Source organism: Arthrobacter sp. KBS0703 (assembly GCF_002008315.2).
Lineage (GTDB): Bacteria > Actinomycetota > Actinomycetes > Actinomycetales > Micrococcaceae > Arthrobacter.
This window is the reverse complement of sequence record NZ_MVDG02000001.1, coordinates 735077-792747: the sequence shown is the minus strand read 5'-3', so window position 1 is coordinate 792747 and position 57671 is coordinate 735077. Positions and strand designations below refer to the sequence as shown.

The 57671-nt window shown below is 67.6% G+C and carries 44 protein-coding genes, 1 tRNA gene, 4 pseudogenes and 1 riboswitch (1 of these 50 cut by a window edge); of the genes and pseudogenes, 21 read left to right on the top strand and 28 right to left on the bottom strand.

Annotation, left to right across the window (positions count from 1 at the left end):
* Positions 1–272: 272 nt before the first annotated feature.
* The 3 genes from B1A87_RS03760 (at position 273) to B1A87_RS03750 (ending at position 4752) form a co-directional block, all read left to right on the top strand.
* Positions 273–2330, top strand: a complete 2058-nt coding sequence (locus B1A87_RS03760) for a TPM domain-containing protein (protein WP_078028050.1) — start codon at positions 273–275, stop codon at positions 2328–2330.
* Positions 2331–2455: 125 nt separating this feature from the next.
* Positions 2456–3244, top strand: a complete 789-nt coding sequence (locus B1A87_RS03755; RefSeq protein WP_078028051.1) for a PspA/IM30 family protein — start codon at positions 2456–2458, stop codon at positions 3242–3244.
* Positions 3245–3330: 86 nt separating this feature from the next.
* Complete coding sequence (locus tag B1A87_RS03750; RefSeq protein ID WP_078028052.1) at positions 3331–4752, top strand: deoxyribodipyrimidine photo-lyase; 1422 nt, start codon at positions 3331–3333, stop codon at positions 4750–4752.
* A 12-nt stretch (positions 4753–4764) separates the two neighbouring features.
* Here B1A87_RS03750 and B1A87_RS03745 read toward each other — a convergent pair whose 3' ends face one another.
* From B1A87_RS03745 to B1A87_RS03730, 4 genes are all read right to left on the bottom strand, one after another.
* Positions 4765–5700, bottom strand: a complete 936-nt coding sequence (locus B1A87_RS03745; protein WP_078028053.1) for a cytochrome b/b6 domain-containing protein — start codon at positions 5698–5700, stop codon at positions 4765–4767.
* 163 nt (positions 5701–5863) lie between these two features.
* Positions 5864–5940 (bottom strand) — tRNA-Met (locus B1A87_RS03740).
* Positions 5941–6123: 183 nt separating this feature from the next.
* Complete coding sequence (locus tag B1A87_RS03735) at positions 6124–9111, bottom strand: UPF0182 family protein (RefSeq protein WP_078028054.1); 2988 nt, start codon at positions 9109–9111, stop codon at positions 6124–6126.
* A gap of 186 nt (positions 9112–9297) precedes the next feature.
* Entirely contained in the window at positions 9298–10449 is a 1152-nt protein-coding gene (locus tag B1A87_RS03730; protein ID WP_185982227.1) for a PDZ domain-containing protein, read from the bottom strand.
* Between the two features lie 222 nt (positions 10450–10671).
* On the opposite strand from B1A87_RS03730, the gene B1A87_RS03725 reads away from it, so the two are divergent.
* The gene (locus B1A87_RS03725) at positions 10672–12135 is read left to right on the top strand and encodes a zinc-dependent metalloprotease (RefSeq protein WP_078028055.1); all 1464 of its coding nucleotides are present in this window, start codon (positions 10672–10674) and stop codon (positions 12133–12135) included.
* A gap of 48 nt (positions 12136–12183) precedes the next feature.
* Here the strand turns inward: B1A87_RS03725 and B1A87_RS03720 are convergent, their stop codons facing one another.
* From B1A87_RS03720 to nudC, 3 genes and pseudogenes are all read right to left on the bottom strand, one after another.
* Entirely contained in the window at positions 12184–12795 is a 612-nt protein-coding gene (locus B1A87_RS03720; RefSeq protein ID WP_078028056.1) for a M48 family metallopeptidase, read from the bottom strand.
* A pseudogene (locus tag B1A87_RS03715) lies at positions 12795–14946 on the bottom strand (ATP-dependent DNA helicase UvrD2). The gene B1A87_RS03720 and the pseudogene B1A87_RS03715 overlap by 1 nt, the downstream one beginning before the upstream one ends.
* 40 nt (positions 14947–14986) lie before the next feature.
* Positions 14987–16039: an NAD(+) diphosphatase gene (gene nudC, locus B1A87_RS03710; RefSeq protein ID WP_078028058.1), complete on the bottom strand. Its 1053-nt coding sequence runs from the start codon at positions 16037–16039 to the stop codon at positions 14987–14989.
* Between the two features lie 153 nt (positions 16040–16192).
* On the opposite strand from nudC, the gene B1A87_RS03705 reads away from it, so the two are divergent.
* Positions 16193–17530, top strand: a complete 1338-nt coding sequence (locus tag B1A87_RS03705; protein ID WP_078028059.1) for a macrolide 2'-phosphotransferase — start codon at positions 16193–16195, stop codon at positions 17528–17530.
* Positions 17531–17613: 83 nt separating this feature from the next.
* On the opposite strand, the gene B1A87_RS03700 is transcribed toward B1A87_RS03705, so the two are convergent.
* The 3 genes from B1A87_RS03700 to B1A87_RS03690 all read right to left on the bottom strand — a co-directional run bounded on the left by B1A87_RS03700 (position 17614) and on the right by B1A87_RS03690 (position 24946).
* Positions 17614–21144 carry an ATP-dependent DNA helicase gene (locus tag B1A87_RS03700; protein WP_144275712.1) on the bottom strand — a complete coding sequence of 1177 codons (3531 nt, stop codon included), beginning with the start codon at positions 21142–21144 and terminating at the stop codon, positions 17614–17616.
* Complete coding sequence (locus tag B1A87_RS03695) at positions 21141–24431, bottom strand: ATP-dependent DNA helicase (protein ID WP_260681021.1); 3291 nt, start codon at positions 24429–24431, stop codon at positions 21141–21143. Before B1A87_RS03695 ends, B1A87_RS03700 begins: the two co-directional genes overlap by 4 nt.
* 98 nt (positions 24432–24529) lie before the next feature.
* Complete coding sequence (locus B1A87_RS03690; protein WP_078028062.1) at positions 24530–24946, bottom strand: MGMT family protein; 417 nt, start codon at positions 24944–24946, stop codon at positions 24530–24532.
* A 109-nt stretch (positions 24947–25055) separates the two neighbouring features.
* Between B1A87_RS03690 and B1A87_RS03685 the strand changes: the two genes are divergently transcribed.
* The 4 genes from B1A87_RS03685 to B1A87_RS03670 all read left to right on the top strand — a co-directional run bounded on the left by B1A87_RS03685 (position 25056) and on the right by B1A87_RS03670 (position 28823).
* Positions 25056–25766, top strand: a complete 711-nt coding sequence (locus tag B1A87_RS03685) for a 3'-5' exonuclease (protein ID WP_078028063.1) — start codon at positions 25056–25058, stop codon at positions 25764–25766.
* 334 nt (positions 25767–26100) lie between these two features.
* Positions 26101–27171, top strand: coding sequence for a methionine ABC transporter ATP-binding protein (locus B1A87_RS03680; protein ID WP_078028064.1), 1071 nt, complete (start codon positions 26101–26103; stop codon positions 27169–27171).
* Positions 27168–27839, top strand: coding sequence for a methionine ABC transporter permease (locus B1A87_RS03675; RefSeq protein ID WP_078028065.1), 672 nt, complete (start codon positions 27168–27170; stop codon positions 27837–27839). Before B1A87_RS03680 ends, B1A87_RS03675 begins: the two co-directional genes overlap by 4 nt.
* 141 nt (positions 27840–27980) lie before the next feature.
* Positions 27981–28823: a MetQ/NlpA family ABC transporter substrate-binding protein gene (locus tag B1A87_RS03670; protein ID WP_078028066.1), complete on the top strand. Its 843-nt coding sequence runs from the start codon at positions 27981–27983 to the stop codon at positions 28821–28823.
* A gap of 112 nt (positions 28824–28935) precedes the next feature.
* Here B1A87_RS03670 and hemL read toward each other — a convergent pair whose 3' ends face one another.
* From hemL to hemB, 3 genes are read right to left on the bottom strand one after another with little or no spacing between them, the layout of a single operon-like run.
* Positions 28936–30267 (bottom strand): glutamate-1-semialdehyde 2,1-aminomutase, encoded by a 1332-nt coding sequence (gene hemL, locus B1A87_RS03665; RefSeq protein WP_078028067.1) that lies wholly within the window; start codon positions 30265–30267, stop codon positions 28936–28938.
* Between the two features lie 13 nt (positions 30268–30280).
* Positions 30281–31384: an LLM class flavin-dependent oxidoreductase gene (locus B1A87_RS03660; protein ID WP_078028068.1), complete on the bottom strand. Its 1104-nt coding sequence runs from the start codon at positions 31382–31384 to the stop codon at positions 30281–30283.
* Positions 31384–32364 carry a porphobilinogen synthase gene (gene hemB, locus B1A87_RS03655; protein ID WP_078028069.1) on the bottom strand — a complete coding sequence of 327 codons (981 nt, stop codon included), beginning with the start codon at positions 32362–32364 and terminating at the stop codon, positions 31384–31386. Before hemB ends, B1A87_RS03660 begins: the two co-directional genes overlap by 1 nt.
* A gap of 55 nt (positions 32365–32419) precedes the next feature.
* On the opposite strand from hemB, the gene B1A87_RS24865 reads away from it, so the two are divergent.
* Complete coding sequence (locus tag B1A87_RS24865) at positions 32420–32662, top strand: hypothetical protein (protein ID WP_395940219.1); 243 nt, start codon at positions 32420–32422, stop codon at positions 32660–32662.
* Here B1A87_RS24865 and B1A87_RS03650 read toward each other — a convergent pair.
* The 7 genes and pseudogenes from B1A87_RS03650 to hemE all read right to left on the bottom strand — a co-directional run bounded on the left by B1A87_RS03650 (position 32649) and on the right by hemE (position 40066).
* On the bottom strand, positions 32649–33368 hold the full coding sequence (locus B1A87_RS03650) for a uroporphyrinogen-III synthase (RefSeq protein ID WP_313902444.1): 720 nt from the start codon (positions 33366–33368) through the stop codon (positions 32649–32651). The genes B1A87_RS24865 and B1A87_RS03650 overlap by 14 nt on opposite strands.
* Before the next feature lie 20 nt (positions 33369–33388).
* A pseudogene (gene hemC, locus B1A87_RS03645) lies at positions 33389–34385 on the bottom strand (hydroxymethylbilane synthase).
* On the bottom strand, positions 34382–35620 hold the full coding sequence (locus tag B1A87_RS03640) for a ferrochelatase (protein WP_078028072.1): 1239 nt from the start codon (positions 35618–35620) through the stop codon (positions 34382–34384). The pseudogene hemC and the gene B1A87_RS03640 overlap by 4 nt, the downstream one beginning before the upstream one ends.
* Complete coding sequence (hemQ, locus tag B1A87_RS03635) at positions 35617–36318, bottom strand: hydrogen peroxide-dependent heme synthase (protein ID WP_078028203.1); 702 nt, start codon at positions 36316–36318, stop codon at positions 35617–35619. The genes B1A87_RS03640 and hemQ overlap by 4 nt, the downstream gene beginning before the upstream one ends.
* Positions 36319–36391: 73 nt before the next feature.
* Complete coding sequence (locus B1A87_RS22815; RefSeq protein WP_185982226.1) at positions 36392–36565, bottom strand: hypothetical protein; 174 nt, start codon at positions 36563–36565, stop codon at positions 36392–36394.
* A 911-nt stretch (positions 36566–37476) separates the two neighbouring features.
* Positions 37477–38967 (bottom strand): annotated as a pseudogene (hemG, locus tag B1A87_RS24860) (protoporphyrinogen oxidase).
* A gap of 4 nt (positions 38968–38971) precedes the next feature.
* Complete coding sequence (gene hemE, locus B1A87_RS03625; RefSeq protein ID WP_078028076.1) at positions 38972–40066, bottom strand: uroporphyrinogen decarboxylase; 1095 nt, start codon at positions 40064–40066, stop codon at positions 38972–38974.
* 158 nt (positions 40067–40224) lie between these two features.
* Here hemE and B1A87_RS03620 point away from each other — a divergent pair, with 158 nt between their 5' ends.
* From B1A87_RS03620 to B1A87_RS03610, 3 genes are all read left to right on the top strand, one after another.
* Positions 40225–41574, top strand: coding sequence for a glutamyl-tRNA reductase (locus B1A87_RS03620; RefSeq protein WP_078028077.1), 1350 nt, complete (start codon positions 40225–40227; stop codon positions 41572–41574).
* A gap of 99 nt (positions 41575–41673) precedes the next feature.
* Positions 41674–42360: a hypothetical protein gene (locus B1A87_RS03615; RefSeq protein ID WP_078028078.1), complete on the top strand. Its 687-nt coding sequence runs from the start codon at positions 41674–41676 to the stop codon at positions 42358–42360.
* The gene (locus B1A87_RS03610; RefSeq protein ID WP_078028079.1) at positions 42357–44705 is read left to right on the top strand and encodes a multicopper oxidase domain-containing protein; all 2349 of its coding nucleotides are present in this window, start codon (positions 42357–42359) and stop codon (positions 44703–44705) included. Before B1A87_RS03615 ends, B1A87_RS03610 begins: the two co-directional genes overlap by 4 nt.
* 28 nt (positions 44706–44733) lie before the next feature.
* Here B1A87_RS03610 and moeB read toward each other — a convergent pair whose 3' ends face one another.
* A complete protein-coding gene (moeB, locus tag B1A87_RS03605) occupies positions 44734–45933 on the bottom strand; it encodes a molybdopterin-synthase adenylyltransferase MoeB (RefSeq protein WP_078028080.1) in 1200 nt (399 codons plus the stop codon).
* 84 nt (positions 45934–46017) lie between these two features.
* On the opposite strand from moeB, the gene B1A87_RS03600 reads away from it, so the two are divergent.
* From B1A87_RS03600 to B1A87_RS03590, 3 genes are read left to right on the top strand one after another with little or no spacing between them, the layout of a single operon-like run.
* Positions 46018–46686: a TetR/AcrR family transcriptional regulator gene (locus B1A87_RS03600; RefSeq protein WP_078028081.1), complete on the top strand. Its 669-nt coding sequence runs from the start codon at positions 46018–46020 to the stop codon at positions 46684–46686.
* A gap of 57 nt (positions 46687–46743) precedes the next feature.
* Positions 46744–46968 (top strand): DUF3107 domain-containing protein, encoded by a 225-nt coding sequence (locus B1A87_RS03595; RefSeq protein ID WP_078028082.1) that lies wholly within the window; start codon positions 46744–46746, stop codon positions 46966–46968.
* Between the two features lie 8 nt (positions 46969–46976).
* Complete coding sequence (locus B1A87_RS03590; protein WP_078028083.1) at positions 46977–47279, top strand: hypothetical protein; 303 nt, start codon at positions 46977–46979, stop codon at positions 47277–47279.
* A gap of 13 nt (positions 47280–47292) precedes the next feature.
* Here the strand turns inward: B1A87_RS03590 and B1A87_RS23575 are convergent, their stop codons facing one another.
* The 5 genes and pseudogenes from B1A87_RS23575 to thiO all read right to left on the bottom strand — a co-directional run bounded on the left by B1A87_RS23575 (position 47293) and on the right by thiO (position 50465).
* Positions 47293–47652, bottom strand: coding sequence for a VOC family protein (locus B1A87_RS23575; RefSeq protein ID WP_260680629.1), 360 nt, complete (start codon positions 47650–47652; stop codon positions 47293–47295).
* Between the two features lie 115 nt (positions 47653–47767).
* Positions 47768–47986, bottom strand: a pseudogene (locus B1A87_RS23570) (4a-hydroxytetrahydrobiopterin dehydratase); the annotation flags it as partial.
* A gap of 66 nt (positions 47987–48052) precedes the next feature.
* A complete protein-coding gene (locus tag B1A87_RS03580; RefSeq protein ID WP_078028085.1) occupies positions 48053–48868 on the bottom strand; it encodes a thiazole synthase in 816 nt (271 codons plus the stop codon).
* Positions 48869–48873: 5 nt separating this feature from the next.
* On the bottom strand, positions 48874–49110 hold the full coding sequence (gene thiS, locus B1A87_RS03575) for a sulfur carrier protein ThiS (RefSeq protein WP_078028086.1): 237 nt from the start codon (positions 49108–49110) through the stop codon (positions 48874–48876).
* Positions 49107–50465 carry a glycine oxidase ThiO gene (gene thiO, locus B1A87_RS03570; protein ID WP_078028087.1) on the bottom strand — a complete coding sequence of 453 codons (1359 nt, stop codon included), beginning with the start codon at positions 50463–50465 and terminating at the stop codon, positions 49107–49109. The genes thiS and thiO overlap by 4 nt, the downstream gene beginning before the upstream one ends.
* Positions 50458–50578, bottom strand: a riboswitch (TPP riboswitch). Its footprint overlaps the gene before it by 8 nt.
* A gap of 27 nt (positions 50579–50605) precedes the next feature.
* Here thiO and thiE point away from each other — a divergent pair.
* Positions 50606–51310, top strand: coding sequence for a thiamine phosphate synthase (thiE, locus tag B1A87_RS03565; protein ID WP_144275711.1), 705 nt, complete (start codon positions 50606–50608; stop codon positions 51308–51310).
* 64 nt (positions 51311–51374) lie between these two features.
* Here the strand turns inward: thiE and B1A87_RS03560 are convergent, their stop codons facing one another.
* Positions 51375–52061 carry a ferritin-like fold-containing protein gene (locus B1A87_RS03560; RefSeq protein ID WP_078028088.1) on the bottom strand — a complete coding sequence of 229 codons (687 nt, stop codon included), beginning with the start codon at positions 52059–52061 and terminating at the stop codon, positions 51375–51377.
* A gap of 41 nt (positions 52062–52102) precedes the next feature.
* On the opposite strand from B1A87_RS03560, the gene B1A87_RS03555 reads away from it, so the two are divergent.
* The 3 genes from B1A87_RS03555 (at position 52103) to B1A87_RS03545 (ending at position 56516) form a co-directional block, all read left to right on the top strand.
* Positions 52103–53620, top strand: coding sequence for an RNB domain-containing ribonuclease (locus tag B1A87_RS03555; protein ID WP_078028089.1), 1518 nt, complete (start codon positions 52103–52105; stop codon positions 53618–53620).
* A 299-nt stretch (positions 53621–53919) separates the two neighbouring features.
* Entirely contained in the window at positions 53920–55635 is a 1716-nt protein-coding gene (locus tag B1A87_RS03550; RefSeq protein ID WP_078028090.1) for a DEAD/DEAH box helicase, read from the top strand.
* 8 nt (positions 55636–55643) lie between these two features.
* Positions 55644–56516 (top strand): site-specific DNA-methyltransferase, encoded by an 873-nt coding sequence (locus B1A87_RS03545; protein ID WP_078028091.1) that lies wholly within the window; start codon positions 55644–55646, stop codon positions 56514–56516.
* Between the two features lie 90 nt (positions 56517–56606).
* On the opposite strand, the gene B1A87_RS03540 is transcribed toward B1A87_RS03545, so the two are convergent.
* Positions 56607–57452 carry a PHP domain-containing protein gene (locus B1A87_RS03540; RefSeq protein WP_078028092.1) on the bottom strand — a complete coding sequence of 282 codons (846 nt, stop codon included), beginning with the start codon at positions 57450–57452 and terminating at the stop codon, positions 56607–56609.
* Positions 57453–57554: 102 nt separating this feature from the next.
* Between B1A87_RS03540 and B1A87_RS03535 the strand changes: the two genes are divergently transcribed.
* On the top strand, positions 57555–57671 hold the 5' end (the start) of the coding sequence (locus B1A87_RS03535; protein WP_078028093.1) for an aminopeptidase P family protein. The gene runs 1464 nt beyond the window's last position; 117 of the gene's 1581 nt are visible here — the first part of the coding sequence; its start codon is at positions 57555–57557; its stop codon lies off the right edge, out of view.

The following is a 57671-nucleotide window of genomic DNA, read 5'->3' as shown; positions in this document are numbered from 1 at the left end:
GAAACTAAAATCGATGTTTGCTGGGAGGTTCCTGAATGTGCGCCGCGACCGCCCTTCCGAGGGGCGCCAAGCCGCAGCCGGGGCGTCGTCCTGGCTCTTGAGCGCTTTTCGCTGGTGGCATATTCCCTGCGGTGGACGGCCCCATTGGTGCACCATAGAATCAAGAAGAATTGCCACAGCGACCTGCGGCTTTACACCCGGCGTGGGGGCGCTGCTGCGTTCTGAGACGACTGTTCGTCCCGATACAGTCGCAGGTGTGCTGAAGGGTTGCCATGCGGTCAATGTTGAAACGTGTTCTCGCCGTGATCGGCCTGACTGGAATGCTGGCGTTTCCCGCCGCGGCAGCTTGGGCTGAGGATCCGGTACCCATCCCGTCCGGCCAGAACATCGTAGATAAGGCTAATGTCCTGGGCAGCCGCAAGGGTGAAGTCCAGGACGCCATCCAGAAGCTGCTCAAGGACCACAAGTACAACCTGTACGTGGTCACTGTGAATTCCTTTGAAAACCCCGCAAAGCCCGCGGACTGGGGCAAGGCCGTCGCCGAACAGAAGGGCATGGGCAGGGCTGATGTCCTCCTTGCCATCTCAACCGCCGGCCAGTACTACTTCGCCCCGAACTCGGCGAGTGCCATTGCCTCAAAGGCCGGGGCCATCTCACAAAACGCGGTCGCAGCCAACCTGGCTGGCGGAAAGAAGGACTACGCACAGGCTGCCATTGACACCGCGGCAGCCGTTGGTGATGCTGCCGGCGGCGGGAGCGGCACCGTTCCGTCCGGCGGCGGCGCCGGAACGGCCGTCCTCGTGGGTGCCGGCGTCCTGGCGGCAGGCGGTGCGGGAACCTATCTCTACCTCAGGAACCGCAGGAAGAAGGCCCAGGCGTCCAGCGCGAGCTACGGCCCGCAGGGCGCGGAGCTTGATCCCCTTGCTTCGTTGAGTGTCGACGAACTCCGCAAGAAGAGCGGCTCGCTGCTGATCGAGGCCGACGACGCCATCAAGTCCAGCGAGCAGGAGCTCGGCTTCGCAGAGGCCCAGTACGGTGAGTCCGCCGTCGGCAACTTCACCCGGGCGCTCCAGGAGGCCAAGGGGCATATGTCCGAATCCTTCAAGCTACAGCAGCAGCTGGACGACCACATTCCCGACACCGAGGAGCAGCAGCGCAGCTGGCTGGGCGAAATCATCCGCCGCTCCGAGGCAGCCCTGTCATCGCTCCAAGAGCAGAAGGCCGACTTCGACTCGCTCCGCGAACTGGAAAAGAACGCGCCGCAGGCCCTGGCCGCCGTCAACGCCGAGGCCGTGGACGCCGACGCGAAAATAGCGAAGGCTGAACAGACGCTGGCTGAGCTGCGCGGCAAGTACGCCGACAGCGCGCTCGTCCAGGTCGCGGACAACATCACCCAGGCCAAGGAACGCCTCGCCTTCGTTCAGAACGCTGGTGCCACCGCCCACGAAAAGCTCGAAACAGGCGAGGGAAGCCTTGCCGCCGTGGCGGTCCGTGCCGCCGAGGAGAGCCTGCATCAGACCAACGTGCTCCTGGGCGCCATTTCCAAGGTTGCCGGCAGCCTGGACGAGGCCCGGCAGGGACTCGAATCCGCAGTCGTGGACACGTCCCAGGACCTGGCCCAGGCGAAGGCCATGATCCAGACCGGCGAGCATCCGGAGCTTTCCGGCCCGGTAGCCGGCGTGGAAGCGGCACTGGCCCAGGTGAAGAGTGAAATCCAAGGCGGCAGGATTGACCCGATCGCCACGCTCGAGCGCGTCGAATCGGCGCACCGGACCCTGGACCAGGCCCTGAGCGGTATCCGTGACCAGCAAGAGCAGGCACGCCGTGCCCAGGCATCCCTGCAGCAGACCATCATGTCTGCACAGGCGCAGATCAGCGCGACCTCGGATTACATCACGGCCAGGCGCGGCGGGGTGGGTACTGAAGCCCGGACCCGGCTGGCGGAGGCCCAGCGCAACCTCGATTACGCGCTGTCCATCTCACGCAATGATCCCGTCACCGCACTGACGTACGCGCAGCAGGCGCACGCCCTCGCTGCCCAGGCCGCCCAGCTGGCCCAGTCCGACGTCGACAGTTTCGGCGGTTACGCCAATCAGGGCTATGGCAGGAACAGCATGTTCGGCGGCGGCGGAGGCGGCGGCCTGGGCGGCGCCATACTTGGCGGCATCCTCATCAACTCCATCCTGAACGGCGGCAGCGGCGGCGGCTGGGGTGGCGGTCACAGCGACGGCGGCGACGGCGGAGGCTGGGGCGGCGACTCAGGCGGCGGCTTCGGCGGCGGCGACTTTGGCGGCGGCGACTTCGGCGGAGGCGACTCCGGCAGTTTCTAGCAGGCAGCCAGCTCCAGTAGGGCAAAACTAGGCGCCGTGACGGTGAATCCGGCCGGCGGGTAGAAGCGGTATCAACTGTTCACTGAATTCAGTGGGACACACTGAGCAGGACGAAAGGTAACACCATGAAGCAGTCCATTTTCGGCCGCATGGCGCAGCTGGCAAAGGCCAACATCAACTCCTTGCTGGACCAGGCTGAGGATCCGCAAAAGATGCTGGACCAGATGGTCAGGGACTACACCAACAACATTGCGGAAGCCGAAGCTGCTGTGGCCCAGACCATCGGAAACCTGCGCATGCTCCAGGACGATTACAACGAGGACATCAAGAACGCCCAGGACTGGGGCAACAAGGCCCTGGCGGCGTCGCGCAAGGCCGATGAGTACCGGTCCGGCGGCAATGCAGCCGACGCCCAGAAATTCGACAACCTCGCGAAGGTTGCCCTGCAGCGCCAGATGTCCTCGGAGAACGAGGCAAGGGCAGCTGAACCCAACATTGCATCCCAGTCCGAGGTGGTGGACCGGCTCAAGACCGGCCTGGACCAGATGAAGGGGAAGCTCAACCAGCTCACCAGCAAGCGCAACGAGCTGGTTGCCCGTTCGAAGACGGCTGCCGCGCAGTCCCAGGTCCACGACGCCCTCAAGAGCATCGACTTCATGGACCCCACCAGCGAAGTCGGGCGTTTCGAGGAGAAAATCCGCCGCGAAGAGGCAAAGGTCCGCGGCCAGCAGGAGCTCGCGGCGTCGAGCCTTGACGCCCAGTTCAACCAGCTGGAGGATCTCGGCGAGCAGACGGAAATCGAGGCACGCCTGGCCGCTCTGAAGTCCGGAGGCGCCAAGCCTGCCATCGGCGCCGGAGCCAACGGTTCGGCGTCAGGATCGACCGTCGAAGAGGCTGACTTCGACAAGCTCTAGCCCCTTAACTAGCGACCTAACCGGGCGGAGGCCGGGGTCCCCAGGACCCCGGCCTCCGCTATGCCCGCGGCGTGTAGCGTGGAGCCATGGCTTCCACGATTGTCTGGCTCAGGGACGACCTTCGCCTCGACGACAACCCGGCCCTCGTTGCCGCGGCCTCCCTGCCGGATCCGCTGACCGTGGTCTACATCCTGGATGAGGTCTCTCCCGGAATCCGCCCGCTCGGCGGAGCCGCCAAATGGTGGCTTCACCATTCGCTGTCCGCTCTTGCCGCGGACCTGGAGTCGAACGGATCACGCCTGCTGCTCCGCCGGGGTGGCGCCGCCTCCGTCATCCGGGAACTGGCGGAGCAGACCGCTGCCGGGGCCATCTTTTGGAACCGGCGTTACGGGCTGCCGGAGCGGACGCTGGACGCCGGCATCAAGGAGTGGGCCACCGAACAGGGCATTGACGCCACGAGCCACCAGGCGAACCTGCTGTTCGAGCCGTGGACGGTCCGGACTGGCACGGGAGGCCCGTACAAGGTGTTCACGCCGTTCTGGCGTTCCTGCCTGGCCGGAGCAGAGCCCCGGCCACCTGCCGGCTCACCCGCTCAGTTTCCAAAACCCGCCACTGTGTCCGGCTCCGTGCCGGCCGGTGACGATCTCGACAGCTGGGGGCTGCTCCCCCGCAGCCCCGACTGGAGCGGGGGCCTCGCGGAGGCCTGGACGCCCGGCGAAGAAGGAGCCCACCGGCGGCTTGAGGACTTCCTGGACGGGCCTGTTGAAGAATACGGGACCGGACGGGACGTGCCCGGGGTAGAGGGCACAAGCCGGCTTTCCCCGTATCTTCGCTTTGGCGAGATCAGCCCGTTCCGGATCTGGCACGCGCTCCGCGAGCGGTTCCCGCGGCACGCTCCGGCCGACGTCGGTATTTTTCGAAGCGAGCTCGGCTGGCGTGAATTCTGCTGGCAGCTCCTGTACGAAAATCCTGGCCTGGCGACAGAGAATTACCGTCCCGAGTTCGACCGCTTTGCCTGGCAAACGCCGTCGGCGGCCGAACTGGCGGCGTGGCAGCAGGGTCGCACGGGGTATCCGCTCGTGGACGCGGGCATGCGGCAACTGTGGCAGACCGGCTGGATGCACAACCGGGTCCGCATGGCCGCGGCGTCGTTCCTGGTGAAGAACCTGCTGGCCGACTGGCGCCTGGGTGAGGCCTGGTTCTGGGACACACTCGTTGACGCCGATCCGGCCAGCAATCCGGCCAACTGGCAGTGGGTGGCGGGCTCGGGCGCGGATGCTTCGCCCTACTTCCGGATTTTCAATCCCGTGACGCAAAGCAAGAAGTTCGACGCCGGCGGCCGGTACCTTCGCGGGTTCATCCCGGAACTCGCCGCCCTGGATGACAGTGCCGTCCACGAGCCCTGGAAAAACCCGGCTGCGGCGCCGAACTATCCGGGCCCGCTGGTGGGCCTGCAGGAATCCCGCGAACGCGCGCTGGAGAGCTACCAGCAGCTCAAGGCGACCTGAGCGGCCCGCGGATCAGCGGCTGGTGACCTTGCCCATGAGGGAGGCAATGGGGCGCAGGAACAGCGGCCTGGCCAGGAACCACGCCCCGACCATTACCGCCACCGACGCGGCGAAGATCCAGAAACCCACCCAGCTCACGTCGTCGCTTCCGCCATACATGTGATTGAGGTTCCGCAGGGCGCCGGTGGCCAGGACCAGGAACACGTGGACAACGATGAACGCCACGAAGTAGATCATCACAGGGAAGTGCACTGCCCTGGCGGCCTCGATCGGGTAGGCCTTGTTGAGGGCGGCAGCTTTTTTGGGCCACGCGTTGGACATCCGCAGGCCGGTGATGAATGCCAGCGGAGCGGCGATGAAGACGGTCACGAAGTACGTCAGCAACTGCAGGGCGTTGTAGTTGACCCAGCCGTTTTCCGTGGGCCAGTTCAGCGACGCGTACTGGAGCACGGCGGAGGCTGCATTGGGGAAAACGTCCCAGCCGGTGGGCACGATCCGCATCCATTGACCGGTGGCGAACAGCAGGACCGCGAAGATCAGCCCGTTCAGGATCCAGAGCGCGTCCAGGGTCAGGTGGAACCACAGTTCCAGGCTGATTTTCGTGGGGGCGGTCTTGGTCCGGATGAGTCCCTTGTTGTTGCGGGTCCAGTAGCCGCCCGGCCGCATAGTGGTCCGCACCTGCCACCCGGTGCGGATGATGAGCAGGAGGAAGAAGGCGTTCAGGAAGTGCTGCCACGCCAGCCACGCGGGGAAACCGACGGGAGCACCGGCCGGCAGCTCCGAGTGCCCCGGGTAGTCCGTCATGAAGGACCGGACCGCGGGCAGGCCCGTGAGCCACTTGGCGAGAAGGACCACCAGCACCATGGCCACAAGCGCCGCAGGCACCGCCCAGTAGAGCCTGGACCGCTTGCCCTTCGAAGTGCCGGACTTGTTCTTCGTTGTGGACATCGAACTACATTCCTCTCGAGAATGACTGACCAGTGTGGGTGCCGCGCGCTTGCCAGGAATTCCGGGCCCTGCGAAAGAGAATACTAGGAACTGCTAGCACTTGGACAACGGCCCGGCAATGCAAGAGGCCCCGACCGGATTATCCCCGGTCAGGGCCTCTTTGTGGTTGCGGGGACAGGATTTGAACCTGTGACCTCTGGGTTATGAGCCCAGCGAGCTACCGAACTGCTCCACCCCGCGTCGCAAGAACAACTCTACCGTCCGGTGAACGGGAGGCCAAATCGCGGCGACGTGATCTGCGTCTCCGGCGCCTTCGCCGCCGGGCGGGAAATGCGAAAAGCCGGTCCCGCTCCCCTTCCGGGGGTGCGGGACCGGCTTCCTCACGTGCTGGCCATTGACCGTTCGCGTGCGGCTGCTTAGCCGCTAACTGCTCGGCGTCGGCGTCGGCGTGGCAGACGGTGACGTCGGAGTGCTGGCAGTGCCGGTGCCGGGAATCCTGGCCTCGGCGTCCAGCGCCTTCTTCAACGCCGCCGCCAGCTTCTTCTGCTGTTCGCCGTAGGCCGCGAAATCGCCCTTCGCCAAAGCCTCCTGGCCGGCCTTGATGGCGGCGTTGGCTTCGTCCAGGGCGGCCTTCAGCGCAGCCTTGGCACCCACCTCGCCCGTTGCCGGAGGCGTCGTGCCGCCGGGCGGCGTGGACGTCTGCCCGTTGTTGTCCTTGTCTCCGGCCGTCGCCCCGGAATTGCCGCCGAACAACTGGTTCAGGGCGGCATCCAAGGTGGGCGCGAAGCCGATCTTGTCGCCAAAGGCCACCAGCACCCGCTGCAGGGTCGGGTAGGACGTCTCACCCGTGGACTTGAGGTAGACAGGCTGGATGTACAGCATGCCGCCACCGGCCGGCAGCGTCAGCAGGTTGCCGTTCAGCACGTCGGAGGCACCCTGCCGCAGCAGGTTCAGTGCCTGCGACACCGTCGGATCAGAGTTGAACTTGTTCTGTGCCTGGCCTGGGCCCGGAACCTGGGCCTCCGGCGGAACCTGCAGGAGCCTGAGCTCACCGTATGAACCGGCCTTCACGCCCTTCTTACTGCCCGCGTCCGAATCGGCGGCCAGGAATCCATAGAGCACGTTGCGGGCATTCCCGTCCACCACCTGGGGAATATAGGCCGATGTCAGCTGGAACGCCGGCGTCTTCTGGTCCGGCATCTGCAGCGACATGTAGAACGGCGGCTGCTTGACCGGATCCGAAACGGTGGGATCGTTGGGAACGCTCCACGCGTCGTCGTTCTTGTAGAAGCTCACGGGGTCCGTCACGTGGTAACGCCCCAGGAGCTCACGCTGAACCTTGAACAGGTCCTCCGGGTAGCGGACGTGGCTCATGACGTCCGCAGACATCTCCGAGAAGGGCTTCAGGGAAGTGGGGAAGACCTTCTGCCAGGCCTTCAGAAGGGGATCCTGATCGTCCCACGCGTAGAGGGTGACGGAGCCGTCGTAGGCATCCACGGTCGCCTTGACGGAGTTGCGGATGTAGTTCACCGAGCTGTTGGGCAGTGCAACATTGCGGCCGGCGGTGGTCTGAGAGTCCTTGGTGGCGTCCGACAGCTGTTCCTGCTGGGAGTACGGGTAGTACTGGCTGGTGGTGTAACCGTCCACGATCCACTTGACCCGGCCGTCGACGACGGCGGGGTACGCGTTTCCGTCAACGGTCAGGTAAGGCGCCACTTTCTGCACGCGTTCACGGGGGTTGCGCTCGTACAGGATCTGCGAAGCGTCGTTCACGCCGTCGGAAAGCAGGAGGTCCGAGGACTGGAACTTGATCGAGTACAGGACCCGGTTGAAGAAGCTTCCGACATTGGGGCCGCCGTTGCCCGTGAAGGTGTACTGGGTCTCGCCGCCCTCCTTGGACGCGGGCCTGTCCTGCTCACGATGCGCCGCGCCCTCCGGCGCTCCCACGATCGAGTACTCCGGAGAGTCCTCGCCGAAGTAGATTCGCGGCTCGTAGGTCTTGTCGTTGCCGAGGACACCCGTGGACGGGATGCCGGACTGCAGGAACTCGGGCTTTCCGTCCGCCGTGAACTTGTTGCCCTTGGCAGCGACCACGCCATAGCCGTGGGTGTATACGACGTGACGGTTCAGCCAGGACTGCTGATCCGGGCTGAGGCCCTCGGGATTGAGCTCGCGCACCGCGATGACGGTGTCCTGCACCTTGCCGTTGACCAGGTACCGGTCCACGTTGAGGGCCTTGGGGAACTGGTAGTACGGACGGAACTGTTCGAGCTGCGAGAAGGCGTCCGAAATCAGGTTCGGGTCCAGGAGCCGGATATTGGCGGTGGTCTGGGCGTCCGGCGCCAGCGCCCCGGCTGAGGTGGTGGTGGTGGCGTTGTACCGCTGCACCTTGACCTGGTCGAGACCGTACGCCGAACGCGTCATTCCGATGTTGCGCTCGATAAATTCCCGTTCCAGCGTCTGCTCCGAGGGACGCACCTGGAACTGCTGGATCACCCAGGGGTACACGCCGCCGGCGAGGATGGACGTGATGACCAGCATGGCCGTACCGATGACGGGCAGCCGCCACTTTCCGATGACCGCGGCCACGATGTAGAGGATGGCGACGAGGACAGCCGCTACGGCCAGGATGGCCTTGGTGGGGATGACGGCGTTGACGTCCGTGTACAGCGCGCCGGCCCACCGGCCGCCGCTGTTCTGCACGGCGGCGTAGCGGTCCAGCCAGAAGTTTACGCCGAGGAGGATCAGGAACGATGCGCCCGTCACGGCGAGGTGGATCTGGGCGGCGCGGCTCGTGAAGATGCCGCGCTCCATGATCCGGATGCTGCCGTAGAGGTAGTGCGTCAGGATGCCGGCAATGCCGGCCACGATTGCCACGCTGATCAGGAATCCGGTGACGAAGCCCAGGAACGGCAGCGTCATCAGGTAAAAGCCGATGTCCAGCCCGAACGCGGGATCGTTCTGGCCGAAGGGCTCCTGGTTGAAGAACAGAAGGACTTTCTGCCACTGGCTGGAGGCCGCGCTGCCGGCGAAGAGGCCGAACAGCACGGGAAGTCCGATCATGACCACACGGCGAACGGGCTCCAGCTGGGCCTGGTACCGGTTGAGGTTGTCGCGGATTTCAGAGTCCGGAGCATAAACCGGGCGGGCATGGTAGGCGATCCGGATGGCGAAGAAAACGCCGGCGAACATGATGGCGAATCCAACGGCAAAGATGCCGATCCTGGCGAGGTTTTCCGTCAGGAACACTTCGAAGAAGCCAAGCTGCTGGTACCAGAGGACGTCCGTCCACACGTTGGCGAAGAAAATGAATCCGACGACAACCAGCGCTACGACAATGAGCGTCGGCGTCAAGGCACCGCGCCTTGGTTGGAGTCTTCCGGGCGGGGTGGGGCTGGCAGGACGGGACAAACTCTGTACCTCATAGCTTTGTCAGTTGCTGATCGTATTTTCAGTTTTCAGGTGACAGCAACATGCCCGGTGCCGGGCGCCCGCGGGCACCCTGCACGTGTCAGCTTGCGCTGTCCGACGGCCCGCGTGGCAACGGCTGTCAATTACTGCCACGAGTGAAGCCCGGCCATAGTTCCTAGGTTTAGTCTAGTTGTTGGTGCAGCCCGGAAGGCCCGATGTGTCGCCGTCCTTTGCGGCCAGTTCGACCGCACGGCGCGCCTCGTCCAGGTTCTCCACTTTGACCACCTGGAGACCGTCCGGAATGTGCCCGGTGACCTCGGCACAGTTCGCTGCGGGTGCGAGGAACATCGTGGCGCCGGCGGCCCGCGCGCCATGCATCTTCACGGCAACTCCCCCGATGGGCCCCACGGCGCCTTCGGGTGTGATGGTGCCCGTCCCCGCGATGTGTTTTCCGCCGGTGAGGTCTCCGGGCGTCACGGTATCGATGATTCCCAGGGCGAACATCATTCCTGCGCTGGGGCCGCCCACCTTGTCGAGCGAAATTTTCACGTCGAACGGAAAGGTAAACCGGTACTTGAGCAGGACGCCCAGGATGTAGCGCCCCGATTCGCTCCGGGCCGGCGTTACGGTTTCCGTGACCGGCTTCCCGCCACGGTCCACGACGACGGCGACCGGCTTGCCCTTGCCGGCGGCCAGTTCCTCCTGGATCACCGTCAGTGACGTGACCGCCTTGCCGTTGATCGAGGCGAAGACGTCTCCCGCCTTGAGCTTGCCCGCGGCGGCTGAGCCGTCAGAAAGATCGGCGACTTCCAGTTTCTGCCCGTACGGGATGTCGAGTTCGTGCAGCGCCGACGCCACGGCATTCTCCTGCGACGTGGTCATGGCCACGGCGCTCTCCTGCTGCGACTGTTCCTTGGTGACGCCCGTCGGGAAGATCAGTTCCTGCGGATAGACGGCCTTCGAGCCGTCGAGCCAGGCGGAGAAGGCCTCGAAAACGCTGACCGGACCATTGGGCCCTCCGTCCACGTAGACGGTGGTGAGGTCAAGGTTTCCCTTCGCAGGGAACGTCTCGTGCCCGGTGACACTGATGACGGGCTTGGCGTTGTCACTGGCCAGGGTGTTGAACGTGGGCCCCGGCGACTCCACCACGTACGGGACCGGCAGGACGGCGGCTGTCACGCCGAGTCCGAGGGCAAGGAGTCCGGCGAGCATCATGGTCGAGACCCGGGGGTCGCGCGCCGACTTGGGCGTGCCGTGCATTTCCGCGCCGGCCGGCTCGCCGCTGCCCGTGGCAGCCGCGGACTCCTCTGAGGGCTGGTCGCCCTTGGTAATCGTCACTGAAGGACCTCTCCCCACCGCGTTTGTAGCTCGCGGCACCGTGGCGGCGGCCAGCGGACAGCCGTGGCACAACCTGCAAACATTCCGATTTCTAACACTACGCGTCCGCGCCGGGTGAAAGCTCTTTGCCTACAGCGAACGGACCCCCATTCGGCAGACAGCCGCCCGCCCGCGGGGTAGCGTGAAGGTTGATCAGTAGTCACACCGACGATCGGCGGGATCATGACCTCCAACCCACTCAATCCGCCTAACGGCGAAGAAAACCCGAAGGATCCGCTGGCAGAAATGCTGCAGAACCTCATGGGCGGCAAGGGCATGGGCGACATCGACCCCGCCGAATTGGCGAAAGCGGCCGGGCTCCCCGACGATCCCAACCTGCTGGCACAGATGTTTTCACAGGTGCAGGCCATGATGAGCGCCCCGTCCGAGGGACCCGTCAATTGGAAACTGGCCCACGACAACGCCCGTCGTGTTGCCGCCAGCAGTTCTGATCCGTCCGTCACGACGCCGCAGTCACGCGAGGTGGACGAGGCCCTGCGGCTTGCCGAACTGTGGCTGGACCCGGTCACCGACCTGCCGGCGACGGGCCTGATCGGCCGCGCCTGGTCGCGTGCAGAGTGGGTCGAGGAAACGCTCGGAACCTGGAAGCGGCTTACGGAGCCGGTGGCCAACAGCATCGCCAACGCGTTGTCCAGCGCAATGACCGAGCAGATGCCCGAGGAAATGAAGTCCATGATGGGCGGCGCTTCCTCCATGCTGCAGAACATGGGCGGCGCCATCTTCGGCATGCAGCTGGGTCAGGCCATCGGTGCACTGTCCGCCGAGGTGGTCAGTTCAACTGACATCGGCGTTCCGCTGGCCGACCTGGAAATGGCGTTGCTTCCGGGCAACGTGGCAAAGTTCGGCGAGGGACTCAGCCTGCCGGAGAACGACATTCGCCTGTTCCTTGCTGTCCGCGAGGCCGCCCACGCCCGGCTGTTCGTCCAGGTCCCGTGGCTGCGGGGGCACCTGCTGGGCGCCATCGAGGCCTACGCCCGAGGCATCCACATCGACACGTCCCGGATTGAAGAGCTCGCCCGGGACCTCGACCCCAGCAACCCCGAAGGAATTCAGGAGGCCCTTTCGCAGGGTGTCTTCATGCCCCAGCGGACCCCGGCCCAGGAGCAGGCCCTCCAGAAACTGGAGACCGCCCTCGCCCTGGTTGAAGGATGGGTTGACGAACTCACCGCGGCGGCCACCGAGAAGGTCCTCCCGTCCGCCGCCGCCCTCCGCGAAACCGTCCGGCGCCGCCGCGCCACCGGCGGCCCTGCCGAACACGCCTTCGCCTCCCTGGTGGGACTGGAACTGCGCCCCCGGCGCCTCCGCGAGGCCGCAACACTGTGGGCGTCCTTGAAGGAAGAGCGCGGCATTGATGGCCGCGATGCCATCTGGAAGCATCCCGACCTGCTCCCCACGGCCGAGGACCTCGATGACCCCAAGGGCTTCAGCGAACGCCGCAAGCTGGCCGAAGCCAGCGACAGCGAGGTGGACGACGCACTCACGAAACTGCTGAACGGCGGCTTCGACAGCCCCGAAGCCGGGCCCGCCGAGGATTCCGGCGCCCCGGAGGATGGTGTGGCAGAGGATAGCGGCACCGCGGAGGATGACGGCACCGATGGCGCTGCTCCCGACGCCAAGGACAAGTAGGAACAGTCCAACCAGGACCGTCCGAAGCAGGAACCGCTCCGGCAGGGGCTAGGGGCCGACGGCGGCGGGCTGGCCGGCGTCGTCGGCCAGCCCATGCTGGCCGTCGGCGGGCAACCCGCGGGCCGTGGCGAACGCCACGCCCTCCAGGAACGCCTTGGCGCGTGCGGTCTCGGGGTAAGCCTCCAGCAGCTTCCAGAAGGCTGCGTTGTGACCGGCCACGAGCAGATGCGCCAGTTCATGGAGCAGCACGTAGTCGATGACCCACTGCGGCATGGGACGGAGCTTGTCCGAAAGCCGGATGGAGCCGTCGGCGGGCGTGGCCGAACCCCAGCGCGAGTTCTGGTTGCTGACCCAGCGGACCGACGTCGGCCGGGCCCTGCCACCCAGGTATGTTGCCGAGAGGTGGGCGGCGTGGCCGGCCAGGGCGGCATCCGACGAGGGGCGACGGCCCGAGCCGTTGGACTTCTTGTCGCCCTGGGTCCTGAGCTTCTCCAGCATCCGCCGCACCCATTCGGCTTCCTGGGCCCTGCTGAAGTGGGCGGGGATCGCCACGACCGCCGTGCCGTTCTCCCAGAAGGCGGCAACGGTGCGACGCCGGCGGCCCGACCGGCGCACCACAACGGGGGCGCCGTCGTGCGTCGTCTGCGGTGTGCCGGGCATCAGAGCGTGGTGCTTTCCACCAGGACCGCCAGGACGGCTTCGCCGTACTTCTCCAGTTTGGAGGGGCCGACGCCGGCGAGGCGGGCCAGTTCCTCGAGCGACACCGGCCGCGCTTCGGCAATCGCGGTGAGGGTTGCATCGGTGAAGACCACGAAGGCCGGAACTTCGGCCGACAACGCGACTTCCTTGCGCCACTCCCGGAGCGCGTTGAAGGTTTGCTCCTCGTAGGTGGGCGGGCATTGGCTGCAGCGGCCCACCTTCCGTTCGGCGCCGCTGGCCAGCATGCTGCCGCAGACCCGGCAGGACGCGGGCGTGGCTGCCTTCCGCTTGGGCAACGGTCCCTTGCCGCGGGCGCTGGAACTTGCCACGGAGTCGGGCCGGAGTCCGTCCAGGAAGCGTGACGGTTTCCGGTTGGCGCGGCCGCCCGGTGTCCGCGCGGTGGACCAGGACAGCGCCAGGTGCTCGCGCGCACGGGTTATGCCGACGTACAGCAGGCGGCGTTCCTCGTCCACAGCCTCCGCAGTATCGGCGAACGAAATGGGCATGAGCCCTTCGCTCAGCCCCACCAGGAACACGGCATCCCACTCCAGGCCTTTTGCGGCGTGCAGTGACGCCAGCGTGACGCCCTGCACCGTGGGCGCGTGCTGGGCCAGCGACCGCTCCTGGAGCTCGTTGACGAAGTCCGAGAGGCTGAACTGCGGGCCGCGGCTCAGCACGAGCTCATCCGCCAGGGCCACCAGGGCCGCCAGGGATTCCCAGCGCTCGCGCAGCGCGCCTCCGCTGTGGGGGGCGGCGTCCGTGTACCCCAGCGATGCAACGATGTCGCGGACGAGCTGGCCCTGTCTCTTATACACATCGAGATGTGTATAAGAGACACTCCGCGACGGCGCGGGTGGCCGCGCGCAGCTGGAGGATGGCGTCGCGCACTTCCTTGCGGGCGAAGAACCGTTCGCCACCGCGCAGCTGGTAGCCGATTCCCGCGGAGGCCAGGGCCTGCTCGTAGGCCTCGGACTGCCCGTTGGTGCGGAACAGGATGGCGATTTGGCTGGCCGGCGTGCCGGCGTCGAGCAGGCCGCGGATCTTGGCGGCGACTGTGGCAGCCTCGGCTTCGTCGTCCGAGCACTCGGTGAACTGCGGCGCCGGTCCGGCGTTCCGCTGCGCAACCAGCTTCAGCGGCGCCGCCCACGCGGCGTCCGCGGCCGGGCCTCCGCTGCGGCGGGCCGCCAGGAGGTCATTGGCCAGCTTTACCACCTGGGGCGTGGAGCGGTAGTCGCGGATCAGCTTGACCACGTTGGCGTTCGGATACAGGGCCTTGAAGCCGAGCAGATGGCGGGGGGACGCGCCGGTGAACGAATAGATGGTCTGGCTGGCATCGCCCACCACGCACAGTTCATCCCGGCCGCCCAGCCACAGCTCCAGGAGGCGTTGCTGCAGCGGGGACACGTCCTGGTACTCGTCCACGACGAAATGCCGATACTGTTCCCGGACCGTGGCGGCGACCTTCGGGTCTTCCTGGAGGATGCCCACGGTAATCAACAGGACGTCCTCGAAGTCGATGACGTTGCGGTCGGTCTTGACGTCCTCGTATGACTGGAAGACCCGGGCGACGGCGGTGAGGTCGAAGCCTCCGGGGTTGCCCCGGTCCTGGGCGTTCTCCAGATAGTTGGCCGGCGTCAGCATGGACACCTTGGCCCACTCGATCTCCGACGCCAAATCCCTGATGGACGCCCGGTCCGTGCTGAGCCGCAGCCGGCGGGCGGCCTCGGCGATCATCTGTGCTTTGTGGTCCAGAAGGTTTGGCAGTGTCCCGCCGACAGCCTGCGGCCAGAAAAACTGGAGTTGCCGAAGCGCCGCGGCGTGGAACGTCCGGGCCTGGACGTTGCCGACGCCGAGGTCACGCAGCCTGCTGCGCATTTCCGCGGCAGCACGTGCCGTGAAGGTGACCGCCAGCAGCCGCTGCGGACTGTATACCCCGGAATGCACTCCGTAGGCGATCCGGTGCGTGATGGCACGGGTCTTGCCGGTTCCGGCCCCCGCGAGAACGCAGAGCGGGCCGGTCAGGGTGCTGGCCACCTCCCGCTGTTCGGCGTCGAGGCCGCCGAGGATGCGGTCCTCCAGGGAGTCGTTGCCGTCAGGAATTTCTGTAGTCACTTCTGCTGCTCAGTCGATGGGATGGATGGGGTTGTCCCGGTCATTCGTCGGCGGGCCGGTCCTGGATAACGCCGCCGTACCAGTGTTCGATCAGCGACCGGGCGATGGACAGCCTGGTGGAAATGACAATCTCGCCGCTCAGCACAGCGTTCTGGAGTTCCTCCCGGCTGAACCACCGGGCCCGGGTGACCTCAACGCCGTCGGGCTTTGCCTCGGAGTCATCCGTGACGGCGGTGAAACCGAGCATGAGTGATGCAGGGAAGGGCCAGGACTGGGATCCGAGGTACTGGCAGGCCCTGACGCGCACGCCCACTTCCTCGCGGATTTCGCGGACCACGGCCTGTTCGAGCGACTCCCCCGGTTCCACGAAGCCGGCAAGTGTTGAGTAGTTCTTTGCATCGAGCGGGCCGCCGCCGCCAAGGAGCAGGCGCCCGTCCGGTCCTACCACGGTGACGATGATCGCGGGATCGGTCCGGGGATAGTGTTCGGAGTTGTCTTCCGGGCAGCGCCGGACCCATCCGCCGGTTTCCACGGTGGTCTGGGCGCCGCACCTGGGGCAGTGCGTGTGGCTGCCATGCCAGTTGGCGATGGCGCTGGCCTCAACGAAGAGGGCCGTATGGGTCGGGTCCAGCCGGGCGGCAACGTCGCGGAATCCTTCCCAGGTGGCGCCCGCGGGGAGTCCTGCGGTGCCGGGATCGACCGGGGCGGGCAGGATGAACAGCAGGATCTCAGTCCCTGCCGGGAGATCCGAATTCTCCAGGGCAGAGCCGAGGTAGACGATGAGCGAGGGCCCGGAATCCGCACTGCGGAGCCGGTCCAGCAGCCGGGCGGCGTCCGTCAGGACGAGGGCGTCGTCGTGAATGACGGCGTGCCTGCCGGACAGGACCATGGCTTGCGTGCCGCCGCGTGCCAGGAGGTCTTCGACGAGGTTGGGCTTCATCCGTTCAACTGATCCGCGGTTCACCAGGGCCGGGCGCACCGGCAGCACGGTGTCGAAAAGGTGGTTGGCCGCCAAATCACCCTTGGGCAGCTGATTTTCCGGCGCCTTGCCCAACTGCTGACTGACCGGCGCAGCGGCCTCCGCATGACTCATGTATCCACCGTACTGACTCGGGGTGACAATTCACATTTCCAGGAGGCGCCGGGCGGCCCGCTTTGGACAGCGGCCGGCTCATATTTCGGCTGGATCTCAAGACTCGCCGCGACACATCGCCGTCTTGAACGCGAGTCAATCTACCGTGGAACCGTGAGAAGAGAACCGATCGAATTGGCAGCTGTGGCAACCGCGGCAGTCCCCGGACTGAGCCCGACCGCCGTGAGTTCCGCACCGGACGATCCGGCGGACTTTGATTCGGCTCTCCTGCTCGACTCCGAGGGAAAGCGCTGGCGGGTCCGTTCGCCCCGGCATGCGGAGGCGAGCACACGGCTCGAGACGGAGTTCCTGGTGCTGCGCGCCTTCGCCCCCGCCATCCGGGCGGAGCTTCCCTTCCTGATGCCCACCGTGGCCGGGACCGTCCGCCAGCAGAATCTGAGCACGTTCGTCTACTCCCACCTCAATGGCTCCACCCGCACAGTGGAGGAGTTGACTGCGGGGTCCCAGGAACTGGCGAAGGAAATCGGAACTGCCCTGGCCGCCATCCATGATTTGCCCCGTGCCCTGGTCAGCAACGCCGACCTGCCGAGCTACACCCCCAATGAGTTCCGCCAGCGCAGGCTGAACGAGCTCGACATGGCCGCAACGACGGGAAAGATTCCGCCCCTGCTTCTCCGCCGCTGGGAGCACGCCATGGAAGACGTGTCACTGTGGCGCTTCAATCCGTGCGTGGTCCACGGCGACCTTCACGAGGACAACCTGCTCGTCGACGAGGACCGGGTCACGGCCGTCACCGGCTGGACCGACCTGCGAATCGGCGACCCCGCCGATGACCTTGCCTGGCTCGTGGCATCCAACGAGCATGAGTTCGTTGAAGCCGTGGTGCGCCACTACACCGAACACCGGCGCGACGCGCCCGACAGCCATCTGCTCCGAAGGGCGGCCCTGTCCGCGGAATTCGCGTTGGCGCAGTACCTTGTCAAGGGAATTGCAGCCGCTGACGCCGAGATGATTTCCGAGGCGGAAGGCATGCTGGCCACGCTGGCGGACGACATCGCCGAGCACGGCGGGCAGCCCATCAGCGTGGAGCCCCTGCCGTCACCGGCTGCACCGGGTTCCGCAGCGCCGGACCCGGCTTCAGCCGGCCCGGTTTCGGTCGGTCCGATTTCGGTCGAGCCGGTTTCCGCCGAGCTGATTGCCGCACCGGCGAACACCGACGTCTCCGAGCCGATGCCGGCCGTGCACGTCATGCCCATCCCGGCTGACGAGGACCCAACCTCCAATGCACCGGACGCTCCGGCCGCCGGGGACGTTCCGGACACCGTGGACGCGGACGGAAGCATCGACGGTGACGGAAGCGTGGACGGACAGTCCGGCCCGGACGCAGAAGACCACCCGGACGACGCCGAGGCAGCGACGCAGCCCACGCCGCTTTCTGCCGATGACACCTCCACCACAGCCATCAACATCGTCGACGCCAAGGCGCCCTGATCCGAGGACTCGAGGTCCAAGGGGCCTAAGTCCAAGGGACCTAAGGGTCAATGGTCCTAGGGTCAAGGGTGTGATTCCCACGCCTAGGGCCGCGGTGCGGCAAGGGCTGCCGCGACAATGCTCTCCAGTTCGGCCCCAGACGCCAGGTCATGGGGGCGGACCACCTGGTTGTCCGCAACGTAATAGAAAGCGGCCCGCACCTCGTCCAGCGGCACGTCCTTGAGCCGCGCCCAGGCCAGCCGATAGACAGCCAGCTGCACGCTCTTCGTTTTCAGCTGCCCGGACGACGGCCGCCTGCCGGTCTTCCAGTCCACTAGGTCCCAGCAGCCGTCGGAGTCGCGGAATACGGCGTCGATCCGTCCGCGGACCACGACTTCACCGATGCGGGTTTCGACCGGCACCTCGACGTGGGCCGGAGACCGGTGTGCCCAGGGGGATTCCCTGAACGTGGCCACCATGTCCTCAAGCCCGTAAGCCTCGTCGATGTGGTTGTCAGATCCGGGGGCTTCATCGATGTCCAGCATGCCTGCTGTTCCGAAGTACTCCTCGACCCAGGCATGGAACGCCGTGCCCTTGCGGGCTGACATCCCCGGTTCGCGCGGGACGGGTCTCCGGAGGCGCTGCAGGACAGCCCCGGGATCCTCCCCGAGGTCAACGAGCGTGGATGCGGAAATGTGCCCGGGCAGGTGGACGTCCCGGCTTTGAGCACGGCGGGCGCGGCGCTCCAGGAGCAGGGCGGCCTCCCGCGCCCAACCGGCGGCGTAGGGACGGAGCGGAGTTCGCGGCCGGTCCGCGGGATCCGGCTGCTCCGGCTCTCCCTCTAAGGCCAGCTCCCGGATAGCCGATATTTCGGTCCGCAGCCGGACCGCGGCGGAGTCCATGGCCGCCCGCCGGCCGGGAACGAGCCGGAGCCGCTTGCCGGTGCGCGGGTCAACAGGGCCCTCGAGGGGATCGTACGGCCAGACTGCGACCTCAAGGTCGCGCGTCAGGGGACTTTCGTCCGGCAGGGATTCCTCCTCCACCGAGCCGGGGTGGATCTCGGCTGCGGCGTCCTGTGCCGGACGGGCGCCTCCGGCGGTTCCGATGCCGGCGAGCGGCCCCAGCTCGGCGAGGAACGGCGACATCTCCGCCATTCCGCTGCGGCCACCGACCCACGCTCCGCTGGAAACCCAGAGGACGTGTTTGGCCCGCGTGTAGGCGACATAGGCCAGCCGCCGTTCCTCGGCTTCGCCGTGGGCCTGGACGGCGCCCTTGAAGTCCTTCTCGGCGTCCAGCCACCCCTTCTGGTCCGGCTGGTCGATATCCCATTGCGGAAGGTCGGCACGGTCGCCGCGAAGGGGCCAGGGCAGTGCAGCGGAACCGCTGCTCCACCGGGAATCACGGCTGCTCGGGAAGGCTCCGGCGTTGAGGCCCGGAACAAAGACCACGTCCCATTCGAGCCCTTTTGATGCGTGCACGGTCAACAGCTGGACAGCCTCATGGTTGACGTCTGCCGGGGGAACGTCCAGGCCGCCTTCCTCGGCGGCTGCGGCTTCGAGCCATGACAGGAATGCGAGGACGTCCACGCGGTGGGACGTTTGCAGGAATCCCGCGGCCGCGTCCTGGAACGCATCCAGGTTCCTCCGCGCGTGGTGGATGCTGAACCCGGGACGGGCTGCAACCTCGATGTCGAGCAGCATTGCTCGCTCCACCTCCCCGAGGAGCGTGGTCAGGTCCTCCCCCAGCAGTCCGCGCAGCTGCCTGAGTTCCGTGCCCAGCCTGTGCAGCCGTTCCCGAGCGGGGGCTGTCAGCGTGCGGCCGTGTGCTGACGTCCAGCCCTCCTTGGGCAGCCAGTCCAGGGCCTGTCTCTTATACACATCTAGATGTGTATAAGAGACAGCATCGGTCAGGTCACCCTCGATGACGACGCCGACGGGCGGCTCGTCCGTCCCGCCCGCGGCCGCGGCATCGGCCGCGCTCTGTCCGCGGCGCCGCGCAAGGAACGCCGACCAGTCTCGAAACGCCATGAGGTCGGCGGTGCCGATCCGCCAGCGTGCACCGGCGAGCAGCCGCATCAGGGAATCCGACCTGCCGGGGTCGGCGAGGACCCGGAGCGTCGCCACCAGGTCCACGATTTCGGGCGTGTCCAGCAGGCCGCCGAGACCCACGATTTCATAGGGAATGCCTTGGGCCTCAAACTCCCGCCGGATGCACTCCATCTGGGCGCGGCGGCGGCACAGCACTGCCATGGCCGGCGGAACAGGCGCTGCAGTTGTTGATGGCTCGAAATCGGTGACCCGGTATTTGAGCAGGTCCCGTGCGATGGCGGCGGCTTCGTCCTCGTCCGTGGCGAAGCGTCCAAGGATTACCCGGCCCTGAACTGCGGCCGGACTGGGCTGCAGCGGCGGCACCTCGACGGACGCGGCTGAAGCCCGTTCTCCGGCGGGACCCGCCTGAGCGGCAGCGGCGCTCAGCGGAGCCGAAATGACGTTGGCCGCCGCCAGGATGTTCCGCCCGTTCCGCCAGGCGGTGGTCAGGTAGGAGGTTGGGGCCGGGCTAAACCGGGCCTGCCCTTCCTCCCCGTCATCCAGCCGGACCGGGAATTCGCTGACAAAGTGGAACAGCTGGCCGGCGGACGCGCCGCGGAAGCCGTAAATGGACTGGTTGGGGTCGCCTACGGCCGTGACGGCGTGGCCGTCTCCGAACAGCCTGGAGAAGAGGACCAACTGCGCGTGCGATGTGTCCTGGAATTCGTCCAGAAGCACCACCCTGTAGCGTTGGCGTTCCATCTCCGCGGCGAGGGTAATCTCGCGGGCCACCCTGGCGGCGAGCGCCACGAGGTCGCCGAAGTCGAGGGCCCCCCGGCCCCTTTTGGCCTCGGAGTACCGGCCCACGAGCTCCGCAACGCTGGCCCGCGTGCGCAGCATGGCGCCCAGTTCACCGGCGGCCTGGCTCGGGTTCTTCTTGGTCTCTGCCACATAGGGCACCGCGTCGAATTCGGCCAGCCGCTGCATGAGCCAGTCGTGAACCTCGGCCGGGTCCTGGAGATGCTCCGCGCACTCACCGGCGAGCTGAATGACGGCCTTGACGAGCGTTGACTTGGCTACCCGGAAATGCGAATAGTCGCCGTCGAACGCCTCGACGACCTCGGTTGCCAGCTGCCAGGCCTGGGCGCCGCCCAGCAGGACGACGTCCCGTTCGATGCCGAGCCGCAGGCCGTAGTCGGACACGATGCCGCTGGCAAACGAGTGGTACGTGGAGACCTTCGGTTCCAGCGCGTCGGCGCTGAGCAGGCCGGCCGGGAACAGCGCGTTGCCGGCGTCGGCTTCCGCGATCCGCTGCAGCGACGCAAGCTTCGCCCGGATGCGGCTTGCCAGTTCACCCGCGGCTTTGCGGGTGAAGGTGACACCGAGGACTTCTTCCGGCTTTACCCAGCCGTTGGCGACCAGCCACACGACGCGGTCGGCCATGGTGGCGGTCTTGCCCGATCCCGCCCCGGCAATGACAAGCCTGGGGGTCAGCGGCGAGGAGATGATGGCCGACTGTTCGGCGGTGGGCAGGTTCTTCTCGCCGAGCAGGAGGGACAGCTCTTCGGGGCTGAACCTGGGGGCCGGAACGTCTGCGGGGCGGCTCATTCGGTAACCTGCTTGCCGCGTGCGCACAGGGGGCACACCTCCGGAAGGCGGCAGCCGTGGCCGCCGAATCCGCTTTTAGCGGGATCGTGCCTGGCTTCGAACTCATGGCCTGACATCACGTCGGCTGCCTCCTTGACCATGTCCAGCGCCCAGTTCTCCCCCGGATCAAGGGGCTCCTGGTGCTGGACGCCCGGGCTCTTGGCGGTGGTTCCCAGCTGGGCAAGCACCGCACCGCCGGGCTGGGCGTCCCCGGTCACGCCCACGGAATTGCTGAAGCCACCGGCGAGGACCGCGGCCTGGTACGCGCCAAGCTGCGGATGGCGGCCCAGCTCAGCCTTGCCGGGCTGCCTTTTTCCTGTTTTGAGGTCCACAATCACCAGCCGTCCGCGGGAGTCAATCTCGAGCCGGTCCACCTGGCCGCGCAGGACAGCGGATCGTGGGGCGTCACCTGCGGCGCCGTCCGGCAGCGGATCAGCGGCGGTTTCGGTCAGCTGCACCTCAAAGTCCTGCTCCACGCCGACAAGGCGCCTGCCGTCGCTGCGCATGGCAAGGATGTACTGCGCCAGTTTCCGGACCATGGCTTCGGCGCGCCGGAAATCCAGCTTTCCCTCCCAGTTGTCTTTCATGCCGAGGGACGGCCACCGCTTTACGAGTTCGGCGAGGTATTCGGCCCCGGAGGCGTCAGGGAGGTCCTGGGCGATCGCGTGAACCAGCGTGCCGAGGCTTCTCGCGAAATCTGTGGCCGCTTCACCGCCTGCAGCCTGGACGAACCAGTCCAGGGGCGATTTCTGGACGGACTCCACCTTGGAGGGCGAAACGTAGACTGTCCCGCCGGGGGGCACCACCCGCTCCTCGGAGGACAGCGGGGCCAGACCCCACCAGGTATCCGGGTGCGCTCCGGGCACGGGCGGATCCGCCATGGCCAGGCGGGCCAGGACACGGACGGCCTCGTCCGATTCCGCAGCGGACCGGTCAGCAAGCTGCGCGTGCTGGCGCAGTTCGGCCACAAGTGCCCTGAGGGTCATCGGCCTCTCCACCGGCGTGAATCCCCTCGCGTCCTGGTCCGGCATGAGCGGGGCCACGTAATCCAGGAATGAAGACGGCTGTTCGTCTTCGGAAGCCACGGCCGTGCAAATCAGCACTTCCTTGGCCCGGGACACCGCGGTCGAGAAGCTCCGGAGTTCGTCGTACCGGATCTCCCTGAGCCGGCTGAGCGGACCCCGTTGGAGTGCGTACTCCACCCCGTGTTCAACGGCATCGGCGAAGAGCGTGCTCCCGAGCAGTTCCCCCCGGAGCCGGGTGTTCGGCCAGACGCCCTCCTGGAGTCCGGCAACAATGACCAACGGCCATTCCCGTCCGGCGGCGCTGGCAGGCGTCATGAGCTCGACGGCGTCGTCAACCTGCGCGCGGGCCGCGAGAGTGTCCATGGGGAGCTCCTGGTTGAGCAGGTACTCGAGGAACTGATCCGGCCCGGACCCCGGCATCTGGTCGACGTAGCGCTCGGCGGTATGGAACAGGGCCATCATGGCGTCGAGGTCGCGGTCCGCCCTGGCCCCCACGAGCCCTCCGGACAGTGCGGCGGCCGTCCAGCTTGCGGCAAGACCGGTCGAGTGCCACAGGGCCCAGAGGACGGTTTCGGCGTTGGCGCCAGGCAGGGTGGTGGCCCTCCGGCCGGCCTGGATCATCCGGGCAACGCGCCGCGCCGACCGTCCTTCAATCCCTAGGGAACCGAGGGCGCCGGGCTCGAGAAGTGCTTCCACGAGCAGTGCGTCGCTGGAGCGTCCGCCTCCGCCCAGGATCTCTTCGCGGCGCAAGGACTGGCGCAGCCTGCGCAGTTCCAGGGATGTTGCTCCGCCGATCCGGGACGTCAGCAGCGACACCGCGGATTCCGGGGTGAGGACGTCCGGATCAAGGACCACGGCGTACGCGTCCAGTAACGGACGAACGGCCACTTCGTCGCGGACGGCCGACTCCGCCACGGGAATCCGCACCGGGATTCCCTGGCCCGACAGGTAACGCTGCAGCTGGCTCAGTTGGCCGCCGTTCCGCACGATGACGGCCATGTCCGCCAGTTCACGGCCGTCGTTGACCTGGGCTTCAAGGATCCGCTGGGCAACGTACCGCAACTCATGGACAGCCGACGGCAGCAGGTGTGCCTCGACGGTCCCGCCGGAGTTGCCTGCGGGGCGGACCCGGGGGTCGCCGGTGTCGGGCCGGCGGTGGGCGTGTTCGCCGGCAGCGTCTTCAGCGGGACACTGATCGAGCCGGCGGGCCAGTTTCCCGCCCGCGCGCAGCGAGATCCGGTCCGCAACGCCAAGCCACGCCTGCGCCACGGCGGGCCGGTGCCGGTGGGCGTACCGCAGCGGCCTTTCCAGTGCGTCCTGGCCGTCCCCTCCCAGCAAGCGGGGAAGCTCGGCGACGAGGTCTGGACGGGCGCCCCTGAAGCCTTGGACAACCGTGTCCGGGGACGACGCCACGAAGACGTCCTTCCCCGCGGCGATATCGGCCAGCAGCTCAAAGACCGCGGGGTTGGCCTCGTGGATGTCGTCAACAAGTATGAGCTGGAGGCGTTCCCGTTCCGCCGCCAGGAACGCCGGCGAATCCTGGAACAGCTGCCGCGCGGCAGTGATGATCCCGGCGGGATCGAAGGCCTCGGGCATGCGCAGATCGAGGACGTCGCGGTATTCGGCATACAGGGCCGCGGCGGCGGTCCAGTCGGGGCGGCCGCATTCGTGTCCAAGGTCAGCAAGGTCCTCGGCGGTCCGGCCGGACTCGATGATCCGGTCAAAGAGCTGCCGGACTTCCTGCCGGAAGCCGCGGGTGGGCAGCGCGGCGTCGAGATCGGCAGGCCACGGCAGCCCGAGGCCGGGAAGTGCGTGACCGTCCAGCAGCTCCTTGATGATGAGGTCCTGTTCGGGACCGGAGAGGAGGCGGGGCGCCCGGGGCAGCGGCAGGATGCCTTCCGCCTTGGCGCGCCTGATCAGGTCGAAGGCATACGACGCCCAGGTGCGGGCCGGCGTGGTGCTCAGGCTCCGGTTCAGCCGTGCCGTGAACCGGTCCCGCAGGGTGTCCGCGGCCAGCCTGCCGGGCGCAAGGATGAGGATCCGTTCGGGGTCAACCGAGTGCGCCTCGACCCTGCGGACCGCCGCCTCGATGAGGACGGTCGACTTCCCGGTGCCCGGTGCGCCGGGCACCAGCACCGGTCCGGCCCCGTGCGGGACTTCGACGGCGGCGCGCTGATCCGCGGACAGCACCGGTACGGCATTGTGGACCTGGCGCGGCGGCAGAAGCCGGAGGCCGGACCCGGGGGATACCGGCGCGCCGGCGGATTGATCCTGGCGCCCGGCCGTCGCGGAGAGGGTGTGGGACTGGGTGATTGTTGCGGTCACTGAGACATTCCATCATCCGGCACTGACAATCTTGGCAGCGACGCTTCCAGCTGTTCGGAGATGGCGTCCAGGGCGGCAAAATCGGCGTCGGAGGGCGCCCACCGCGCCGCAGGCAGATCCACCCGCCAGCGGCCATCGCCCGTCCGGGCGAACCGGAGGAAATCGCCGCGCAGCGGCGTTCCCTCCCGCAGGTAGAGCTGCAGGGCCTCGGCTTCCAGTCCCTCCGGCGCCAGGCCGCTGGCCCTGAGGACCCGCCACCACGGGACCGCGCTGCCATAGTGGCTCATCACGGAGCCGACCTGGCGCGGACCGCCGGCTCCGAGAAGTTCGGCGACGTCCCCGTATGCCACCGCCGAGCCGGACGGAATAAGCTCAACGACAGCCAGCACCGCCTCCACATACTCCGTCCGCATCGTTCCAGACTAGCGGCCGGCCGTCGGCGCAGCGGGCCCGGCGCGCGGACTCGCCGACAGGCCCGGGGCGTGCGCCAAAACTGTCGGTGCCACCGGGTAGCGTGGAGCCATGAGCACTTGGAACACCCTCCCCCGGGCCGCCTTCGACCTCGAAACCACCGGACGCAACTCCCGCGCCGCGAGGATCGTCACGGCTTCTGTGACCCTGGTGGATGCCTCGGGAAATGTCATCCGCGAACACGAGTGGCTGGCAGACCCGGGCATTGAGATTCCGGCGGAGGCCAGCGAAGTCCACGGAATCACCACTGAGCATGCGCGAAGCCACGGCCGGCCGGCGCCGGAGGTCACCAGGGAACTCGCGGCCGTGCTGCAGGAACTTTTCGACGACGGCGTCCCGGTCATCGCTTTCAACGCCAGCTACGACTTCACCGTCCTGGCCGCCGAATCCGCTCGCTACGGCGTACCGCAGCTGAGCCGCTTTCCGGTCCTGGATCCCTACATCATGAACAAGCAGGTCGACCGCTACCGCAAGGGAAAGCGGACCCTGACGGCACTCTGCGAAGAGTACGGCGTCGACCTCGAGAACGCGCACACCTCCGCCGCCGACGCCCTGGCCACCCTTCGCATGCTCGACGCCATGGCGGGCAAGTTCCCCAAGCTCAGGCTGCCGGCCAGCCACCTGCACCAGCTGCAGGTGGACTGGGCCGTCAGCCAGGCGGCCGACTTCCAGCAGTACCTCCGCAAGACCAAGCCCGCCGCCGTCATCGAGGGCGACTGGCCGGTGCTGCCCCCGGAAGACGCCAGCCGGGGCGATTTCTAGGGGCCGGTTCCGGCAGCCTCTACAGTCCAGTTCCACCCGGCGCAGGAGGCGGCGGGCCGGCCCGCGGCAGTGTCTCCACGCGGCGGCGCTGGGACAAAGATCACAGTCCGCGGCCTAAGCCTCAGCGGACTCACAGCCCGGCAGCAATTCAGCAAGGGCGGCGCAGTCCGTCCACCACGGCCCCGCAGCACGGCCCCGTCCGCTGAGGATGCGGCAGAAAGCGCGCCATGCCGAACATTCTTCGGAAGTGGATGCAGATTCTCGGCGCTGACATAATTTAGTTCAGAAGCGCGCTTGTGCTATGCCCTGCCCAAGCCCTACCGCCTGAGGATAAATGATCACAGTTACCGACCTGCGCAAGGTCTACCGTCAGGGGAAAAAGGAAGTGGTGGCCCTCGACGGGGTATCCCTTTCGGTCCCCAAAGGCTCTATCCACGGCATCATCGGCCATTCGGGAGCCGGGAAGTCCACGCTGGTACGGTGCCTGACTCTGCTGGACCGCCCCACGTCAGGTTCGGTCAACATCGACGGCACTGAGCTCAGCTCGGTGCGCGACTCCGAAATCCGTGCGGCGCGACGCCGGATCGGCATGGTCTTCCAGCACGCCAACCTGATGGATTCCCGGACCGCGGCAGGCAACGTGGCCCATCCGCTGGAGCTGGTGAAGACACCCAAGGACCAGATCCGGGCGAAGGTGGCTGAGCTGCTCAAGCTCGTGGGGCTGGAGGGCTTCGAGAACGCCTATCCGTCACAGCTCTCCGGTGGCCAGCGCCAGCGGGTCGGCATCGCGCGCGCCCTGGCGTCCGATCCCGACGTCCTGCTGTGCGACGAGCCGACGTCCGCCCTGGACCCGGCCACCACCGATGAAATCCTGGACCTCATCCAGGACCTCACCCGGCGCCTTCAGCTCACCGTGCTCATCATCACCCACGAGATGCACGTGGTGAAGCGCGTCTGCGGCTCGGTCTCACTCCTGGCCAAGGGCCGGGTTGTCGAAGCTGGCGAACTGGCGGAGGTAGCGGCCGAACTCGACAGCAAGCTCGCCCGGGCCCTCCTTCCGCTGCCAGCCTCGGAACCGATCAAGGGTGCGCTCCAGGCCGGCCCCGTGCTGGAGATCCTCTTTTCCGGCGAAAGCGCCAAGGAACCCGTCCTCACAGGCGTCGCCCGGCACTTTGACATCGACCTGAATGTCCTCGCAGGAAGCGTGGAAACTCTGGGCGGCCAGCAGTTCGGGCACCTGCGGGTCCAGCTGGCCGACAACGTCGATCATGCCTCCGTTGTGGAGTACCTCCGCGATCGCGGGATCAGCGCGAAAGTGGTGGACGCCGCCGTCGTTCCGTCCGACCCGGATGATTTTCCGTCCGGAACGCCTGACTTCGCCGCCGAGACGGGAGACCTCAAGTGAACGAAATCTTCAGCAACCCGGTCATCGCCAAGGCACTCCCCGAGGCGATCATTGAAACCCTGCAGATGGTGGGGATCTCGGGGTTCTTCACCGTCCTCGTCGGACTGCCGCTTGGCGTCTTCCTGCACGCCAGTGCCCCGGGCGGGCTCCGGCCCATGCCCGTGGTCAACAGGATTGTCAGCGACATCGTGGTCAACATCACGCGGTCCATCCCCTTCGCGATCCTGATGGTGGCCCTGATCCCCCTGGCCCGGCTCCTGGTGGGCACGAGCCTCGGCCCGGTGGCTGCCTCAGTCTCGCTTTCCATCGGAACCATTCCGTTCTTTGCCCGCCTCGTTGAGGCCTGTCTCCGGGATGTCCACCACGGCAAGATCGATGCCGCCCAGGTCATGGGATCCACCAGGATGCAGGTCATCAACAAGGTCATGCTGCCTGAGTCCCTGCCCGCACTCGTGGCCGCAGCAACCACCACCGTGGTGACCCTCGTGGGCTACAGCGCCATGGCCGGCCTCGTCGGCGGCGGCGGGCTGGGAAAGCTGGCCTACAACTACGGCTTCCAGCGCTTCGATGTCACAGTCATGATCGTCACGATCGTGCTGATCATCGTCCTGGTCCAGGTCATCCAGCTCACGGGTGAGTGGATCTCCCGGAGCCTCGACCACCGGTAACCAACAACCCACCGGTAACAAACACCGCCAGAAGGCGGAACACCCCCAAGACTTCACGCAGCGAGTAGCCGCTCTCTGCATCTGAACGGATCCACCGGCCACGCCGTCGGGATCCAGGCTATTTCGAAAGGAACGCATCCGATGCGTAAATCTCTAACCCTCCTCGCCACCGGCATCGTCACCGCCCTGGCACTGACCGCCTGCGGCGGTTCGCCCGCGCCCAGCTCTGCAACCCAGACCCTGGATCCGGCCAAGCCCGCGACCCTCAGCGTCGGGGCCAGCCCGGTCCCGCAGGCCAAGATCCTCGAATTCATCAACCAGGACCTCGCCCCGAAGGCCGGCCTCAAGCTGGACATCAAGGAGATCGAGGACTACCAGACGCCCAACACCGCCCTGAGCGACGGCTCGCTGGACACCAACTACTACCAGCACCAGCCGTGGTTCGATGACCAGGTCAAGACCAAGGGCTACGACTTCGGCCACGGTGCCGGAGTCCACATCGAGCCGTACGCGGCCTTCTCCGAGAAGGTCAAGGACATCAAGGACATCAAGGACGGCGCCAAGGTTGCCATCACCAACGATCCCTCCAACCAGGTCCGTGCGCTCCGCGTCCTGGAAAAGGCAGGTCTGGTAAAGGACATCAAGGACGACAGCTCCGTGGTCGCACTGACCGATGCGCAGAACCCGAAGAAGCTCAAGTTCTCGGAGAACCAGCCGGAACTGCTGATCAACGACCTGAAGGACCCCTCCGTGGACCTGGCGCTGATCAACGGCAACTTCATCCTCAAGGCCGGCCTCAGCACCGACAACGCACTGGCAGTGGAGTCCACGAAGGACAACCCGTACGCCAACTTCCTGGCCTGGCGCACGGAGTCGAAGGACGACGCCCGCATCAAGAAGCTTGAGGAGCTCCTCCACTCCCCCGAGGTCAAGGCCTTCATCGAGAAGGAATGGCCCAACGGTGACGTGACTCCCGCCTTCTAGGCCGGGCAGCACAACGGCATTAAACAACTCTGGCACCCGCCGCGGCGGGTGCCAGAGTTGTTTAATGCGGGTCGCTTCGCCCTGCGGTGCAGGACTGAGGAACGACGGCGGGTCAGGCCTTCGCGGCGGCGGCAGCTTCAGCCGCGGCAGGCAGCGCTTCGAAGATCCGGTTCATGGCGGCGTCGTCGTGTGCGGCGGACAGGAACCAGGCCTCGAAGACGGACGGCGGGAGGTACACGCCGGAGTCCAGCATGGAGTGGAAGAACGGCGCGTAGCGGAAAACGTCCTGCTTCTGCGCGTCGCTGTAGTTGTGGACGCCCCGCTCCGACGTGCCGAACGCCACCGAGAACAGGTTTCCGGCGCGCTGGATCGAGTGGTCGACGCCGGCCCCGTCCAGGGCTGCGGAAAGGGCCGACGAGAGCTCGAGTGAGCGCGCGTCCACGAACGCGTAGACGTCCCGCGTGGCGTGCGTGAGGGTGGCCACGCCGGCAGCCATGGCCACCGGGTTCCCGGACAGCGTGCCCGCCTGGTAGACGGGCCCGAGGGGTGCGAGGTAGTCCATGACGTCGGCGCGGCCGCCGAGGGCCGCCGTCGGCATGCCCCCGCCGATCACCTTGCCGAAGGTGAGCAGGTCCGGGCTCCACTTCTCGGCTGCGTCCGCTGCCCCGCCCGTGAGCCCCCAGTAGCCGGAGTAGCCGGTGCGGAACCCCGTGAGGACCTCATCGATGATCAGCAGCGCGCCGTGGGCGGCCGTGATCCGGGAGAGCCCCGCGTTGAAGCCGTCGCCGGGGGTGACTACGCCCATGTTGGCCGGTGCCGCCTCGGTGATCACGGCGGCGATGTTGGGCCCGTGCTCGGCGAAGGCTGCTTCGACGGCGCCGAGGTCGTTGTAGGGCAGCACGAGCGTTTCGGCGGCAGTGGCGGCCGTGACCCCTGCCGAACCTGGCAGGGCCAGGGTTGCCACGCCGGAGCCGGCCGCGGCAAGCAGTCCGTCAAGGTGGCCGTGGTAGCAGCCCGCGAACTTGATCACGAGGTTGCGGCCGGTGAAGCCCCTGGCCAGCCGGATCGCCGTCATGGTGGCCTCCGTGCCGGTGGACACCATGCGCAGCCGCTCGACGGCGGTCACCCGTTCCTTGACGATCGCCGCAAGGTTAGCTTCGTCAGGCGTCGAGGCGCCGAAGGACAGGCCGCGGTCGACGGCGGCGTGCACGGCTTCGAGGACGGCCGGGTGGGCGTGGCCGAGCAGTGCCGGGCCCCAGGAGCAGACGAGGTCAACGTATTCGTTGCCGTCGGCGTCGGTCAGGTACGGTCCCTTGGCAGAGACCATGAACCGGGGCGTGCCGCCCACCGATCCGAAGGCGCGGACCGGGGAATTGACGCCGCCTGGCATGAGCTGGCGGGCGCGGTCAAAGAGTTCCTCGTTGCGAGGCATGCTGGAGGTCATGGTTCCTATTCTTTCAGTCGGCGGGCCGCGGCCCGGACAGCAGCTCGGCCACCCGGGGTGCCACTACGGTGCCGAACAGTTCGATGCAGCGCATCATGGAGCTGTGGGGAAGGGTCCCGTTGCTGTATTTGAGATCGAAGCGGTCAACGCCCAGGTTCCGTTTGAGCAGGGCGATCTTCTGCGCCACCGTCTCGGGTGAGCCCACGTACAGGGCACCCTCCGGGCCGCACATGGCGTCGAATTCCCCCCGGTTGCCGGGACCCCAGCCGCGCTCGGCCCCGATCCGGTTCCGCTGCGCGAGCCAGTGCGGGAAGAGTTCTTCGCGGGCTGCCTCGTCGGTGTCGGCGATGAACCCCGGCGAATGGGTGGCGATCTGCTGCATGGGGTGCCCGTACTTGGCCATCGCCTCGCGGTACAGGTTGACCAGCGGGGCAAAGGCGCGGGGCTGGCCGCCGATGATGGCGAAGATGATGGGATAGCCGTACTCCGCGCAGCGCAGCACCGACTCCGGCGTGCCGCCGACGCCGATCCAGGTGGGAAGCAGGTGGTGTTCCAGGGGCGGGAAGACGCTCAGCCCGGTCAAGGGCGGCCGCGTGCGGCCCTCCCAGTGGACGGGCTTCTGCGCGCGCACCTTGTCGAAGAGCCCGAGCTTCTCCTCGAACAGGACCTCGTAGTCCGCCAGGTCGAGGCCGAACAGCGGAAAAGATTCGATGAACGAGCCGCGGCCCAGCATGACTTCCGCGCGGCCGCCGGAGAGTGCGTCCACAGTGGAGAACCGCTGGAAGACCCGGACGGGATCGTCCGAGCTCAGCACGGTGACAGCGGAACCGAGCCTGATCCGCGAGGTCCGGGTTGCGGCGCCGGCAAGGAACACCTCAGGAGCGGACACTGCGAAGTCGCGGCGGTGGTGCTCCCCCACGCCGAAGGCATGGAGCCCGACGGCGTCCGCCAGGACGGCCTGCTCGAGCACCTCGCGCAGCACCTGGGCATGCGGCGTCGGCTCACCGTCGCTCCCGACGCCGACGTCACCGAACGTGTTCAGGCCCAGGTGGATCTCGTCCGGCCCCACCGGGGCAGTGGGCGACGCTGCGGTTGGTGACGCGGCGGACTCCGGCATCAGGACTCCTTCAGCCAGCCGGCGAGCTCACTCGCCCAGTATGTGAGGACCATATTGGCTCCGGCGCGGCGGATGCCCAGGACCGATTCGGTGATGGCTGCACGGCGGTCGATCCAGCCGTTGGCGGCCGCAGCCTCGATCATGGCGTACTCACCGGAGATCTGGTAGGCGGCCACCGGGACGGGGCTCATGTCGGCGACGTCGGCCAGGACGTCGAGGTAGCTCATGGCCGGCTTGACCATCACCATGTCCGCCCCTTCGGCGAGATCCAGCTCCACTTCCTGGATGGCTTCCCGCCGGTTGGCGGCGTCCATCTGGTAGGTCCGGCGGTCCCCCTTCAGCTGCGAATCGACGGCTTCCCGGAACGGGCCGTAGAACGCGGAGGCGTACTTGGCGGCGTACGCGATGACCGCGGTGTTGACGTGGCCGGCGTCCTCGAGCGCGTCGCGGATGACGCCGATCTGGCCGTCCATCATTCCGGAGGGTCCCAGCACGTGCGCGCCGGCGTCGGCCTGTGCCACCGCCATCCTTGCGTAGATGTCCAGGGTGGCGTCGTTGTCCACATAGCCGTCGCTGTCCAGGACGCCGCAGTGTCCGTGGTCCGTGAACTCGTCCAGGCAAACGTCGCTCATCACCACGAGTTCGTCGCCGACCTCGGCCCGGACATCGCGGATGGCCTTGTTCAGCACGCCGTCGGGGTCCAGAGATGCCGTTCCCTCGGCGTCCCGGACGGCCGGTATGCCGAACAGCATGATGCCGCCGACGCCGAGTTCCACGGCTTCCGCGGCGGCCCGCTTGAGCGTCTCCGTGGTGTGCTGGACCACGCCCGGCATGGAGGCGATCGGGTTTGGTTCCGTCAGGCCTTCCCGGATGAACGCGGGCAGGATCAGCTCCGCGGGAGCGAGCCTGTTCTCGGCAGTGAGCCTGCGCATAGCGGGGGTGGTGCGGAGCCGCCGTGGGCGGTGCTGCGGAAAACTCATGTCCTGTCCTTCACTGGGTGCCTGGTGCTGATGAATGGATGTCTGGGGACCCGCTATGGGAACGGGTGCCGGCGGCCGGGGCTTTGTCCGGTTCGGGGTGCAGTGCACGGATGACTGCGTCCACGAGGCCGTCCGGCGTGGCTTCACGCGCTGTGGCCGCCACCGTCAGGCCCCGGCCTTCTGCCTCGGCAGCCGTTGCTTTTCCGATCGCCACGAACCGGCAGGCCCCCAGCGGGGCGAGCTCGGCGGAAATGCGGCGCGCAGCGCCTGTCTCTTATACACATCTAGATGTGTATAAGAGACACGACGGCGGCCACGCCGCCGGACGCTACCGCTCCTTTGGCGGCGTCGGGTGTGAGCACCGGCAAGCTGCCGCTCCCGGCACCGGTGTTCATGGCGGACGACGCGAGGCGGCGGTCCCGCGCGGCCGGATAGTCCACCGTGTGATAGGCCACCACGGTCCGGACCCGGGCGCCCTTCGCCTCGAGCCCCCGTGCCAGGGCGGGAGCCGCGATGTCAGCCTGCGGCAGCAGGACGTCACAGGGTCCGCCCGGCCACTCGGCCGCCAGCCCGGCGGCCGAGTGCCCCTGCTTGGGGACAAAATGCACGGTGATCCCGGCGGACTGCAGGGCGTCCAGGGTCGCCGGCCCCACTGCTGCCACGCGGGTTGACTGCGGAATCCACCCGCTGAGGGCCACAGTCCGCGCCGCGGCTGTCTCTGCAAGCGCCAGGACGGTGGTGGCGCTGCTGACCACGAGCCACGCGAAACGCCCTGCACCCAAGGCGTCGAAAGCGTCATCGAGGGCGTCTTGGTCCCTGGCACGTTCGACATCGGTGAGCGGCAGCAGGAGCGGTTCGGCTCCGGCCAGCCGGAGTTCCGCCGCGAGCGTTTCCGCGCGGTCCGGGTTCCGCGTGATGAGGATGCGGGCCCCCTCGAGCGGGCGCCGCGCGCCTGGAAGTCCGGCGGGGTTGCCTTCCGGACCCTGCCGGTTCACCTGTCCCATGAGCCGATGGCCACCGACGGTCAGGACGCAGTCAGGTCAGCGATATCCGCAGCGCCCGCGGCCAGGAGAACCTCGGCGAGTTCGATCCCCAGCAGGGTCGCGCCCACTTCGGTCAGGCCGTCGGTGGCCCGCTTGTCACGCACGGACGCGGTGCCGTCCACTGCGCACACTACGGCTTCCAGGTGGAGCATGCTGCCCTTCCGGTAGGCGTATGCACCCACGGGAGCGGCGCAGCCGCTTCGAGCCGGGCCAGCAGCGCCCGTTCGGCGGTGACCGCGAGCCGGGTGTCGGGATCGTCCAGCGCTGACAGGGCCTGCGCGAGCACGCCCTGCGAGCCTTCGGTGGAACCGGCCCGGCGCGGGGCGTCGGCCGTGCGGCATTCAATGGCCAGCGATCCCTGGCCCGCGGCCGGAAGCATGATGTCCGTCTCGAGGAACTCGGTGACCGTGGCCAGCCGGCTGATGCGTTCGAGGCCCGCGGCAGCCAGTACCACGGCGTCAAGGTCGCACGATTTTCCGTCCACCACGGCCTCGGTCGTGTTGCCAGGCAGCCCTGGAACCCGGCCGAGCCTGGTGTCCACGTTGCCGCGGATATCCACGATGTCCAGGTCGGGACGGACGGCGCGGAGCTGCGCCGCCCGGCGCGGCGAGCCGGTGCCCACCCGCGCGCCCTTCGGAAGATCGGCCAGCTTGAACCCGTCGCGGGCGCACAGGACGTCGCGGACGTCCACGCGGCGGGGGTTGCGGCGAGAGTCAGCCCCGCGGCCGAGCCCGTGGGCAGGTCCTTGAGCGAATGCACGGCAACATCGCACTCGTTGCGGAGCAGCGCGTCGCGGAGCGCCGCCACGAAAACGCCGGTGCCGCCCATCTGGGACAGCGACCCGGTAAGGACATCGCCGTCGGTCCTGATGTGCACGAGCTCCACCGGGAAGCCCCCGACGGCGGCCAGCAGGTCCGCCGTCTGCTGCGTCTGGGTCAGTGCGAGTTTGCTCGCGCGGGTTCCGATCCGGACCGTCATCGGGCGTCCTCTCCCCCTGCCGGGTAGGCGTCGTGACCGGCGCCCACCGTGGTGTCCGCGCCGGCAATCGTGGGCTTCTCGCCCCGGAAATTGGCGCAGCAGCCGGGACGGCAGACGTCGTACCAGGGGCCCAGGTCGGTGGCCGCCGGGCGGTCACGGATGTTGTTGGCGACCGTGCGTTCGCAGATCAGGTCCACGAGCCCTTCAACGAAGCGGCGGTGTGTTCCGGGCGTCGGCACGCGGGTTGCGGCCAGTCCCAGTTCGCGGCACGTCTCCAGCGCTTCGGTGTCAAGATCCCAGACCACTTCCATGTGGTCGCTGACGAAGCCGAGGGGCACAATCACGATGCCCTTGACGCCCTGCTTGGACAGGTCCGCGATGGCGTCATTGATGTCCGGTTCAAGCCAAGGCACGTGGGGGGCGCCGGACCGTGACTGGTACACGAGGGACCAGGGAGCCGCGAGTCCGGATTCGGCTTCCACCCGCCGCATGACCTCTCCGCCGGTGGCCAGGTGCTGGGCCACGTACGCGGAGTCCTCGGCGAACTGGCGGGGCTCGTCGGCCGACCGTCCGGCCGCCTCGGCGTCGCGGGTGGGAATGGAGTGCGTTGCGAACAGGACGTGCACGGGCGCATCCGGGTTTCCGGCGGCAGCCAGCTGCGCACGGACGTCGGCTATTCCCGCCGCGGTGCCTTCGATGAAGGGTTCCACGAAGCCCGGGTGGTCGAAGTACTGGCGGACCTTGTCCACTTCCAACCTGCCGTCCAGGCCCGTTTCGGTGAGCGCCATGCCGATGTCCTCGCGGTACTGGCGGCAGCTGGAGTAGCAGGAGTAGGCGCTCGTGGTGACCATGAGCAGCTTGCGGTGCCCGGCGTCGTAAGCGTCCTGGAGAGTCTGCGGGATGTAGGGATCCCAGTTCCGGTTGCCCCACAGCACCGGCATCGCTATGCCCCGCGCAGCGAGCTCGGCCTCAAGGGCCGCCTTGAGCTCCCGGTTCTGCTGGTTGATCGGGCTGATGCCGCCGTTGGCGCGGTAATGGTGCGAGACCTCTTCAAGCCGTTCGTCGGGGATGCCGCGGCCGCGTGTGACGTTGCGGAGGAACGGGATGACGTCTTCCTGGCCCTCGGGACCGCCGAAGGAGGCGAGCAGCACGGCGTCGTACTCCTTGGGGGCCATCCTGCCTGCCTCGGTCACGGGGTTCACCGCCGCAGGGTCCTGCGGATTCAGCGGACTCATGCCAGGACCTCGGCAATCTCCCCGGCGGTGATCCGGCGGCCCGTGTAGAACGGAATCTCCTCGCGGACGTGGTTGCGGGCCTCGGTGGAGCGGAGGTGGCGCATCAGGTCCACCAGGTCAACGAGTTCGGGGGCCTCGAGGCCGAGGATCCATTCCCAGTCGCCGAGCGCGAAAGAGGAAACCGTGTTGGAAATGACCTGGGGGAAGTCGCGGCCCAGCATGCCGTGGTCGCGCAGCATCTGGCCACGCTCGTCCTCCGGCAGGAGGTACCACTCGTAGGACCGGACGAAGGGGTACACGCAAAGCCATTCCGCCGGCTCGACGCCGCGGGAAAAGGCCGGGGTGTGGTTCTTGGCGAACTCCGCTTCACGGTGGACGCCCATGGCCGACCACACCAGGTCGGTTCCCGCGAAGAGCTTGCTGCGGCGGATGTCGCGGATGGCTTGCTGCAGGGCCTCGGGCCTTGGCCCGTGAAGCCAGACCATGACGTCAGCGTCGGCCCGCATGGCGGAGACGTCGTAGCTTCCGCGATGGGTCACTCCGCCCTCGGCCAGGCGCGCAATCAAGGCGTCGAAATCGTCGGCAGCATCAGCGCTGCGGAGGACCTCGGCGGAGCGCTTGAATACGGTCCAGAGGGTGAAGAACTGCTCGGCTGATTCTTCGGTTTTAGTGACAGATTCGGCAGGAGTGTGGCTCATGGATACCATACTGCCCCTTCCATGCGTCCAAGTCGAAAAACTCCACTTCTACAGAGCGTAGAAGTGGGGCATTTCACAGGGACCGGCGGATTCTGACCACGGCAATGCCGGCCGCGCCCGCCAGGACCAGCAGTCCGGCACCCCACCAGACCAGCGGCGAGACCGCGCCGCCGGGCGCCGCAGCGAGAACGGCACTCTCAGCAGGCCCGCGGGTGCTGTACAGCGAGTCGGCGGAAGCCACGTTCATCGGGCCGGACAAGCCCGCCGAGCCCCATACCCCGGACGCGATTCCAGGGACGGAGCGTCCCCGAAGCCAGGGGCAGAGGACAGCGCCGAGAGGTCCGCAACCGAACCGGCCCCGCCGGATCGCCCGGGGCCGGCAGCGGGGCCGCCGGTGGCCCCGCCTGCCGGGGTGGCGCCTGCCCCGGGGATGCCGCGGCAGGCGCTGCTGCCGGCTGGCTTGCGCCGGAGGGCAGCGGCCGGGCCGCGCCGGAGCCTGCGGCTTGCGCCGTACCGCCCTGACTGGCGGCTGGCGAAGGGGCCGGACCGGAGGACGCCGGTGCGGGGACGGGCGCCGAGGTCCCGGATGGCGAGACGGCCGGCGACGGCGCGGGCGCCGATGGCACGGGCACCGTTACCGACGGGAGCGTCGGCGTCGGGAGCGTGGGCGAGGGCAGGGAAGGGGAAGGGGAAGGGGAAGGGAAGGAACCGAGGGCACCGGAGCGGCGGGCGAAGGCTTGGCAGTGGCAGTGGCAGTGGCAGTGGCGGTGGCGGTGGCCGTGGCCGTTGGGGCCTGCGTCCGCAGAGCGGCGGCCGCCCAAACGCCGAGGTCGGCCACACCCGGGACGCCGGCAGTCAGGCCTGTTGCCGCCGAGGTGCCGCCGTCCGGCTCCGCCGGCAAGTCGGGCGTAAGAGCGTTGGATGCAGGTACCCCTGCGAATATGACCAGCACCGCTCCGAGCGCAGCTGCTGCCGTGCCGCGCCGAAGACCCCCATGGAAACCAGTCAGCGTACGAAAGTTATCGGACTTCTGAATGACCATACTTAGAGACCCTAGACAGAAAATCGCACGGGGAAAACTTGCGGACAGGCCCGCCAGCAGGTATCGCGGGCGGCCTGAAAGCGGACGGGATGGCGCCAGAATCCCCCCCCGGGGCGCTACTGCAGGAACGCCCGCAGCTGCGTCCGGGTGTCAGCCACCACGGCCGCGAGGCCGTTGCCCGCGAGCCACCCGCCCACCATCAGAAGATCCTGGCTGCCGGAGCATATTCTGCGGACGTCCTCCACCCGCTGCCGGTGACCGACGGCCGCAAACGGAAGGGCGCCCGGCCCAGGAGACCACGTCCCAGCCCGCCAGGTTCTCAGCCTTGACAGGAACAGTCAGCAGGGCTGACGCGTCCTGCAAGGCGATGTCACGCAGGGCAGCATCCGGTCCCGCAGCCGGCGCCGGCCCGCCCGGGCCGCCACTGTCCCGGCACCCGTACGACAGCCTCAGGACGTGCCTGCCCTGCCCCGCCTCCGCAGCGAGCCAGTCCCACTTGGCCGTGGCGTGCGTAAGCGCCTTGGCCCGGATTCCGGCGGTTTGCGGGGCCACCAGGATTCCCGTTCCGCGCGGTCGCGCGTCCAGTTCAGGGAGGTCCACAACTAGTGTCACAAGCTTGACCTCCGGCCCCGGGCGGGCCGGTGGCCGGCCAGGGCCGGCACCGCATCCTCGAGGAGCCCGACGGCGGAAGGCCCGTCGAGCGCGACCACCAGCACATCGGCGTCGTACGTTTTCCCGTGAGCCGCAATCAGCCATCCGCCCGGCGTCCGGGCCGCGGCGTCGGCACGGGTGCCGGGCACCAGCTCCACGCCGCGCCGGGCGAAGATCCGCCACGAGGGCGGCAACCAGCGTGTGCATGCCGCCCGTCAAGCCGGGCGACGGCGGAGCCGGCCTTGGCCGCAGTCCCCTCGCCGCCGGAACCCTGTCTCTTATACACATCTAGATGTGTATAAGAGACAGCCCGAACCCTTGCGCTGGGCGGCGACGGCGGCGGCCAGCGACCCATGCCGGGCGATCCCCGCGCGGAGCCCCGGAGCCACCATGTCGACGTCCAGCAACCCGGGATCGGCCGAGTGGACGCCGCCCACCACCGGCTCGACGAGCCGTTCGAGGACCCGGCGGCCCATCCTGGCCCTCACCAGGGCGGAGACGCTCGAGACGTCCGCCGTGGTGCCCACGGAGGACGGCAGGAACTTGTCCAGCGAGGCGCGGAGGGAGCCCCTCAGCCCCAGCGACCGGCGCACTTCCGGATCCCACGGATTCGCCGGGATGCCGAGCACGCCCGTCTTGGGAAGCTCGCGCGGACCGTCCGGCAGCTGCACCCACGCCCCGCCGGGATGGGGGCCCACAATATTTTCGGCCAGACCCAGTTCCGCGGCGAGCTCAGCCACGGCGCTGGAGCGCGTGGCGAAGGATTCGGCACCGCTGTCCAGCGTCAGCCCGGCGACCTCATGGCGGCCGACGCAGCCGCCCCAGGCGTCAGTGGCTTCAAGCAGCGTGGTGCGGAGGCCGGCCCGGGCCAGTTCCCTCGCGGCCATGAGGCCGGAGATGCCGCCCCCCACCACCAGGGCCGTGCGTCCGGCAGCCGGAGGATTGCCCGCGGCCACTGCCTTACTCCGGGGAAATGGAGTGGATGAGTTCGACGACGCGCGTCAACACGTCCGGGTCGGTTTCCGGTGGCACGCCGTGGCCGAGGTTCAGGACATGGCCGGGTGCCGCCGCGCCGGACGCGATGACCTCCCGGACGTGCGCCTCGAGCACGTCCCACGGGGCCGACAGGAGCGCCGGATCGATGTTGCCCTGCAGCGGCACGGTGCCGCCGAGCCGGCGGTTCGCTTCGTCCAGCGGGAGGCGGTAGTCCACACCGACGACGTCCACGCCGACGTCGCGCATGGCCCCGAGGAGTTCGGAGGTTCCGGTGCCGAAGTGGATCAGCGGCGCGCCGAGGTGGCGGACATGGTCCAGCGCACGGGCAGATGCCGGCGCGACAAAACGCCTGTAGTCCGCCAGGCCGAGGGAACCCGCCCACGAATCGAACAGCTGCCCGGCAGAGGCGCCCGCCTCCAGCTGCGCCCGGAGGAACATCCCGGACGCGTCAGCGGCCCAGTTGGCCAGCGCGGTCCAAGTTTCCGGATCGGCGTGCATCATGGTGCGGGGGCCCAGGTGGTCGCGGGACGGCTTGCCCTCCACCATGTAGGCGGCCAGGGTGAAGGGTGCGCCGGCAAAACCGATGAGCGGCGTCTTGCCCAGCTGCGCCACGGTCAGGCGGACGGCCTCGCGGATCGGCTCCAGCGCCTCCCACGTGAGCTTGGGCAGGGCCGCAACGTCGGCGGCGGTGCGGACGGGCTTGTCCAGGACCGGACCGATGCCCGGCACGATGTCAACGCCGACGCCGGCCAGCTTGAGCGGGATGACGATGTCCGAGAAGAAAATCGCCGCATCCACGTCGTGGCGGCGGACAGGCTGCAGCGTGATCTCGGAGGCCAGTTCGGGCCGGAGGCAGGAGTCCAGCATGGCGACGCCTTCACGCACCTTCAGGTATTCGGGCAAGGACCGGCCGGCCTGCCGCATGAACCAGACCGGGCGGCGGCTCGGCTTGCCGCCGCGGTAAGCCGTGATGAGCGGCGAGTCGGCGGTGCGGCCGTCCATGAGCGGATGGCCTGCGTCAAGAACGGTGCCGGCTGAAGTTGCAGCGCTAGAAGTCATGCCTCTGATTGTGCCGAAAATCGCCCCCAAAAGATAACGACAGCCTGTCATCCCGGGATCGAATTGACCGTCCGTGGCAAGAATCACAGGGCGGGAGGACGGCGATCCGGGCCGGGGGTTGTTCTACGAGGTTGCGAAAAAGCTATGATTGTCGTGCTGTGGTTCTTTTTTCATTGGTGGCGACTCACGCCGACATCGACCTCGAAACCGTTGCTCAGCTAAGCAACGGTTCATCAGGCATCGCCACATCCGCCCTCGCCGGATCGCCGGCTGTGACGGGTGCGGTTGTCCTTGCCACCTGCAACCGCTACGAAATCTACGGCGAAGCGGCGCACGCGGACGACGTCGAAGCCGCCCGCGCCGCCCTGGTCGGCCAGATCAGCGACATGAGCGGGCTCAGTGAACAGCTCGTGTCCCGGTCATTCAGCACGCACACGGGCCCCGAAGTCAGCGAGCACCTTTTTGCCGTCAGCTCCGGCCTGGACTCCGCTGTGGTCGGCGAACGCGAAATCGCGGGACAGGTGCGCCGCGCGCTGATCACCGCCCAGCACGAAGGCACGGCCAGCTCCGGCCTCGTCCGCCTGTTCCAGGCCGCCTCCAAGACCGCAAAGGACGTCGGCGCCCAGACAGCGCTCGGATCCCGGGGCCTGTCCATCGTCTCAGTGGCCCTCGATCTTGCGACGGACCTTTCCGAGGAAACCGACTGGTCGCAGAAGAAGGTTGTGGTGTTCGGCACCGGCGCCTACGCCGGAGCCACCATGGCGCTGCTGCGCGAACGCGGCTGCCGCGACATCGCGGTCTTTTCCTCCTCAGGGCGGGCCGCAACGTTTGTGGCCACCCGCGGCGGCACGGCGCTCGACGGCGACACGCTGGACGCCGCCGTGGCAGCCGCCGACGTCATGATCGGGTGCAGCGGCTCCGACGCCAGGGTGGAAGCATCCGAGCTCGCACAAGTCCGCGCCAACTCGGCCCAGCCGCTGATCGCGATCGACTTGGCGCTGACGCACGATTTCGACCCCGCCGTGGGAGAGCTCGACGGCGTGGAGCTCCTCACGCTGGAGTCCGTGCGCCTCGCGGCCCCCCAGGAGCAGGCGGAGTCCCTCGCCCAGGCCAGCAGCCTGGTGTCCGGCGCAGCCGCAGCCTTCGAACAGGAGCGGGAGGCCCGGTCCGTGGACTCGGCCATCGTGGCCCTGCGCCGCCACACCATGAACGTCCTGGACGCGGAAATGGAAAAGGTCCGCGCCCGCCACGGCTGCACCGCAGCGGCTGAAGAAGTTGAATTCGCGCTCCGCCGCATGGTCAAGCAGCTCCTCCACGTCCCCACCGTCCGGGCCCGGGAGCTGGCGTCCAACGGTCAGCAGGACGACTACGTCGCCGCCCTCGAAACCCTCTACGGCATCACCGTGGAACAGCCGGCAGCCGCGGCAAAGGCCGAGTGCCCCGTCGATCACAGCCAGGTGGCTCCGGCCAGGCGTCCCCAGGCAGGGGACCAACGGAACTCCGCCTAGGTTCCTCCGCCCCGATCAGAGGGGCCGCACGCCCAACCTTTCCATAGGCTTCCCGGACAGCATTGAACCTGTCCGTGAATGCGAATAAGGGGTGCGACAATGAAGCCGAATCCGCCCGCAGAAACAGTCCCTGCCCTCAGCCGCAGGCAGTTCGGCCTCATCGTAGGCGGCGGGGCTTTGCTGCTCGCGGCCGGAGGTACCTACGGTGTGGTCTCGCGAAGCACGTCGAACAGCGCCGAACCGGTCGCTACGGCCTTCGGCTCCCTGTCGGTAGTTAAGGCGGGCCGTTTGGCGCGACTGGACGCGCAGGGCCGGCCGGCAACGAAGTCGCTGGCTGCCGCCGCATCGCACATTACCGGGTCTGGTGCCGCGGCCTCATTGTCCGGAGCGCCCCGGCGGTCCCCCGGCGATCCCATGGTCAGCCTTGCCGCCCATACGCATGACGGCGGAGTCCTCCCGGATTCCGGCTGGCCGCAGCCGGCCAATTTCACGTGGGGCGATGTCGTCCTCCTCGAAGTGGCCCTGACCAACAGCCGGCCCGAGCCCGTTCTGTTTGCCCCGGGCCAGCTTCGCCTGAAGCTGTTGCCGTCCGGCATCACCGTCACGCCCCAGGACTTCAACAAGGGCCCCGGCGCCATAGCAGCCGGCGCCACGGAGCGTCTTTGGATCAGCTACCTGGCGCCCCACGACGCCCTGGACATGGAACTCGAATACTCCGAGCCGGAGCAGGACGGGAGCATGAGCCTGGCCTTGCCGCTCCTGACCGCAACCCAGGTGAAGTCATGAGCCCCCTGGACCTGCACATCAACGACGGCTTCCTGCCCATGGTGGATGGCTCGCTCGTCTACCACCGGGGATTCGGGGACCGGCGGACCCTCGTCACGGATCCTAGGCCGAGCCTCGCGGTGAGCCCCCGCGTATTCCTGCGGAACGGTATCGTCGTGGCGAGCCGCACCTACCCGCTCAAGGCCGCAGTTCCGCCCTTGGGGCGTCCTGCGCCCGCCGCCAAGGACCCTGCCAACCCCGGCGAATTCCTGGTCCGCCGGGCACACTGGGCCAGCTTCTTCCCGGACCGTACGCTGATCGCGGAAACCGGCAGCACCATCAGCATTCGCGTGACCAACCATCTGGCCCAGGAGCATGCGCTGCAGTTCCTGAACGCCGGATCCGGGAACGGCCATGTCGGCACCGGCGTGATCAAACCGGGCCAGACCAAGACACTGCAATTCAAGGCCCCCAAGGCAGGTACCTACCTCTATTGCGATCCCGGTGCCGATCCGGCCGATCCGACCGCCGACCCCGTCCAGCGGGTTCTTGGCCTCTTTGGCGCCCTGCTGGTCACCGACCCGGCCTCGCCGTGGCTGCCCACGACGAACGGGCCGGAATTCGAGCGGCAGTGGGTGTGGATGCTCCACAACGTCGACCCCGTGTGGGCGGGCATCGCGTCCCGCAACGGAACCGTGGACCCCGACAAGACACCGGTGTATCCGCGGTATTTCACCCTCAACGGCCGCAGCGGCTTCCAGTCCCTGGCCGCGTCCACGGATGAGGCCCTGAACCGCGTCCGCGATGAGGACACCCTGATGTCCGGGTCCGCACGCCAGATCGACGTCCGCAATTTCAGCAAGGGCGCCACCGCCGGCACTGTCGCGACGGGTCAGCTCATGCGTTTCCTCAACGCCGGGGTGGTCCACCACCAACTGCATTTCCACGGAAACCATCTCTGGACCGTGAACCGGAACGGAACGCCGTTCCCCCGAACCGGCGGGAAGGTCGACGCCGCCGGCCACATCGTGCTCCAGCAGTGGGAGGACGTCATTGAGATGCACCCCCTGGACCGAAAAGACTCGTTGCTCCCGTTGAGGCGTCCGCCGGAGGCCATCGATGAGGTGTGGAACGCCCGGAAAGAGGACTGGGACTACCCGATGCACTGCCACGCCGAACCGTCGCAGGTGGCAAAGGGCGGGATGTACCCCGGCGGGCTGGTGGGCCACTGGGCATTGGCAGCTCCGGGCCCGGCCGCTGCCGGCGCCGCATCGCACGAGCTGTTCCGCAGCCAGGTCGACTTCAGCTCACAGCAAATGCATGAGGGAAGCCCCGCAACGGAGTTCCGCCAGACGCCGGACGTGGCCCACGAATTCAAGTTCTTCAACCGCAAGATGAAATTCGACGACGGCGGCGAATTCGAGATGTGGACGTTCGAGACCGAGAACTCGGGCCGGATTTTCCCCGCGCCCTTGGTCCGGATCACCGAGGGCCAGCTATTCCACGGGACCATTCACCCCAGCAAAAAGGTCCATACGGTTCACTGGCACGGCATCGAACCCGATCCGCGGAACGACGGCGTGGGCCACACCTCCTTCGAGGTGTCGGGGAGCTACACCTATCAATGGCGGCCGGAAACCGGTCAGCCCGGCAACCCGAACAGGGGGGCGTCCGGCACGTATTTCTACCACTGCCACGTCAACACCACCCTGCACGTGCAAATGGGAATGTTTGGCCCCCTGATCATCGATCCGGCGGTCCATCCGGACTACCCCGTGACCAAGGGTGCGCGGCGGTCGTTCGTGGACGGGCCGGAATACGACATCGACACCGAAACGATCTTGGTCCCCTACTCGGTGGACCCCCGCTGGCACGAGCTTAACCACGCTGCAGGGCTGTCCGGGGATGACGCGGGCCTGGACAAGTTCGAGGCCAGGCACTTCTATCTGCTGGGAGGGGAACTCGCCCCGGTACCGAACAAAGAGGGCCCCATCTTCCTCAGCCGCATCCGCGCCCGGATGGCAGGGGGCACCGTCAAACCCACGCTGCTCCGCCTGCTCAACGCCAACTATTTCCCCGTCACCGCCTACTTCACGGACGCCGCCGGCAAGCGCGTTGCCATGGCCGAACTGATAGCGCACGACGGCCGGCCATTCCGCGACACGTCAAGCCCGACCGGGCCGGCACGGCCGATTTCCGCCACCGGCCCCCTGCGGACCAGCATCATCAATTTCGGAGCAGCGGAGCGCTACGACATGCTGCTGCGTCCGCCGGCACCCGGGACTTACACGCTGACGGTGAACCTGCTGGACTGGATCACCGGGAAGGTCCTCATGTCCCGGCGCATCCCGGTCGTAGCGGCGTGACATGCCCCGCCGAAAGACAGCGCCGCTGTCAGTAGACGGGCTTCTGGGGCTCCACGTCCCTGACCCAGGCGAGGATACCGCCGTCGAGATGGCTCACGCGCTGGTAGCCGGCCTTTTGCGCGGCTGCCAGCACCGCTGCGGACCGTGTCCCGGCCTTGCAGTGGAACACGATGTCCCTGTCCTGCGGCAGCTCGCCCCAGGCCTCGCCCGCGAGGATCCTGCCCTGGGGAATCAGGACGGAGCCGTCAATCCGGACGATGTCGTACTCGCCGGTCTCCCGGACGTCCACGAGCTCGAAGTCCTTGAGCCCGGCATCGCGCGAAGCGAGCATAGTGGCCAACTGCGTTGCGGTGATGGTGTGTTCCGTGTCGGTGGCCGCCGCGGGCGTGATGCCGCAGAAGGCCTCATAATCCGTCAGCTCCGTGATCCGGGGGGCGGCGGGGTCCTTGGCCACCCTGATCTCGCGCCAACTGCCGCCCAGGGCGTCATACAACGCCACACGGCCGAGCAGGGAACGCCCGACGCCGGTGATCAGCTTTACGGCCTCCGTCACCATGAGGGACCCGACGGCAGCGCAGAGCATCCCGAAAACGCCGCCCTCGCCGCACGACGGCACGGAACCCGCCGGCGGCGCCTCCGGGTACAGGTCGCGGTAGGTGGGGCCGTGCTGTTCCCAGAACACGCTGACCTGGCCGTCGAAGCGGAAGATCGATCCCCACACGTAGGGCTTGCCGAGGATCGCCGCGGCGTCGTTGACGAGGTAGCGGGTGGCGAAGTTGTCCGCCCCGTCCAGGATGAGGTCGTAGCCGGAAAAAAGCTCCAGGGCGTTCGTGGCGTCGAGCCTGACATCATGCAGCCTGACGTCGACCAGCGGGTTCAGCGCCGCAATCGCATCACGCGCCGATTCGATCTTGGGACGCCCGACGTCCTGGACGCCGTGGATGATCTGGCGTTGCAGGTTGCTCAGGTCAACGGAGTCGTCGTCAATGATTCCGATGGTCCCGACGCCGGCCGCGGCCAGGTAGAGCAGAGCGGGAGACCCGAGTCCGCCGGCGCCGATCACCAGGACGCGCGCGTTCTTCAGCCGCCTTTGGCCGAGCGCGCCGATCTCCGGAATGATGAGGTGCCGGGAATACCGTTCCACCTCCTCGGGCGAGAGTCCGGGTGCCGGATCAACTAGGGGATCCAGTGAGGTGAGTGCTGCATTTGCGGTGGACGGAGAAGCCATACTTCAATGTATGCCTGAAGATACCGCGCGGTCATATTACCCCCGGGTAAAGTGAAGTTAACAGCAATTGAAAGAAGGCCAACCGTGGTTCATCATGCACCCGTTGATCGAACTCGGGCCGCGCACTCCCCGGCCGGCACCCCCCGGGCCGCAGGGCAGCGATCCGCCAGGCTGCCGCGGGACGAGCGCAGGGCCCAGCTGCTGGCCGCCGCCCAGGAGGTGTTCGTCGCCAACGGCTACCACGGAGCCGCGATGGACGAGATCGCCGAAACGGCCCACGTGAGCAAACCGGTGCTGTACCAGCACTTCCCCTCCAAACGCGAGCTCTACCTGGCGCTCCTGGACAGCCACCTCGGGACCCTGACCGACCTCATGATGGGCGCGCTCAACTCCACCACCGACAACAAGGAGCGCGTCCAGGCCGTCATGCGCGCCTACTACCGGTTCATTGACAGTGACGACCAGGCGCACCGCCTCGTGTTCGAGTCCGACCTCGTCAACGATCCGGACGTCAGCGCGCGCCTTGAGACCTTCAACAAGGCCTTCGCGGACGCCATCGCGCAGGTCATCGCCGAAGACACCAAACTGCCGCTCCTGGAGGCCCAGCTGCTCGGCCGCGGCCTCGCCGGGATGGCGCAGGTCAGCGCACGCTACTGGCTCGAAACGGACGGCAATCTCGACCTCGATGTCGCCAGTGACCTCATCTACCGTTTAGCTTGGCGCGGAATCTCTCGCTTCCCCAAAGAGTCCTAGACTACAAAGGAAGAACACCTTTGAAATTTCAACTTTGATTGGCTGGGAGGCCTTGCTGTGGAAGTAAAGATCGGCATTCAGAACATCGGCCGCGAAATTGTGCTGGAATCGTCTCAGGATGCAGACTCCGTGGCCAAGGTTGTAGCGGAATCCCTCGCCAAAGGCACTGAGCTGCGGCTGACCGACGAAAAGGGCCGGCAGATCATCATCCCCGCGAACGTCCTGGGCTACGTCGAAATCGGCGCCGAGGAAGTCCGCCGGGTCGGCTTCGGCGCACTGTAGGAAGCACCGTGCTGTCCCTCGCTATTGTGCTCCTGGTGACCGTCGCTGCTGGCTTCATCGTCTGGGCCAATGACAAACGTCACGCCAAGTACGGCATTCTCCTCCCGGCGGGCGTGGCTGCCGGGGTGGGAATGCTTGCCTGGATCATCTGCATGACGGCGGGTCTCGGCTACCAGCCGGGACTCACGTGGATTCCGTGGATTGTTCCCATGATCGCCGGCACCGCGGCTGCCGTGGCAGTCGCCATATACCTGGGCAGGGTCCGTGCACGGCAGGACACCCAGCGGCTGACGGCTGCCCTGAAGATCTAGCAGTCGGGTGCTCCTAGGTTGCCGGCCCGGTGCCTTCCTCAGTGCAGAGGCATAGCCGGTTCCCTTGGGCGTCAGTGACCACCACCCGGCCGGGTGCGTGGTCTCTGTCCATTAACGCGCCGGTGGCCGCCGTCTTCTCGAGGGCCGGCGCAGATTCGGCCTTGGACCGGTGGATGTCCACGTGCAGGCGGTTGTCGTTGGGAGTGCCGGTTTCCTGGAACGATAGCCCCGGCCCGCGGCCGTGGGGGTCCGCCAGGTCGCCGTCCCGCCCCTTCCGGTAGCCCAGGGCCACTCGCCAGACCTCGGAGATCTCCGCCGCGTCCGTGGTGTCGATCCCGATCTCCACGGTCCGGTACCTGTCTCTTATACACATCTAGATGGTACAGGCCGGGCTCCGACTGGGCTCCCGCAGCCGCTGCGGCGTCGCAGACCGCGGCCGCGGCGTTGACGTCGCGCGGCGTGACCTCGCCGCCGGCGTCGTGGGAACTGAACCGGATGAACAAGCGGTTATAGCGCCAGTCCAGGTCGGGATGGTGGTTGCTGTCCTCGGCAATGCGCCCGACGGCGGCGATCAGCTCAAGCGCGGAAGCCGCCGTCGGCGTCTTGTAGACGGTGACCAGGCCGCCGAGCCGGTAGCGCCAGTCGGGCAGGCCGGCGAGCGCAGCGTCGATCTGCGGGCGGGTGAGGATGTCGTCTCTGGCGGCCACGGCTGACTCCTAAGCGAGGATCCAGTGAGCGTGCCGCGCCGCATGGTCTCCGTGGGCGGTCCGGACCTACAGGAACTCTGCCCGGCCCTCCATGGCCGATGACGCCAAGGCATGCTCGCGGCGCGGGATCCGCCCGGCCGCCTTCGCCAGCCTACCGGCGATAACCGCGTGTTTGAAGGCCTCCCCCATGAGCGACGGGTTCTGGGCCCGGGTCACCGCAGTGGCCAGCAGTACGGCGTCGCAGCCCAGCTCCATGGCCAGTGCCGCGTCCGAGGCCGTGCCGATCCCGGCATCCAGCACCACCGGAACGGAAGCCCGCGACACGATCAGCTCGATGTTGTGCGGGTTGAGGATTCCGAGCCCGGTCCCGATGGGTGAGCCCAGCGGCATGACGGCGGTTGCCCCCAGGTTTTCGAGCCGCAGCGCCAGGACGGGATCATCGTTGGTGTAGGCAAAGACCTTGAAACCGCGGTTGACCAGCTGCTCGGTGGCGTCCACAAGCTCCACGGCGTCCGGGAGGAGCGTGTGCTCGTCGGCGATGACTTCCAGCTTCACCCAGTCGGTTTCCAGGGCCTCGCGCGCCAGCTCGGCCGTCATGACGGCGTCCCGCGCCGTGAAGCAGCCGGCGGTATTTGGCAGCACGCGGATGTTGTTGTCCAGGAGCAGCTGGAACAGGGATCCCGTTTCGGCGGGCGAGTAGCGCCGCATGGCTACCGTTGTCAGCTCGGTGCCGGAGGCCAGCAGCGCGGCGCCGAGCCCGTCCAGGCTGGGAGCCCCGCCGGTGCCCATGATGAGCCGCGAGGTCAGTTCCACGCCGTCAATGACGAGGCGGTCGGCTGAACCGGTCCCCTGCTGCGCTGCGGCCGCTGTTGTTTCGGTCATCGTCCTCATCCTCCCTGGACTGCTGTGACGAGCTCGATGTCGTCGCCCTCTGCAAGGGCCGTGCTGTGCCACTGGCTCCGGGGCACCACCTCGGAATTGCGTGCCACGGCCACCCCGAGCCGCTGGCCGTCGGCGGCCTGTCCGTCCGCGGCAAGTATGCGCCCCGTGACCTGGCTGACGAGCGTCGTGACGGAGGCGCCGGCGCCCACTGCCTGTTCAATACCGTTCAGTGTGATGTTCATGCTGGTTCCTTGTCCTGGTCAAATGTGACTGTGCCGGATGAATACAGGTCGCCGGCTGAAGATGGGTTGCCGGCGCTGTGTGGCTTGCCGGCGCTCACTGCGGCGGCGCCGGATGCGGACAGCTCCGGGGAGAACCTCCCAGGCCGGAAGGCAGCCCAGCGGCCGTCCTCCACGCCGTCCATCAGCTCGCGGCAGATTGCCGCGGCCGCCGGGGTCAGGAGCACGCCGTGGCGGAAGAACCCGGTGGCGACGATGAGCCCGGCCACCGACCTTCCGGCGCCTGACGGGGCACGGCCTGCCGGGACACGGCCCAGCAACGGCGCGTTGTCCGGTGTTCCCGGCCTCGCCCTGGCTGTGGTTTCAAGGAGCTCAAGTTCCGCCACTGCGGGCACCAGGGACTGCGCATCCCTGAGCAGCTGATAGACCCCGCCCGCGCTGGGTCCGGACAGGTCGTCCTCCCGCTGGGTGGCACCTATCACCACGGTGCCGTCCCGGCGCGGAACCACATACACGGGCACGCCCCGGACCATGCCCCGGACCGTGGCGGTCAGCAGCGGGCGGAGTCGCTCCGGGACCCTGAGCCGGAGAATGTCCCCGTACACGGGCCGCAGCGGAAGCCTGAGGCCCTCCGGCAGCGCGTCCAGCGATCCCGCGGCCAGGCCGTTGGCCACTACCGTCTCGCCGGCCAGGACAGTCCCGCCGCCGGTGAGCCGGACTCCGCAGACCCCCTCGTTGTCCCACAGCAGGCCAGCGGCGTGCTCCCTGACCGCGTATCCCTTCCACGCACCGGCCACCGCGGTCCCGGAACCGGGCGTGTGCTCGGCGAGCGCAGCGGCGAGGCTCTCCACGAGCCGCCGCGGATCCACCTGGTGGTCGGCCGGGATGTCCAGGGCGCACGAGATGCCCGGACTCAGCAGCGGCTCCCGGGACCGTGCCTCCCGGATGGTCAGTGGTTCGACGACGAGCCCGCTGGCCCGCTGGACTTCGCGTAGGTCCATCAGCGCGCGGCGGTCGGCGGGGTCCGCGCCGACGGCGAGGGTCGGCGTCGGGAGGTAACCGGTGTCCCGCCCGCCGTCTGCGAGCGCGGCAGCGAAGGCCGGCCACCGGGCCGAGGAATCGAGCATCAGCTCCAGGAGTTCCTCTTCCTGGTAATGCAGCTCGCTGACCGGTGCCAGCATCCCTGCGGCCGCCCAGCTGGCGCCCGTTCCGGGCGCTTCATCGATGAGGACCACAGAGCGTCCCGAGCGCCTTGCCTCCCAGGCAATCCCGTGGCCCACCACGCCGCCGCCGATGACGGCGACGTCGGCATGCAGAGTTGCTGTGGCAGCGGTGGTCCCGCCGGATCCAGGGTTCATGGAAATCCTTCCCTACGCCGGTACTAACCGGATCAGGTCAAGCGGTCGGCTCTCACGCCCTCTCAGCCCTGCGCCGTTTGTGACAGCTGCAGCGGGCTCCCGCGGTACCTGCCCAGTTTAGAGGAACTAGGCTGGGTGCCATGACCGCGCATGACGTCCACACCACCGCCCGCCTCTACCTCTGCACCGATGCCCGCCAGGAGCGCGGCGACTTCGCCGATTTCGTTGATGCGGCATTCGCCGGCGGGGTGGACATCATCCAGCTGCGCGACAAGACCATTGAGGCCGCCGAGGAACTCGAACTTCTGGACGTCCTGCGCCAGGCAGCCCACCGGCACGGCCGGCTCTGGGCCGTCAACGACCGTGCGGACATCGCATCACTGTCCGGGGCACCGGTGTTCCACATCGGCCAAAAAGACCTGCCGCTCCGTTCGGCGCGCAAGCTCCTGCACGCCGCCACGGTGATCGGGCTGTCCACGCACACCACCGGCCAGGTGGATGCCGCCATCGCCGCCACCCACGGCCGCACCGGGCTGGACTATTTCTGTGTGGGACCCGTGTGGGCCACCCCCACCAAGCCCGGACGTGCCGCCGTCGGCCTTGACCTTGTCCGGTACGCCGACGAGGCCGTCCGCAAGGCGGATGAGGAAAGAGTCGGCGGCCTGCTCCTGCCCTGGTTCGCCATCGGCGGGATCGATCTCACCAACGTGGAGCAGGTCGTGGCGGCGGGCGCCAGCCGGATCGTCGTCGTCCGCGCCATCACCGAGGCGCCCGATCCGGCAGCCGCGGCTGCCGAGCTGCTGTCCGCCCTGGATGCCGCCGACCAGTCGGCCGCTGCGTCGTAGCAGAGGTCGGGTCGCAGCCGGGTACGCCCAGCCGACCCGCAACCTTTACGGGCCGAGCGGGCCGCTATCCGCTCAGGCCAAGCTGCACCATCCGCCGCGAGTGGTTGTCCGCGAGTTCCGCCGTGAGGCTGCGTATCAGCTCCCGCGCCGCGGCATCGTTCGCACCGTCCTCCGCTTCGGTGAGCAACCCGCTCAGGAATGCGTGTTCGTAGCCCACGCGCTGGGCCTGGGTGACGGCCTCGCCCAGGAGCCGGCGGCCCCACAGCGCCAGCCGCGAGGCGAGCCGGGGATCGTCGGCGAGCGCCCCTTTCAGGCGTTCCCGGAGTACGTCCGTGGCTTCCTCCGATGACTGGATCTGCTCGATGACCTCCCGGGTTTCGGCATCCACGTACCGGGCCACCATGCGGTAGAAATCGGCGGAGACCGTGTCCACCACGTAAGCCTTCATCAGGGATTCGTACCAGTCCGCCGGCCGGGTCCGTTCATGGAAGTGATCAACGGCGGCCTGGAACGGGAGCATGGCATCCTCGACGTCCACGCCCATGGCGGCGAGCTTCGCATTCACGATCTCGTAATGCCGGAACTCTATGACGGCGATCCTGCCGAGCACGGCGCGGTCGTGGAGCGTGGGCGAATAGCGGGCATCCGAGGAGAGCCGTTCGAACGCGGAAAGCTCGCCGTAGGCCATGACGCCGAACAGATCTGCCACGAAGCGGTCGTACCGAGCGGTGTCAGCCGAGGATGTGCCCATAATCCAAGACTAACGGCGCAATTCGGGCTAACCTGATTTTCGTGTCACATCATCGCCTGTCCCCCAGCGTCCATGAGCAGACCAACGCGCTTGCGGACGCCCTGAGCGCGCTCCGAACGGAGCTGGAACTGCCCGGCGAATTCCCGGAGGACGTGCTCAAAGAAGCGGAAGCGGCCGTGGCGGAACGGGAGCTGCCGGAGCTTGATCTGACCGCCGTCGAATTCCTGACGATAGATCCGCCGTCGTCCACCGACCTGGACCAGGCGCTCTTCATCGAACGGTCCGGGGCTGGTTACCGGATTCTCTATGCCATCGCGGACGTGCCGTCCTTCGTGGCCCCGGGCGGCGCCCTCGACGCCGAAACCCGCCGCCGCGGACAGACCTTCTACGCCCCCGACGGCCGCATTCCACTGCACCCGGAGGTCATCAGCGAGAATGCCGGCAGCCTGCTCGCCGGGCAGCTGTGTTCGGCGTTCGTGTGGGAGTTCGAGCTCGATGCCGCCGCCGAAGTGACGTCCGTGCTGGTGCGCCGGGCAATGGTCCGCAGCCGGGCCAAGCTCAACTACAAGAACGTCCAGGCCGAACTTGACGCCGGAACTGCCGCGCCGGTGCTGGTGCTCCTGCGCGAGGTCGGGCTGAAGCGGGTTGAGCTGGAACGCGCCCGCGGCGGGGCAAGCCTGAACACGCCGGAGCAGGAAATCGTGCAGCTTCCCGACGGCGGCTACCGGATCGTGGCGGCGCCGCAGCTTCCGGTGGAGGACTGGAACGCCCAGATTTCCCTCATGACGGGGATGGCAGCGGCTGGCCTGATGCTTGAGGGCAAAGTCGGTATCCTACGCACCATGCCGGCACCGGACGAGCGCTCCCTCAGCCACTTCAGGCGCCAGACCGCTGCCCTGGGCAAGCCGTGGGACGGAAAAGCCAGCTACGGGGATTACCTCCGGACGCTCGATCCCACCGACCACCGCCAGCTGGCCATCCTGCATTCGGCAGGCATGCTCTTCCGGGGTGCCGGGTACACCCACTTTGACGGAACCGTCCCGGACGAGGCCACCCAGTCTGCCATCGGGACGGCGTACGCCCACACCACGGCTCCGCTGCGCCGGCTCGTGGACCGCTTCGTCCTGGTCATCTGCGAGGCATTGAGCAACAACAAGACCGTGCCGGCCTGGGCCCGTGAGGCCCTGCCCACTTTGCCGGACATCATGGCTACGTCGGACCAGTTGGCTTCGAGGATGGAGCGGCTGGCCCTGGACACCGTGGAAGCCGCCCTGCTGATCAACCACGTCGGGCAGGAATTCGACGCCGTGGTGATCTCCGGTTCGAAGCCCGCCAAAAACGGAAACGGCAACGGGAACGGCAACGGGAACGGCCCAAATGGCAGGGGATCCAACGGCAAGGCGTCCAACGGCTCCGGCCCGTCCGGCGTCGTCCAGATCGCGGAGCCGGCCGTCACGGCCAGATGCGCCGGCGAAATGGAGCCAGGCACCAAGGTGCGCGTCCGCCTGATCTCATCGGACATCGCCACGCGCGAGATCCACCTCGAGCTCGTGGGCTGATCCTGCCGCCGATTCCTGCCGGTGCGCGGCCGCGCCCGTCAGGGAATCCGGTTTTGCCAGCTAGACTGAAGAGGTAGTAATGGATGCCCGGTCGTTGATTTCCTTGATTTTGAATTCAACAAGCCCGCCCCTACGCGATCTTGAGACACACCCGCTGGTCCCCAGTGCCAGCATTTAGATAGCCCGCGATCGGCTTCCACTGGATTTGCTTGCGCGCCTGAGCGTGCTCCGGAACGGCCCTCGGGCCGGCCCCGTTGAGCAGGCGGTGCCAATGCCCAAATGAATAAGGAAACTCCCCTGTGAGTGAATTGCATACCCACCAGCTTCTCTCTGATGACTCCGGAACCGAGACCATCGAGCCGGAAGAAACCATCATCTCGGATGAAAAACCCCACGAAATAGCGGAAAAGTCCTTTGCGGACTACAACGTGCGGGCAGACATTGTCGAGTCCCTCGCCGATGCCGGCATCACCCACCCGTTCCCCATCCAGGCGATGACCCTGCCCGTGGCGCTCTCCGGCCACGACATCATCGGCCAGGCCAAGACCGGCACGGGCAAGACCCTCGGCTTTGGCATTCCCGCGCTGCAGCGCGTGGTGGGCCCGGACGACGCCGGCTTCGACAAGCTGCCCGCCCCGGGTGCCCCGCAGGCGATGGTGATCGTTCCCACGCGTGAGCTCGCCGTGCAGGTTGCCAACGACCTCCAGAACGCCTCCCGCAAGCGCAATGCCCGGATCGCCACCATTTACGGCGGCCGTGCCTACGAACCCCAGGTCGACGCGCTCCAGAAGGGCGTCGAGGTTGTGGTCGGCACCCCCGGCCGCCTGATTGACCTCTACAAGCAGAAGCACCTGGTGCTGAAGAACGTCAAGATCGTGGTCCTGGACGAGGCTGACGAAATGCTGGACCTCGGCTTCCTCCCGGACGTCGAGACCCTGATCGCCGGCACGCCGGCCGTCCGCCAGACGCTCCTGTTCTCGGCCACCATGCCCGGCCCGGTCATCGCCATGGCCCGCCGGTACATGACGCAGCCCACCCACATCCGCGCCGCGGATCCGGATGACGAGGGCCTGACCAAGCGCGACATCCGCCAGCTCATCTACCGTGCGCACAGCATGGACAAGGCCGAGGTTGTGGCCCGCATCCTGCAGGCGCGCGGCCGCGGCCGCACCATCATCTTCACCAAGACCAAGCGCACCGCCGCCAAGGTTGCCGAGGAACTCGTGGACCGCGGGTTCGCTGCCGCCGCCATCCACGGCGACCTCGGCCAGGGCGCCCGCGAGCAGGCCCTCCGCGCCTTCCGCAACAACAAGGTGGACGTCCTGGTCGCCACCGACGTCGCCGCCCGCGGCATCGACGTTGACGACGTCACGCACGTCATCAACTACCAGTGCGTCGAGGACGAGAAGATCTACCTGCACCGCGTCGGCCGCACCGGCCGCGCCGGCAACAAGGGCACCGCCGTCACGTTCGTGGACTGGGACGACATGCCGCGCTGGGGCCTCATCAACAAGGCGCTGGGGCTGAGCGTTCCCGAGCCCATCGAAACGTACTCCTCCTCGGCACACCTCTTCGAGGACCTGGACATTCCGGAAGGCACCAAGGGCCGGCTCCCGCGCAGCAAGCGCACGCTGGCCGGCGTCGACGCCGAGGTCCTGGAGGACCTGGGCGAAACCGGCAAGAAGAATGCCCGCAGCGGCAGCCGCGACGGCGCACGTGAGAGCGGCCGTTCCGGCGCACGCGACGCCGGCCGCACCGGGAGCAGGGAAGGTGCCCGCCGCAGCGGCGCCGAATCCGGCGGACGTTCGGGAGACCGCCGTCGTCGTTCCTCCGAGCCGGCCGCTGACGCAGCAACCGCCCCCGCAGCAGGTCCCGCCGCAACCGCAACTGCCGACGGCGAGCAGCCGTCGCGCGCGCGCCGCAACCGCACGCGCACCCGCCGCCGCAACGGTGAAGTGGTGGCCGGCAGCGAGCCGGCGGCGACCGGCCCGCAGCCAAGCGGCACCGAGGCCTAAAAGCCTCAATGACTGAAACTGTCTGGGCGCCGGACGGCAGCAACCTGGTGGTACACGCGGACAACGCGGAGTTCCTCCCCACGCTGCCGGACGGCGCCTTCACTCTCATTTACGTGGACCCGCCGTTCAACACCGGCCGGGCCCAGCAGCGCCAGGAAACCAGGATGGTACTCAACGCCGGCGGCGACGGTGACCGGGTCGGCTTCAAGGGCCGCTCCTATGACACGATCAAGGGCGCCCTGCACCGCTACGACGACGCCTTTAGCGACTACTGGTCCTTCCTGGAGCCCCGGCTGGTTGAGGCCTGGCGCCTGCTGGCCGACGACGGCACGCTCTACCTGCACCTGGACTACCGCGAGGTGCACTACGCCAAAGTCATGCTGGACGCCATCTTCGGCCGGGAATGCTTCCTGAACGAGATCATCTGGGCCTACGACTACGGCGCGCGTGCCAAGTACCGCTGGCCCACCAAGCACGACAACATCCTTGTGTACGTGAAGAATCCGGCGAAATACCACTTTGACAGCGCCGAAGTGGACCGGGAGCCGTACATGGCGCCGGGACTCGTGACGCCCGCCAAGCGTGAGCTGGGCAAACTCCCCACCGACGTCTGGTGGCACACCATCGTCTCCCCCACGGGCAAGGAGAAAACGGGCTATCCCACGCAGAAACCGGAGGGCCTCGTGCGCCGCGTGGTTGCCGCCTCCAGCCGGCCGGGCGACTGGTGCCTGGATTTCTTTGCCGGGTCCGGAACGCTCGGTGCGGTCGCCGCCAAGCTGGGCCGCAGGTTTGTCTGCGTGGACCAGAACCAGCCCGCCATCGACGTCATGGCCAAGCGCCTGGGCGCGCACGCCGAGTTCGCCTCGTACCCGCCCAACTAAGCCGCCATCGCCCCGTTGCGCTATCAGTTGGGGCGGTCATTCCGGCCCCGGAGCAGCTAATACTGATAGCTCAACGGGCCGGGACGCGGGTCAGCGGACGACCGGCGTGCCCGTGCCGAGCTCCTCGATCCGCGCGAAGACCTCCGGCGCGGTCAGGTACTCACCCAGCCGGTTCGGTTTGCCCGTGCCGTGGTAGTCGGAGGATCCCGTCATGAGGAGGCCATGCTTCGCCGCGAGGCGCCGCAGGAACTCCCGGCCCTCTTCGGGATTGTCACGGTGATCGACCTCCAGGCCGGCGAGTCCGGCGTCGATCATTTCCCGGTACGTACGTTCCCCCACAACCCGCCCCCGCGCGGACGCCACCGGATGCGCGAAGACCGGGACGCCCCCGGCCGCACGGACCAGCTCGACAGCGAAAGCCGGCTCTGGCGCGTAATGCTGCACGAAGTACCGCGAATGGGAGGTGAGGATCGACGTGAAGGCCTCGGACCTGTCCGCCACCACACCGGCCGCCACCAGCGCATCCGCGATGTGCGGCCGTCCCAAGGTGGCCCCGGGCGCCACGTGGTGGATCACATCGTCCCAGCTCAGGGGGTAGTCCTCGGCCAACAGCGTGACCATGCGTTCGGCGCGAGTGAGGCGCGCGTCCTTGGCCTTGGTGATCTCTTCGAGGAGCCCCTCGTGGGCGGGGTCATGCAGGTAGCTCAGCAGATGGACGCTGATCCCCTGGTCCGTCCGGCAGGAAATCTCCATGCCCGGCACCAGCGCCACCCCGTTGTCCACTGCCGCGCGGGACGCCTCGGCCCACCCGTCGGTGGAGTCGTGGTCCGTCAGGGCAATGACGTCCAGCCGGGCCGCCGCAGCAGCTGCCATCACCGCGGCCGGCGCTTCCGTGCCGTCCGAGACGTTCGAGTGGGCGTGCAAATCTATCCTCACCTGCCCAGCCTAGTAGATGCGCGGCAGATGCGGCCGGACGGGCAGCTTTCCGCCGCGGGGCTGTGTTGGCCTAAGCCGCATGGCTGGTGAGACTATGGGACGGTGAACGATGCAGACAACACCCAAGACTCCGCTTCCCAGCCCCTCGAAGAGCGCGTCAACAACCGCTCGCAGCGGCCCAGTTCCGATGCCTTCAAGGCCTTCATGGCCAGCAACTGG

Bases quoted from the DNA above. Each gene is read 5' to 3' on its own strand.
- B1A87_RS03685 (WP_078028063.1), top strand. From the start codon at position 25,056: ATGAGCACTTGGAACACCCTCCCCCGGGCCGCCTTCGACCTCGAAACC.
- B1A87_RS03640 (WP_078028072.1), bottom strand. From the start codon at position 35,620: ATGAGTCCGCTGAATCCGCAGGACCCTGCGGCGGTGAACCCCGTGACC.
- B1A87_RS03700 (WP_144275712.1), bottom strand. From the start codon at position 21,144: ATGAGCCGCCCCGCAGACGTTCCGGCCCCCAGGTTCAGCCCCGAAGAG.
- B1A87_RS23575 (WP_260680629.1), bottom strand. From the start codon at position 47,652: ATGTGTATAAGAGACAGGTACCGGACCGTGGAGATCGGGATCGACACC.
- B1A87_RS03750 (WP_078028052.1), top strand. From the start codon at position 3,331: ATGGCTTCCACGATTGTCTGGCTCAGGGACGACCTTCGCCTCGACGAC.
- B1A87_RS03545 (WP_078028091.1), top strand. From the start codon at position 55,644: ATGACTGAAACTGTCTGGGCGCCGGACGGCAGCAACCTGGTGGTACAC.
- B1A87_RS24865 (WP_395940219.1), top strand. From the start codon at position 32,420: ATGGGAACGGGTGCCGGCGGCCGGGGCTTTGTCCGGTTCGGGGTGCAG.
- B1A87_RS03615 (WP_078028078.1), top strand. From the start codon at position 41,674: ATGAAGCCGAATCCGCCCGCAGAAACAGTCCCTGCCCTCAGCCGCAGG.
- B1A87_RS03610 (WP_078028079.1), top strand. From the start codon at position 42,357: ATGAGCCCCCTGGACCTGCACATCAACGACGGCTTCCTGCCCATGGTG.
- nudC (WP_078028058.1), bottom strand. From the start codon at position 16,039: ATGAGTCATGCGGAGGCCGCTGCGCCGGTCAGTCAGCAGTTGGGCAAG.
- B1A87_RS22815 (WP_185982226.1), bottom strand. From the start codon at position 36,565: ATGAACGTGGCTTCCGCCGACTCGCTGTACAGCACCCGCGGGCCTGCT.
- B1A87_RS03760 (WP_078028050.1), top strand. From the start codon at position 273: ATGCGGTCAATGTTGAAACGTGTTCTCGCCGTGATCGGCCTGACTGGA.
- B1A87_RS03690 (WP_078028062.1), bottom strand. From the start codon at position 24,946: ATGCGGACGGAGTATGTGGAGGCGGTGCTGGCTGTCGTTGAGCTTATT.
- thiS (WP_078028086.1), bottom strand. From the start codon at position 49,110: ATGAACATCACACTGAACGGTATTGAACAGGCAGTGGGCGCCGGCGCC.
- B1A87_RS03720 (WP_078028056.1), bottom strand. From the start codon at position 12,795: ATGCCCGGCACACCGCAGACGACGCACGACGGCGCCCCCGTTGTGGTG.
- B1A87_RS03680 (WP_078028064.1), top strand. From the start codon at position 26,101: ATGATCACAGTTACCGACCTGCGCAAGGTCTACCGTCAGGGGAAAAAG.
- hemE (WP_078028076.1), bottom strand. From the start codon at position 40,066: ATGACTTCTAGCGCTGCAACTTCAGCCGGCACCGTTCTTGACGCAGGC.
- B1A87_RS03755 (WP_078028051.1), top strand. From the start codon at position 2,456: ATGAAGCAGTCCATTTTCGGCCGCATGGCGCAGCTGGCAAAGGCCAAC.
- B1A87_RS03670 (WP_078028066.1), top strand. From the start codon at position 27,981: ATGCGTAAATCTCTAACCCTCCTCGCCACCGGCATCGTCACCGCCCTG.
- B1A87_RS03650 (WP_313902444.1), bottom strand. From the start codon at position 33,368: ATGGGACAGGTGAACCGGCAGGGTCCGGAAGGCAACCCCGCCGGACTT.
- B1A87_RS03560 (WP_078028088.1), bottom strand. From the start codon at position 52,061: ATGGGCACATCCTCGGCTGACACCGCTCGGTACGACCGCTTCGTGGCA.
- B1A87_RS03725 (WP_078028055.1), top strand. From the start codon at position 10,672: ATGACCTCCAACCCACTCAATCCGCCTAACGGCGAAGAAAACCCGAAG.
- B1A87_RS03580 (WP_078028085.1), bottom strand. From the start codon at position 48,868: ATGACCGAAACAACAGCGGCCGCAGCGCAGCAGGGGACCGGTTCAGCC.
- hemL (WP_078028067.1), bottom strand. From the start codon at position 30,267: ATGACCTCCAGCATGCCTCGCAACGAGGAACTCTTTGACCGCGCCCGC.
- thiO (WP_078028087.1), bottom strand. From the start codon at position 50,465: ATGAACCCTGGATCCGGCGGGACCACCGCTGCCACAGCAACTCTGCAT.
- hemQ (WP_078028203.1), bottom strand. From the start codon at position 36,318: ATGAGCCACACTCCTGCCGAATCTGTCACTAAAACCGAAGAATCAGCC.
- hemB (WP_078028069.1), bottom strand. From the start codon at position 32,364: ATGAGTTTTCCGCAGCACCGCCCACGGCGGCTCCGCACCACCCCCGCT.
- moeB (WP_078028080.1), bottom strand. From the start codon at position 45,933: ATGGCTTCTCCGTCCACCGCAAATGCAGCACTCACCTCACTGGATCCC.
- B1A87_RS03745 (WP_078028053.1), bottom strand. From the start codon at position 5,700: ATGTCCACAACGAAGAACAAGTCCGGCACTTCGAAGGGCAAGCGGTCC.
- B1A87_RS03660 (WP_078028068.1), bottom strand. From the start codon at position 31,384: ATGCCGGAGTCCGCCGCGTCACCAACCGCAGCGTCGCCCACTGCCCCG.
- thiE (WP_144275711.1), top strand. From the start codon at position 50,606: ATGACCGCGCATGACGTCCACACCACCGCCCGCCTCTACCTCTGCACC.